The sequence below is a fragment of the Paraburkholderia sp. CI2 genome (assembly GCF_014201055.1).
Lineage (GTDB): Bacteria > Pseudomonadota > Gammaproteobacteria > Burkholderiales > Burkholderiaceae > Paraburkholderia > Paraburkholderia tuberum.
This window is the reverse complement of sequence record NZ_JACHDL010000005.1, coordinates 1-57,671: the sequence shown is the minus strand read 5'-3', so window position 1 is coordinate 57,671 and position 57,671 is coordinate 1. Positions and strand designations below refer to the sequence as shown.

Below are 57,671 nucleotides of genomic sequence, written 5' to 3'. Positions count from 1 at the left end.
CAAGCCGTTCGATCTCGACGAACTGGCCGCGCGCATTCGCGCGCTGCTGCGCCGACGCACCGGCCAGAAGCAGCCGGTCTACAGTCACGGCGAACTGACGCTCGACCCCGCCGCGCATGAAGTCACCAAGGACGGCGTGCCGTTGCCGCTGGTGCCGCGCGAATTCGCGTTGCTGCAGGCATTGATCGAGGAGCCGACCCGCGTGTTCACGAAGGCCGAGCTCGAAGAAAAGCTGTACGGCTGGGGCGAGGAAGTCGGCAGCAATACGATCGAAGTGCATGTGCACAGTCTGCGGCGCAAGATCGGCGCGGATCAGGTGGTGACCGTGCGCGGGGTCGGCTACCGCCTGAAGAGGTGCGGATGACGTCGATTCGCCGCTGGCTGCTCGGCTGGCTGATCTTCGGCATGGCGGCGGCGTCGATGGTCGCGGCTTTCGCGATCTTCCATACCGCGCGGCGCGAGGCGAGCGAGCTGTTCGACTACGAACTGCGCACCGTCGCGCTGTCGCTGCCGTCGGCGCTGAGCGGCGCGGGCAGCCGCGAGCGGCGGGAACCCGACCTCGGCGATCTCGCCGACGACCGCATCGTCATCGAAATCTGGGACCGCGGCGGTACGCTCGTCTATCGCTCCGCGCAGGCGCCGGTGTTCGAGCGTCTGCCCCCGGGCTTTCACACAGTGCCGCGCGGCGAATACCACTGGCGCATCTTCGGCGTCGCGCAGACAGACCGCTACGTGCAGGTCGCGCAACCGGTCTCGGTGCGCGAAGAACTCGCGTTGCAGCTCGCGCTGCACACGCTGTGGCCGCTCGGCGTGCTGCTGCCGGTGACGATCGCGCTGGTGCTGCTGGTGGTCGCGCGCGGGCTCGCGCCGATCGGCGGACTGTCGCGCGCGCTCGCGACGCGTTCGATCGATTCGCTCGAACCGCTGCGGCTCGACGGCAACCTGCCGGTCGAAATCCGGCCGCTCGTCGAAGCGCTGAACGATCTGCTGCAACGGTTGCATACGGCGTCGCAGGCGCAGCGCACGTTCATCGCCGATGCCGCGCACGAGCTGCGCTCGCCGCTCGCGGCGCTGAAGCTGCAACTGCAGGCGGCGTCGCGCGATGGATCGCTGAGAGGCGAGGGGCAGACGCTCGAGCGCGTCGAACAGCGGGTGAACCGGATCATCCACCTCGTGCAGCAACTGCTGACGCTCGCGCGCGAAGACGCGCAGCCGGTCACGTCGACGGTGCCGGTCAGCTTGCGCCGCATCGGCGAGCAGGCGGTCAGCGATTGTTCCGTGCTCGCGGAGTTGCGCGAGATCGATCTCGGCCTCGAATGCGAACACGCGCTCACACCGAACGACGCCTATACGGTGCTCGCGGAGCCGCACAGTATCAGCGTGTTGTTAGGGAACCTGATCAATAACGCAATCCGTCATACGCCGCCGGGCGGCCGTGTCGACGTGGTGCTGCGACGCACGGGCGAGCGCGTGGGCTTCGAGGTCGTCGACAGCGGCTCGGGAATTCCGGAGGCGGAACTCGAACGCGTGTTCGACCCTTTCTATCGCGGCGAGGAGTCGAAGGGCGAGGGCAGCGGGCTCGGTCTCGCGATCGTCGCGCGGATCGCCGAGCGGCATCAGCTCGGCCTGTCGCTGAGCAACAATGTCGGGGCGCCCGGTTTGCGGGTGTCGGTCACAGGGCTGCGCGCGCCCGCCGCCGACGCGCCCGTCATGGCCGCGAATTGACGATCGTCAATGCGGCTCGGGTTGTCACAAGCACGTAGGCGCACGCTGCTACAATCTCATTTTTACAGATCGACAGATTGGTTGTGCACTATGGGTTTCGAACAACTCGCTGAACTGAAGAAGCAACTGGCCGCGGCGCGCGCCGCCGCAGAGTCCGCCGGCAAGGCCGATCGCAAATCGGCCACGCGCCCCGCTTCGAAGTCCGCCGGCAAGCCCGCTTCAAGTTCAGGGGCACATCCTGGTTCACATGCCGAGCGTGGCGCCAATCCGGGCACGAAGCCCGGTGGCCGGCCCGGCGCGAAGCCGGCCGCAAAGGCCGGCGCTCGCCCGGACGGCAAGCCGGGCACGCGAGCCGGCGGCCCGCAGCCGGCGCGCCACACCGCGCCCGCCAAGCCGGCGGTGGACGCCAAGCCGGTGGACCCGGTGGTGCGCTCGATCGGTCGTCTGCAAAAACGTTTCCCGGTCGCTTTCCCGAAGAATCCGGCCCCGAAGCTGCCGCTGAAGATCGGCATTTTCGAAGACCTCGTCGTGCATGCGAAGGAGTTGTCGCTGAGCGAAGCCGAACTGCGCGACGCGATCAAGACGTGGTGCCGTGGCGGGCGCTACTGGAAGAGCCTCGTCGAAGGCGCGGCGCGCGTCGACCTGGCGGGCGTCGAAGCCGGCAAGGTCACGGCGCAGGAAGCGGCGGGTGCTCAGCGCCTGCTCGCGCATCGCGCGGCGAAGGGCGCGCAGAAGGCCGCCACCGCGACGGCAAGCGCGAATGCGCCGACCGATGCAGGTACACCGGCCGAGGGCGCGGCCGCTGAAGCGTCACATGCCGAAGCAGCGGTAGCGGCAGTCGCGGAACAAGCGGCCCGCCAAGCGGATGTCGCTGCTGCGTCGCCGGAACCCGTGGCGGCGGATGCCGCCGGGAGCGCGGACACCCAGGCGCAGACCAGCGCGCAACACGAACCGCAAGCCACCGCTCCCGCCTCGCCACCCTCCCAAGCCTAACCTTGGCACAGCCCGTCATGGCCTCGATCACGAGGCCATGACGGGCGGCGCAGCCGTCAACCGGCTGCGCACGAATCCCACATGCTCGCGCAGCACGTAAAACGCATCCGCATACGCGAGCGGCATGCGCAGGTGGCTCAGCGCCGCCTCGATCTCGTCCAGTTGCCCCAGTAGCTGCGTGCGCTCCTCGTCGGTTGCGCCGGCGAGCGCGTGCCGCTCGATCGCGATCAGCGAACCGTAATAACGATAGATGCGCGAGCGCACCCGCCACCGGTACAGCGCCGGAATCACGCGCATGGCGGGCAACAGCAGCACCGCGACCGGCAATAGCAGGACGAGCGTACGATCGCCGATGCTCGCGAGCCAGAAAGGCAGCGTCCGATACAAAAAGCCCTTGCCGGTCCGGTAATAGCGCTGCGCGTCTTCGCTGATCGGATATTCGTGCTCGACCGGGTTCGGGAACTGGCCGGCGTGCTGCAACAGGCCCGCGGCGCCGTGCACTTCCTGCGCCGCCTCGATCAATAGGTCCGAAATCGCCGGATGCAGCGTGCTGCGCGCGACGAGTTCGACCGTCGGACTGATCAGGTGGACGGTCTCGGGCGGAATGCGCCGCTTCAGATCGAGCACGCCGGGCGGCAAGTCGATCTGGTCGAGAAACGGAAAGACGCGTGTATAGGCGCTCGCTTCGTCGAAATTCATCACCGAGATGCCGGGTACGCGCAACAGCCGCAGCATCAGGCCGCGCGTTGCCGAATCGCCGCTCAGAATCGCCGCGTCGACCTCGCCGGCAACCAGCTGCGTGGCGGCCTGCAGGCCGTCGCTCGGCACTAGCGTCGTGGCGCCGCCGGGCTCGATGCCGTTCGCCGCGAGCAGTTGCAGCGCGAGCAGCCGCGTGCCGCTGCCTTCGCGGCCGACCGCGATCCGCTTGCCTTCGAGCTGCGCCAGTTGCGTGAGCGCCGCGCCGCGATAGAACACGACGATCGGCACATAGAACACGCTGCCGAGCGACACCAGCGACGAAGTATCGAGCCCTTCGGCCACCCCGCCCTGCACGAGAGCGATATCGACGTGCTGCTTCGGATCCAGCAGCCGCTGCAGGTTCTGCACGGACCCTTCGGATTCGAGCACGTTCAGGCGGATGCCGTTGCGCGCGAGGATCTTGCGGTACTGGTTCGCGGTGACGACGAACGAGCTGTCGCGCGGGCCGGCGCTGATCGTGATCGTGCGCGGCGGCGCCGGATTGGCGATCCAGACGATCAGCACGATCGCGAACGCGATCAGCAGCGCCGTGATGAAGTAGGGCAGCAGGTGCTCGCGCCATTCGGCGCGCGTAGGTTCGGCGGGAAAGTGCGGAGGCCGCGGACGCTGCGCTTTCATGAAGACTCCGTGCGGGAAGCCGGGTGAAGGCATTGTCGCCTGTGCGGGGCGGCTTTGCCGTCGACGGTTCGCTCTATTGACCGGGCGCGCGGCGCCGCGTCGCCGTGCTCACGCACGCGGCGCTCAAACGCGCTTGAACAATTGCCGCGCGAGCGAGCACATCAGCATCGTCGCCGGCGATTCGTCCTGCAGGCGCCGGCTCATGATGATCGGCGACGTGGCGCTTGCCGACGGAATCGGCCGGTACGCGACGCCATGCGCGCGCAAGCCCTCGACGCTCTCCGGCACGAGACACACGCCGACCTGCGCAGCCACCAGACCGAGCGCGGTCTGCAACTCCCGCACTTCATGGATCGCTTTCGGCTCCAGCGCCTGATCGTGCATTGCCGAGATCTGCTGGTCCGCATAGCTCGGCCGCGGCGTGCTCGGATAGACGATCAGCGTTTCCTCGGCGAGCGCGGCAAGCGTGACCGGCTTCTTTTGCCGCGCGAGTGGATGGTCCTGCGGCAACGCGGCGATCATCCGTTCCTCGACCAGCACTTCGCGCGCGAGTTGCGCATCGTCGAAGCGCAGCCGGCCGAAGCCGACGTCGATGCGGCCACCTTTGAGCGCGGCCAACTGCTCGATCGTGAACATCTCGATCAGCGACAGCTCGAGGTGCGGCGCGGCCTCGCGAAACGAGCGGATCACCGCGGGCAGCGCGCCATACAGCGTCGACGGTACGAAACCGATCACGATGCGTTCCGCGAGTTGCGCGAGCCGGCGCGTGAGCGGCGCGAGCTCATCGGCTTCATCGATCAGACGTTTCGCCTGCGTGTAGAAAATGCGGCCGGCTTCGGTGAGCCGCAACGGCCGCGAGCCGCGCTCGAACAGCGGCAGGCCGATACTTTCCTCGATCTGCTGGATCTGCCGCGACAGCGGCGGCTGTGTCATATGCAGACGATTGGCCGCCCGCGTGATGTTCATTTCCTCGGCGACCGCGATGAAGTAGCGAAGTTGGCGAAATTCCATGCATGCCTCTGAGGTGTGATGCGTCGGCGATTGGTGTTGCGTTGGTCTGCTGCGCGTTGGGTGCTGCCGGTTGCGGTACGGTGCTGCCGCCGCGGCGCTGCGCGAGGGCAACGAATGATAGCAACAGCGCCGCTAAATACCGGCCAGATGACGCACGAGCGCCTTTTCCGCGCGCGGCAGCGCATTCAGCTCGCGCATGCTGTTGCCGTCGTTCGTCACCAACGAGTGGCAGCTGTTTGCGGGATCGGGCGTGCGCGCGCTCGTCGAACGCTTAGGGCCGATGCTGGCGGGCATCGTACTCGGCACGCTGGTTGCGGCAGCTCGGTCAGCGCGCGCTTGCGCGACGCCGACGCCGCGGCGCAAGCCAAACAGCATCAATCGTCGTAAGCCACGCGTAAACGGGGCCATCGAGGTCTGATGGGAATCGATTGTTCGTCGCAAGCGGCGTATCAATTCGTCTCGAGCCGCTTTATCCGGCCTCGCGCCATGCCTAAATTAACGACCAGTGACAGCGCCACTGCATTTCCGGCTTTTATTGGCGTGGACCCCGCGGCTCCTCGCGAGGCATGCCGGCGCGAACCATTGAAAGGACACGATGATGAGCAAGCTCACAGGCAAGGTAGCGGTTGTAACGGGTGCATCGAAAGGCATCGGAGCGGCGATTGCGAAGGCATTGGCGGCGCAAGGCGCGTCGGTCGTGGTGAACTATGCGTCGAGCCGCGCGGGCGCCGACAAGGTGGTCGCCGATATCACGGCGGCGGGCGGCAAGGCGGTCGCGGTTGGCGGTGACGTGTCGAAGGCCGCGGACGCGAACGGCATTATCGATACGGCGATCGAAACGTACGGGCGGCTCGACGTTCTCGTCAACAACTCGGGTGTCTATGAATTCGCGGCGCTCGAAGAGATCACCGAAGCGCACTTCCATAAGCACTTCGATGTCAACGTGCTCGGGCTGCTGCTCGTGACGCAGGCGGCGGCCAGGCATCTGGGCGAAGGCGGCAGCATCGTCAACGTGAGCTCGGTCGTGACCCGCATCACGCCGGCGACCACCGCGGTATACACGGCCACCAAGGGCGCGGTCGATGCGATCACCGGCGTGCTCGCGAAGGAACTCGGACCGCGTAAGATCCGCGTGAATTCGGTGAATCCGGGCATGGTCGAGACCGAGGGCACCCACACCGCCGGCGTGATCGGCTCGGACTTCGAAACGTGGGCGATCAGCACGACGCCGCTCGGCCGTATCGGCCAACCCGACGATATCGCGGATGTCGTCGCGTTCCTCGCGTCGGATGACGCGCGCTGGTTGACGGGCGAGAGCCTGATCGCGAGCGGCGGCTCGCGTTAAGTCTGAAGGGGTTGCCAACGCTCGTGGCAACCCGCGGAACAATTCGAGCGCGCTCGCGGGCGGCGGGGCCGGCAGCATGAAGGCCACGCCGCTCCTTGCAGCGACGGCGCGCGAGCTCTACGCGCGTTGAACATCGCCCCCCAAGACCTCTGTTTCGGCTCCCGGCAACTCCACCGCAAAAAACGCGTCGAGCAGATTCGAACCCGGCCGCTCGGCGAGCCGCGTCAGCGATTCGCTCATCTGCACGCGGCAATCGAGCAGCGGCACCATCCGGATCCGCCGCGACTCGTTGAACTCTGCGCGCGCAATGACGCCGACGCCGATTCCCTGCGCGACCGCTTCCTCCAGCGCCTCGCGGCCATCCACGTACATGACCGGCTCGACTTGCAACGACTCGCGCACGAGCTCGATTTCGAGCAGTTGTTGGGTGACCGATTGCGGCTCGCGGAAGATCATCGGCTGTTCGACGAGCTCCGCGTAACTCAGCCGGCGCTTCTTCGCGGCCGGGTAGCTCGCCGGCACCATCGCGACCAGCGGATCGCGCCGCAACACGCGCGACTGCAAGCGGCTATGCACCTGCGGCGCGGCCGTGATCGCCGCGTCGACCGCGCTCGACAGCACGCGCTGCATGCACTCTGCCGCATTGGCGATCGACAGCGTGACGACGATGCCCGGGTGCCGCTGGCGAAACGCGCCGATCAGCGCGACGGCGAGATCGGGCGCATCGGCCGCGAGCGATAGCGAACCCGACTCCAGCCCGCCCGCTGATTCGAGCAGTTGGCGCGCCTCCCGCTCGCAACTGAGCATATGCCGTGTCACGCTGAACAGGCGCAGCCCGAGCTCAGTCGTCTCCACGCCGCGCGGCCCGCGCTCGAACAGCTTGACGCCGTAATCCTGTTCGAGCCGCCGCACGTGATCCGACACCGCCGGCTGCGTCAGCGACAACGCCTGCGCCGCTTTCGAAAAGCCGCCATGTTCCGCGACCGCATGGAACGCCCGCAATTGCGCGTATTGCACGTGTGCCTCGCCAGCAAATAAGTTTTTGCGATACCGTCATCGATTATATCGATTTTACCGATGGACAACGCTTCTGTATCGTGTGAGCTATCGACATAGCGATATCGGAGTTGCGGACATGGAAAGCGCGATCGGCGGTTCGGCGGCGACATTGGCCGTGGCAGCCGCGGCAACATCGACCCGTTGCACCACACCCTGCGCCGCGCCGGCTGGCGGCGAGCCTTATCTGCTGACGCCGGGCCCGCTGACCACGGCACTATCGACGAAACAGGCGATGCTGCGCGACTGGGGCTCGTGGGACGGCGACTTCCGCGCGATGACCGCCGAGTTGCGCGCGAGCCTGCTGGAGATCGCCGGCGACGCCGCGGGCGACTACGACTGCGTGCCGCTGCAGGGCAGCGGCAGCTACTGCGTCGAAGCGATGCTCGGCAGCCTGATTCCGCGCGACGGCCACGCGCTCGTGCTCGCGAACGGCGCGTACGGCAAGCGCGCGGCGATCACGCTTGGCTATCTCGGCCGCGCCTGCACACTGCTCGACAAGGGCGACTACCTGCCGCCGCGCGGCCTCGAAGTCGAGCGCATGCTTGCCGCCGATCCATCGATCACGCACGTGGTCGCGATCCATTGCGAAACGAGCTCGGGCATCCTCAATCCGCTCGATGAGATTGCAGCCGCGGTCGCGAGGCATGGCCGCAAACTGCTGATCGATTCGATGAGCGCCTTCGGCGCGGTGCCGCTCGACGTGCGGCAGATCGCGTGCGAGGCGTTCGTGTCGTCGGCGAACAAGTGCATCGAGGGCGTGCCGGGTTTCGGCTTCGTGATCGCGCGCAAGAGCGCCCTGCGCGAGGCGAAAGGCCGCAGCCATTCGCTCGCGCTCGATCTCTACGATCAATGGGACGTGATGAATCGCACGGGCCAGTGGCGCTTCACGCCGCCCACGCATACGGTGGCCGCGTTCCTCGAGGCGCTGCGTCTCTACCAGCTCGAAGGCGGGCAGCCCGCGCGGCTCGCGCGCTACGCCAACAATCGCGACGTGCTGGTGGCCGGCATGCACGAGCTTGGCTTCGAGCCGCTGCTCAACGGGCGCTGGCGCTCGCCGATCATCGTGACGTTTTTTTCGCCGGCGCATCCGTCGTTCGAGTTCGCGCGCTTCTATGAACTGATGAAGGAGCAGGGCTTCATCATCTATCCGGGCAAGCTGACGGTGGTCGACAGTTTCCGCATCGGCTGCATCGGTCAGGTCGACGAGCAGGTGATGCGACGCGTGGTCGATGCCTGCGCGCAAGCGCTGCGCACGATGGGCGTCACGCACGCGGGGCCGCCGCCCGCCGCGCTCGACGAACGCAAGGCGCTCGCGCAGGCGGCCTGAGCCGCGACAGCAAACCCGATACATTCGGATTCCTGGGGAGTCAAGCAGATGAAATACGTGAAGGCAGTGATTTTCGATTGGGCCGGCACGGTGGTCGACTACGGTTCACGCGCGCCGATGGGCGCCTTCGTCGAGACCTTCGAGCAGTTCGGCGTGCCGATCACGATCGACGAAGCGCGCGGCCCGATGGGCATGGCCAAGCGGCCGCATATCGCGGCGCTGATGGCGCTGCCGCGCGTCGCGCAGGCTTGGGCCGAGCGCCATGGCCATACGCCGACCGACGCCGATATCGACGCCGTGTACGACGTGTTCGTGCCGAAGAACATCGCGGTCGCGGCGAGCTACAGCGCGGTGATCCCGGGCGTCGCCGAAGTCGCGAGCGCCTTGCGTCAGAACGATATCCGCATCGGCACGACGACCGGCTATACCCGCGAGATCATCGACGAAATCGTACCGGGCGCGGCCGCGCAGGGCTTTGCGCCGGACAGCATCGTGTGCACCGGCGATACGCCGGAAGGGCGGCCGTCACCGTACATGATCTACCGGACGCTGCCGCAGCTCGGCGTGTGGCGCGCGAAAGAGGCGATCAAGGTCGACGACACCGAGGTCGGCATCGAAGAAGGCATCAACGCCGGCACGTGGGCGGTCGGTGTCGCGGTGAGCGGCAACGCGTTCGGCATGAGCGAGGCGGAGGTGAAGGCGTTGCCGGCCGACGAATTCGCCGCGCGCCGCAACGCCGCGATGGCCAGGCTGAAGGCGGCGGGCGCGCATTACGTGATCGATAGCGTCGCGGATCTGATGCCGGTCGTGTACGACATCGAAGCGCGGCTCGCGCGCGGCGAACGGCCTTGAAGCGTCACTTGAAGAAACCGACCGCGAGATCGATGAACTCGCGCACCTTGCGCGGCACGAACTCGCGGCTCGGATACACCAGCGACACGGCCACGTCGCCATTGAGCACCGCATAGCCGTCGAGCACGCGCACCAGCGTGCCGGCGCGCAACTCGTCCTCGACCATTTCGAGCGGCAGCAGCGCGATGCCCATCGCGCCCAGCGCGGCCTGCTTCTGCATGATCATGCTGTTGACCGTGAACGATGCATCGATCGCGATGCTCTCGCCGCTGTCGTCGTCGTCCTCGCTCGCGCTTTCGGCATCGCCGTCACCCTTGCGGAAGATCCACATCGGGCCGGTCGTGTCGAACGGCGCGGCAATCAGCCGATGCCCGTCCAGTTCGGCCGGCGTTTGCGGATGACCGGCCTGCGCGAGATACGCGCCCGCTGCCACCGGCACCGCGTGCGAGTTGATCAGACGCCGCGCCACCAGCGACTCCGAGCGGATCATATGCTCGGTCACGATGCCGACATCGAAGCCGCCTTCAAGCAGATCGACCCGTTTTTCCGTCAGCGTGACGCGCAGGTTGACTTGCGGAAAGCGCGCCTGATATTCGGCGAACAGCGGCGTTAGCCGAAACAGCGAAAAACTGCCGAGCGCGACGATGCGCAGGTCGCCGGCCACGTCGCGCGAGGCCGTGGTCGCGCGCGACTCCACTTCCTCCAGTTCGGCGAGCAGCACGCGGCAACCGTCCGCGTATTGCGCGCCGGCCTCGGTCAGCACGACCTTGCGCGTGGTGCGCTGAAACAGGCGAATGCCGAGATGCTGTTCGAGGCTCGACACATGACGCGTGACGACCGACGTCGACACGTTCAGTTGCCCGGCGGCCTGCGCGAAGCTGCCGACATCGGCCACCTTGACGAAGGCCTGCATGGCCTGAAAAAGATTGATCATTCGAGTCCAAAAAACGTCTTTGTTGTAGCGGACGGCGTGGCGCATGCGCCCGCGTCGTGGCCGCTTTCGGTGCGCCAGCGGCGCTCGTTTTCGATGCGATCGATCAGCTTCGGCCCGACTTCGTTGCGATACCAGCGCAAGCCCCAGTTGGTCTTGTCCAGATGCGTATGCCCTTCGACGAAACCGGGCAGCAGCAGCGCGTCGCCGCCGTCCTCGACCGGCACACCGGGCTCGCGCGGCAGAGCGGCGCCGAGCGCGGCGATCCGGCCATCGACGATCGACGATCGACGATCGACACCTCGGCGCGCTTGCCGTCGGCGAGCCGCACGTGGGTGACCAGCGAGGCGTTCGTCGCGTGGCGCGGGGTGGTCGTGGTCATGGGCGGCGGGCAAGGGGAATGAACGGGATGAAAGGGGTGAACGGCCGGTGCGTTGACGCAACCCGCGATGCTACCCTTAGACGATAATAAATCCGCCCCCGTTACGGCAAATACAGCGTGAATTAATCCGGAAATTCGGCGCGGCGAGATTGCGGCGCGAGGCCGCGCCGACCGGCAAAATCCAAGGCCGGACGGCGGTTCACGGTATACTCCCGCGTAACTTGCCTGATCGCCAGGCTTGCCCGATACTCAGCTGTTACCCCCAAAATCTCCCCGTACGTCGAGTTTAACGCTACTGCTTATGAGTACAATCCTTGAAAGTCTTCCGATCGGCCAGAAGGTCGGTATCGCGTTTTCCGGCGGCCTCGACACTAGCGCCGCGCTGCACTGGATGCGCAAGAAGGGCGCCGTGCCGTACGCCTACACGGCCAACCTCGGTCAGCCCGACGAAGACGATTACGATTCGATCCCGCGTCGCGCCACGCAATATGGCGCCGAAGGCGCGCGCCTGATCGACTGCCGCGCGCAGCTGGTCGCGGAAGGCATCGCGGCGCTGCAGTGCGGCGCGTTTCATATCTCGACGGCGGGCGTCACCTACTTCAACACGACGCCGATCGGCCGCGCCGTGACCGGCACGATGCTGGTCGCCGCGATGAAGGAAGACGGCGTCAACATCTGGGGCGACGGCAGCACGTACAAGGGCAACGACATCGAGCGTTTCTACCGCTACGGTCTGCTCGTGAACCCGGACCTGAAGATCTACAAACCGTGGCTCGACCAGCTGTTCATCGACGAACTCGGCGGCCGTTCTGAAATGTCCGAGTTCATGCGCCAGTCGGGCTTCGACTACAAGATGTCGGCCGAAAAGGCGTATTCGACCGACTCGAACCTGCTCGGCGCGACGCACGAAGCGAAGGATCTCGAAAGCCTCGAATCCGGCATCAAGATCGTGAACCCGATCATGGGCGTCGCGTTCTGGCGCGACGACGTGCAGATCGCGAAGGAAGAAGTGACGGTCCGCTTCGAGGAAGGCCAGCCGGTCGCGCTGAACGGCCAGACGTTCCCGAACGCGGTCGAGCTGCTGCTCGAAGCGAACCGGATCGGCGGCCGTCACGGTCTCGGCATGAGCGACCAGATCGAGAACCGCATCATCGAGGCGAAGAGCCGCGGCATCTATGAAGCCCCGGGCCTCGCGCTGCTCAACATCGCTTACGAGCGTCTCGTCACCGGCATCCACAACGAAGACACGATCGAGCAGTTCCGCGAGAACGGCCGCCGCCTCGGCCGTCTGCTGTACCAGGGCCGCTGGTTCGATCCGCAGGCGATCATGCTGCGCGAAACCGCGCAGCGCTGGGTCGCGCGCGCGATCACCGGCGAAGTGACCGTCGAGCTGCGCCGCGGCAACGACTACTCGATCCTCAGCACGAAGTCGCCGAACCTCACCTATCAGCCCGAGCGTCTGTCGATGGAAAAGGTCGCATCGACGTTCTCGCCGCGCGACCGCATCGGCCAGCTGACGATGCGCAACCTCGACATCACCGACACGCGCGACAAGCTGCGCATCTACTCGCAGGTGGGCCTGCTGTCGTCGAACGAGACGTCGGCGCTGCCGCAGGTGAAGGGCGACAAGGAGTAAAGCGGCGCGTCTGATTACCTGAACGTCGCATCGATCGATGGGCCGGCTCGCGAGAGCCGGCCCATTTTCTTTGGGGCTCCCGGATGCGCTCCGGCGCTTGGGCGCGATCCCACATTCTGTGCTCAAGTTTCGCGTGCCTATGCCGTTGACATAAGCTAAGCCCATTCTGGAACCCTTCCGTGCAACTCGCTTACAGTAACGACCGCCTCGCCAGCCGGATGCCAGTCGACTCGACCGCCGCCGGCGAACCCGAGGTCGAGTCTTCGGTCATCGAGTGGCTGTTGCACGACGACCAGGTGATGCGCGAGTGTTTCACGCATGCGGCGGAGATTCTGAAGAGCGTGACCGGCGCGGCAATTACCGCGATCGTGCTGCTCGACGAGGAGTATCAACACTATCGCGCCGAGGTCGGCATGGCGATGCCGCTCGTCACGCGTGCGCGCTCGCTCGCCGACTACGCGGTGCGCGATGCCGACCTGTTCGTGATCGAGGATGCGCACAACGACAGCCGCTTCGGCGAATGCATGCTCGTCAAGCGTCATCCGTTCGTGCGCTTTTACGCGGCGATCGCATTGCGCGCGCCGAACGGCGAGATCGTCGGCGCGCTGTGCGCGATGGACCCGGCGCCGGGCCGGCTCGACGCGGGCCGGCGCGGCGTGTTTTACCACCTGCGCGCGATGATCGAAAACGATCTGAAGATGCGCACGGCCACCGCGATCGATCCGCTCACCCAGTTGTACAACCGGCGCTTCCTGCTCGAAACCATCGCGCGCCGCTGGAAAGAGGCGCGCGACGGCGACGTGATGGGCTCGGTGGTCGTCGACGTCGACTGGTTCAAGCAGTACAACGACACCTACGGTCATCAGGCCGGCGATCACTGTCTGAGTCTGGTTGCCTCCGTGATGCAGGCCGCCGCCGACAGCGAGCGCATCGTGGTCGGGCGCATGGGCGGCGAGGAGTTCGGAATGCTGGTGCTCGAAGCGCAACCATCGATGCTCGAAGACACGCTCGAAACGCTGCGCCAGCGCGTGGCGGACCTCGCGATCGAGCATCGCGCGTCGCCGCTTGGGGTGGTGACGCTCAGCATTGGCGCGTCGCTCACGCGTATCAGCGACCTGTCGCGACCCGCGCATCGCGACGGTTTCGCGAGCGCTGACCGTGCGTTGTATCGCTCGAAGCATCAAGGACGAAATCGCGTGACGCTGGCGTAGCGGGCGTTGGCGATTGCGTCGGTATGGCTCTATCTTCAGTCATGGCGCATTGCTTATAGGACCATCGTCCCATTTTCAGCCGTTGCCAGCGTGGCAATATGGATGCGCGTAGTGAACGTCGACGCAGTCGCCGGGTGCGACAGCAGGGTGTTTTACGATGCGCATCATTCAAACGTTGCTGTACATCGCGGCGTTCTGCTCAGGCATGATCGTCGGCCCCGCGGCGTGCGTCGCCGCCCAAAGTGTCGCCGCGCAGCCGGCCGCCTCGTCGGCCCTCCCGGCATCCCCAACCGCCGCGGCGTCGGCTCCCGCAGCGCGCCGTATCGATCTCGGCAATCAACCGTTCACGGGCGATTTCGACGCCATGCTCGACCGGCATCTGATCCGCGTGCTGGTTCCTTACAGTCGAACGCTCTATCTGAATGAGCAAGGTCACGAACGTGGGCTGACCGCCGGTCTCATGCGGGACTTCGAGCGTTATGTGAACAAGAAGTACCAGGCGACGCTCGGCAAGCGTCCGCTCACCCTGGTCATCATTCCGACGACTCGCGACCAGTTGCTCCCGGGGCTGATAGCGGGCCGCGGCGACATCGCCGCGGGCAATCTGACGGTCACGGAGGTCCGCCTGAAGCAGGTCGACTTCGTGGCGCCGCGTGACCGGACAGCAGTACGCGAAGTGGTCGTGACCGGGCCGAAGTCGCCGGCCCTCGCAAAGCTCGACGATCTCAGCGGTAAGACGGTCCATGTGCGGCCCAGCAGCAGCTATTACGAGAGCCTGAACGCGTTGAACGCGCGTTTTGGCAAGGAAGGCAAAGCTCCGGTGAAACTCGTGCCGCTGCCCGACGCGCTCGAGGACGAGGACGCAATGGAGATGCTCAATGTCGGGCTGCTCCAGATCCTCGTCGTGGACGACTGGAAGGCAAAGGTATGGGCGCCGGTACTGACTGGAATCGTCGTGCATAACGATATTTCGGTGCGCGACGCAGGCTACATCGGCTGGGCGGTGCGCTTCAAGAGCCCCAAACTGCGGGACGCGATCAACGACTTCTACCTGAATTACGTGAAGAAGCAGAGTGTCGCGGAAGTCCGTCTGCAGCAGGAAATGAAGCGCATCAAGCAGATCTCCAACAATACGGAGTCAGCGGAGCTGAAGCGGTTCGGGCAGACGGTCGGTCTTTTCGAAAAATATGGTGCGCAGTACCGCTTCGATCCGCTTTTGCTTGCGGCTCAGGGCTATCAGGAATCCCAGCTGAACCAGAGCGCCCGCAGTCACGTTGGCGCAATCGGGATCATGCAGCTGATGCCAGCCACGGGGAAGGAACTTGCGGTTGGCGACATCAGGGTGGCGGAGTCCAACGTACATGCGGGAGCGAAATATCTCGATGTGCTGATGGCCCGTTACTTTCCCGACGCTCACTTCTCCGAAAGGGACCGCTCGCTGTTCGCATTCGCAAGCTACAACGCAGGACCCGCAAAGATCGCCAGAATGCGCAAGGAAGCGGCGGCGCGCGGTCTCGATCCTAACAAGTGGTTCAACAATGTCGAAATCGTAGTCGCCGAGAAAATCGGTATCGAGCCAACGACGTACGTGCGCAATGTCTTCAAATATTACGTTGCGTACCGGCTCGTCCGGGAGGCCGAGGCTGCACGCGCTCGCGCTATCGGGCAGATGCGCAAGCAGGGCGGAGCGTGAGGGAAGCGGGCATCTGAATTCAGCGTGGAGAAGCGCCATGGTGACGCGCCGTGATCTGATCAGGTGGCTTGCGGCTGTCCCGCTGTTCGCCTCCATCTGGCCGTTGCTTCGGCTCGATGACGCTCGCGCTGCGCAGACCCCGCGACGCGTACGACCGGGCGAACCGGGATGGCCCACGCCTTCGGACTGGGCGCGACTGAAACAGCAGGTGGATGGCTACCTGATCCGACCGGAGTCACCACTCGAGCTCTGTCGTGAATCTCCCGACAACGCCGAATGCCTTGCACTCTTCCGTGAACTCAAAAATCCGTACTTCATCGGCGACAGTCCCGTTCTGACACAAACCTGCGAGTGGGTCGGCGCGTGGAGAGCCGAACCCAGTGCCTACGTGGTCGCCGCGAGACGGGTCGAACATGTGGCGGCGGCCGTCAACTTCGCGCGTGAACGCAATCTTCGCGTCGTCGTGCGCGGCGGGGGCCATTCCTATCTCGGCACCTCGAACGCGCCGGGTTCCTTGATGATATGGACGCGCGCCATGAACGAAATCAGGAATCACGATGCTTTCGTTCCGAGCGGATGTGACGGGGTCATTCCACCCGGACCCGCGGTCAGTGTCGGGGCAGGCGCGATCTGGATGCATACCTATGAAGCCGTTACCGGAGGCGTGGGTCGGTATGTACAGGGCGGCGGTTGTGGAACAGTGGGAGTCGCGGGACTGATTCAAGGCGGAGGTTTTGGAACGCACTCCAAACAATTCGGCATTGCATCTGCTTCACTGCTCGAAGCGGAGGTCGTTACGGCGGACGGTGCGGTCAGGGTTGTCAACGCCCGAAGAGAACCGGATCTCTTCTGGGCCTTGAAAGGTGGGGGTGGCGGTACCTTCGGCGTCGTCAGCCGTCTGACTTTGCGCACGCACGAGCTGCCGGCCGTGTTTGGCCTCGTATCCTGCGCAGTCGTGGCCCGCTCGGATGTCGCCTACGAACGGTTGCTGGGCCGCTTCGTCGCTTTTTACGCTGACAGCCTATGCAATCGCCACTGGGGTGAACTCGCTACGCTGCTGCCCGGCAAGCGCCTGCGCATCGACATGAGCTTTCAGGGACTCGGCAAGGAAGAGGTCGCAACGCTCTGGAAGCCGTTCTGGGACTGGATTGGCTTGCAGGACGACCTGACCATGATGGCCGCGCCCTCGATCGTCGCCGGTCCGGGGCGGTTGCGCTGGGACGGCACGGCGCGCGCGCGGTTCGTGCCCGGGTTGGTCGTCTTCGATGACCGACCCGGCGCGCCAGATGCCAATTTCTTCTGGGCGTCGAATCTCGCCGAGGCCGGTCATGTGATCCACGGCTTCGACTCGCTTTGGTTGCCTGCAGCAATGCTGGCGCGCGAGCGCCAACCCGAACTCGTCGACGCGCTGATGGGCGCTACGCGCTACTGGCTTGTCGAACTTCATTTTCAGAAAGGGCTCGCCGGCGCCCCTGCCGATGTCATTGCCGCCGGCCTGCAAACCCCAGTCAATCCAGTCGTGGCGGAGTCGTTCGCATTGGCGATCGTCGCGAGCGAGGGGCCACCGGCATTCGACGGACTGACAGGTCATGAGCCCGATGTTTCGAAGGCACAGCGAGATGCGAAGCTCATCGGATTGGCCATCAACGAACTCGGGAAAGTCGCAACGGCCGGTGGCGCATACGTCGCCGAGAGCAGCTATTTCCAGAAGGACTGGCAAGCGGCGTATTGGGGGGCCAACTATGCACGTTTGCTGTCGATCAAGCAACGTTACGACCCGCACGGAGTTTTCTTCGTTCGCCACGGTGTCGGCTCCGAAGACTGGAGCGACGACGGGTTCACCCGCATGGCCGATTCCGACTAGCCGGCCGGCTGTTTCGCCCGAATCCTGATGCTCGTTGTGTAAGGGTATGACCGTGTATTGACTCCAGACAGAGGTCAATGCACGCTAGCGATGCATCGGTATCCGAAGCATCTCGTTCTGGCGAACCGGATGGAGCGGGGTCGGCAACAAGTTGGGTACCGCTGCCAATACAACGTCGTATAAATGACGGAGACAGAACAGATGACAACACCGAAAAAAATCCCGGCGGCCATGCGCAACCCTTGGAGGCTCGGTACCGCGTTGACCGTGATGGCGTCAGCAATCGTGCTGGCGGGCTGTGGCAGCGGCAACGACGGGCTCCAACCGCCGCCGAGCAACGTGCTGCCTGGCTTCATCAAAAGCGCGGTGACGACGAAATCTTATGACGGCAACAGCGACGATCTGCTGACCGCGGGCCTCGGCAAGACCGGCCTCGCATCGGCGACGGCGCCGGCCATCGCGAATGCGGCGCAACCTACGGCCGCCGAATTGCGGCGTCTCGCGATCTGGTCGAACTATCGGGCGCTCGTCGACATGACGGCGAACGGCGGCTATGGACGCTTCTGGGGGCCCAACGTCGACCTGAACGGCAACGACACGCTCGGCGAAGGCAAGATCGCGGGCAAGGAATACCTCGCCTATGCCGATGACGGCAGCGGCGCGCAGAACGTTAGCCTGCTCGTGCAGATTCCCGCGAGCTTCAATCCGGACCAACCGTGCATCGTCACCGCGACGTCGTCCGGTTCGCGCGGCGTGTACGGCGCGATTTCGGCGGCCGGCGAGTGGGGCCTGAAGCGCGGCTGCGCGGTGGCCTACACCGACAAGGGCAGCGGCAACGGTGCGCACGAGCTGTCGACGAATCGCGTGACGCTGATCGACGGCACGTTGCAGGATGCGACCGCCGCGGGCACGGCGAGCCTCTTCACAGCGAAGCTCGGCAGCAGCACGCTGGCGGCGTTCAACGCGCAGTTCCCGAACCGCTATGCGTTCAAGCATGCGCACTCGCAACAGAACCCCGAGCAGGACTGGGGCAAGAATACGTTGCAGGCGATCCAGTTTGCGTATTGGGCGCTCAACGATTCGTACGGCGCGTTGAATGGCTCGACGCGCACGGTGCGCTATGCGAGCGGCAGCATCACGACGATCGCCGCGTCGGTCAGCAACGGCGGCGGCGCGTCGCTCGCGGCGGCCGAAGAGGACACGTCGGGTCTCATCACGGCAGTGGTGGTCGGCGAGCCGCAGATCAATCTGCGGCTTGCGCCGCAGGTATCGGTCGCGCAGGGCGGCGTGCCGGTCGGCGCGTTCGGCAAACCGCTCGCCGATTACATGACGCTCGCGAACCTGCTGCAGCCGTGCGCCGCGCTCGCGCCCGCCGCGACCGGCGCGCCGTATCTGAGCGCGCTGCCGAGCGCGACCACCACCGCGCTGCGCACCGCGCGTTGCGCGTCGCTCGCGGCGGCCGGCGTGATCGCGGGAACGGATACGGTCACGCAGGCCACCAATGCGCTCGCGCTGCTGCATCAGAACGGCTATCAGACCGACTCGGACCTGCTGCAAGCGCCGATGTGGGACTCGCAGGCGGTGCCGGCCGTCGCCGTGACCTATGCGAATGCGTATGCGCGCGCAAGTGTCGCCGACAACCTGTGCGACTTCAGCTTCGGCACCACCAGCGCGGCTGGCGCAGCCGGCGTGACGCCGGCGGTGTCGCCGATGCTGACGGTGTTCGGCAACGGCAACGGCGTGCCGCCGACCAATGGCATCAACCTCGTCTACAACGCGGGCGCCTCCGGCGCGCTCGATCATCGGCTCGCGACCGCCGATGCGAGCTACGCGGGCGCCGCATGCCTGCGCGCGCGGTGGACGAGCGGTTCGTTGAATGCCAGCGTCGATGCAATTCGCGTGAATGCGAATCTGCATGGCAAGCCGACCATCATCGTGCAAGGACGCGCGGATGCGCTGGTGCCGATCAATCACGCGTCGCGGCCGTATCTCGGATTGAACCAGGTGGTCGAGGGCAGCGCGAGCAAGCTGGCGCTGTACGAAGTCACGAACGGTCAGCACTTTGACGCGTTCCTCGGCGTCGCCGGTTTCGATACGCGTTTCGTGCCGTTGCATTACTACAATCTTCAGGCGCTCAATCTGATGTGGGCTCATCTGAAGAACGGCACGCCGTTGCCGCCGTCGCAGGTGATCCACACGATACCGCGCGGCGGCGTGCCGGGAGCCGCACCGGCGTTGACCACGGCCAACCTGCCGGCGATCGCGGCGACCCCGGGTGTCAATGCGATTTCCGCAACGAATGGCGCCGTGAACGTGCCGAATTGAGCGGCGCGTCCTGAAGCAATGCGCGCACACAGGTATTCGCCTGGGTGCGCGTTGCTGTGCATCTGGACGCCGCACGAGCGGTGCTGAGCTTCGCGCCGCGCAAAACGCTTTAGCCGCCGATCAGCTTCAACCCGACCGGCAGCGATTCGCCGAACACGCGACCTTCGTCGGCGTTATCGAGCGCGACGACTTCGCTGACCATCGTGACCCAGGCGCGCGGCGCGCTCGCCGCTTCGAGGCGTCGCACGACGCTCGCGCGCAGCGCGTCGGGCAGATCACGCGAGCGGTCGCCGGTCATGCGGGCGATCTGGACGGCCGCGAAGGCGGCGGGGTCGACCTTCTTCCAGTCGAGCGCGAGGATCGCATCGAGCCATTGCGCGGCGACCTCGGGCGGCACGACGCTATGCGCGCTGCCGTAAAACGGCTGGCGCGCGCCGATCCGTCCGACCGCCCACCAGCTTTGATGGTTTTCCGCTGGCTTTTTCAGGCGAGCGAGCACCGCCTCGCCGAGTTCGATCTTGCGTTCGGCCGGAATCCGTTCGAGCGATGCGCACAGGCGCACCATATCGGCGAAGCCGGTCTTCGCGACATCGAACGGCAGCTTGTGACGCGATTGCGCGGCCTTCTGCAGATAGTCCATCGCGTCGAGCACGCGCAGCTGCGCATCTGCGCCGAGGCCGCCGGCCGCGCGGCGCCACAGCGTCCACCATTCCGACCATACCTGGCTGTCGGTCACGTACTGGATGCCATCGTCGAACAGCGTCCACAGTTGCTCGACGCGCCATTCGTCGAGCGGATAACCGAAGCCGGGCCGCACGCAATAGCCGGCCAGATTCAGCCACAGCCGTTCGTGATCGGCCGAGCGGCGGCGGCGGCGCGCGCGCTCCCACAGCGCGCCGAACAGTTCGCGCAGCAACGCGCTGTTCCAGCTGTCGCGCGGGCCGAGCAGATGTTCGAGCTGCGCGCGCAGTCGTTTGATCTCCTTCGGGTCGACGTTTTGCGCGCGGGCGCCGAAGCAACGGTCGATCAGTTCGATCGCGCGATCGAGCGCCGGGTGGCGTTGCGGTGCGCCCTCGGCGGATGGATCCACTTGCGCGTCGGCCTGGCGCAGCTGGAATTCGAGCAGCCAGCGTTGCGATGGCTCGTCGAGCTCGATGCAATGGACGTCGAGCGTGCCGACCTCGGTCAGCGACGTCGCGATGCGCACGGCGGTTTCGCGAGCGCGATGGCCGTCGCGTGGCTGGACGATCGTCGCGATCGGCGGCAGACGCACGAAGTCGCCGCCCGCGAGGTCGACCAGTTCGCCGGGCTGATAGGCGGTGTCCGCGCTCGACGACACCAGATGAAAGCGCACCGGATGCCCGAGCCGCAGCGCGAACGTGCGGTCCGCGATCAGAATCTCGTGACCTTCCTCGGTGCCGCGCGGCAGCAGGCAGATGCCGCGTTGCGCCAGCGCCGCGTCCGGCTCGGCGTCGTCTTTGCCGGCCGGCGTTTCGTCGAGCACCAGAAAATAGCTGCGCGGCGAACCGCCGCCGATTTTCGGCGCGAAGCCCGCGCGCGCGAGCGTATAGGCGACCGCGCCGCGCGCGACCGCGACGTCGGGGTTGTCGTTGTGCAGCACGTTGAGCGGCGCGCCGCGCCACCCGCCGAGCGTGTCGGCCAGACGCCGCGACAGCGCGTCGGCGCGGAACACGCCGCCGTTGAGCAGCAGCGTGTCGGGAACGGGCAGGGCGGCTGTGCCGGATGCGTCCGGCGTGCTGGAATCCGCGCCCAGGGCCTTGCGCGACTGCGCGGCGAAGCGTTCGAGAAATGCCGCGATATGCCGCGTGATCGCCGCATCGGTCGCGTACGGCAGGCCGAATTCGACGATCGCGCCGCGCGGCCGGCCCGGACGCTCATCGGCGGCCACCCGCGGCAAGAAACCATCGACGATGATCTTCTCGACCTCGTCGCGCGTGACCTGCGTCGTGCGCGCGCCGCCGATCAGCTTCGAGCCCGCGCCGAGCAAGGTGACCGGCGCCGACTCGGGCGCCTGCGCGCCGAGCAATTGCTCCTTCGCGACGCGGCATCGCTCGACCAGCTGCGACAGGCTCGCCGCCGATAGCCGTTGCGGCGCCTGCGCAGCGCCGCCGGCACCACCCAACAGCCGCGCCTCGACCAGATGCGCGAGCGCGAGGTCCATGTTGTCGCCGCCGAGCATCAGATGATTGCCGACACCGACGCGCGTCAGGCGCGGCTCGCCGTCGTCGGACAGGCCGACTTCGATCAGCGTCAGATCGGTGGTGCCGCCGCCGACGTCGCAGATCAGCACGAGCCGGGTGTCCGCCAACTCGTCGGCAAGCGTGTCGCGATGCCGGAACAGCCAGTCGTAGAACGCGGCCTGCGGCTCTTCGAGCAGCCGCAGCGACGGCAGCCCCGCCAGCCGCGCCGCTTCGACGGTCAACGCGCGCGCGCCTTCGTCGAACGATGCGGGCACCGTCAGCACGACGTCCTGCTGTTCGAGCGGCGCCTTCGGAAAGTGCTGGTTCCATGCGGCGCGCACGTGCGCGAGGTAGCTCGCGCTCGCGTCGAGCGGCGAAATCTTGCGGACGTCGTCGGGCGCGCCCCACGGCAGGATCGGCGCGACGCGATCGACCGACGCGTGCGACAGCCAGCTTTTCGCGCTGGCGACGAGCCGCCCCGGCACCTGCGCGCCGAGCAGCCGCGCGAGCCGGCCGACCACGACCGGCTGCGCCGCGTCCTTGCCGTGGCCCGACGCCGCACGCGCACCGGACCACGGCAACTGCAGATCGGCCGCGCTCAGTTCTCCGTCGGCCGCCTGATAGCGCACCGACGGCAACAGCGGCCGTGCGGCGACTTCGCCGGGGCTCACGAGTTGCTCGATCTCGAACACACGAATCTGCTGCGATCCGGCTTGCGCGTACGCGAGCACCGTGTTGCTGGTGCCGAGATCGATGCCGACGCTGTACCGCTTCATGTCAATCACGCATTCGCGTTGCCGCGCACGTCGAATTCGACTTTCCAGCGCTCGTCGGAGCCGCGCGGGATCGCTTCGAGTTCGAGCGTGCCCGCTTCGGTCACGCGCGCGTGCAGCTTCACCGGCACGACTTCGCCGGCGGTGCGGCCGGCCGCCGGCAGCGTCGCCTGGATTTCCTCGAGTTCCTGCAACTCCTCGGGGCCCCAGTAATCGAGCAGCGTGCCGACCTGATCCTGACGACGCACCGACGAGCCGAAGAAGCGGAAATGCACGGGCTCGCCGACGACCAGCCCGAACTCCTGCGCGGGCAGCTCGGCGTCGGTGCCTTCTTCCATGCCGAACGGCGCGACGCACAGCGCCTGCACCGGCGGCTCGAGCCCGGGCACGGCCGGCATCGCCGATTCGATCGCGATGTAGTACGCGCGCGCGGTGCCGCCGCGAATCCGCACGCCGCGGCCGCGCCGCACGTAGCCGTAGTAGGCCGCGCCGCGCGCGACCGCCAGATCGAGGTCCGCGCCTTCGAGCAGACGGGCCGGCGCCGCGCCTTCGGTCGCGAGCCAGCCGTTCAGCGTGCCCATGATCCGTTCGACCAGCAGCGCCGACTTGAACACGCCGCCGTTGAACAGCACCGCGGTCGGATGCAGGAAGCTCGCGTTGGGCGCGACATGCTCGCGCAGCCCTTCGAGTTCCGCCAGCGCGCCGACCTGACGCCCGAGGAACGCCGCCAGATGCCGCGTGATGCCCGCGTCCTGCGCATACGGCAGGCCGAGCTGCGTCAGACCGACCCGCGCGCGGCTCACCGGACGCGCGGCGCTGTCGATCTGCGGGAAGAAGCCGTCGAGGATCGTCTGTGTCAGTTCGGCGCGCGTCAGCTCGGTGCGGATCGAGCCGCCGATCAGCTTCGAGCCGCGGCTCGGCACGACGAGCGGCACGGTGTCGGTGGCGGGGTCGCTGAGCAGCGTTTCCTTCGCCGCGCGGCACGCGTAGGTGAGCGCGCGCAGTTGCCACGCGTCGGCCTGGGTGCCCTGCGCGGCGAGCTTGCGCGCGACCACGTGCGCGAGCGCGAGGTCCATGTTGTCGCCGCCGAGCAGGATGTGATCGCCGACCGCGACGCGATGCAGTTCGAGATTGCCGTCGCGCTCGATCACCGCGATCAGCGACAGGTCGGTCGTGCCGCCGCCGACGTCGACGACGAGGATGATGTCGCCGACCTTGACCTGCTTGCGCCACGCGCCGCCGCTCTTCTGGATCCAGCTATAGAGCGCCGCCTGCGGCTCTTCGAGCAGCGTCATGCGCGTGAAGCCGGCGGCCTCGGCGGCCTCCGCCGTCAGCTCGCGCGCCGCGGGGTCGAACGACGCGGGGATCGTCACGGTGACGTCCTGCTCGCCGAACGGCGCGTCCGGAAGCGCGTGGTCCCACGCCTCGCGCAGGTGCGTCAGGTAGCGCACCGAGCTTTCCAGCGGCGACACGCGCGCGACTTCGGGCGGCGCGTCGTTCGGCAGAATGCCCGCGCGCCGGTCGACGCCCGGATGGCACAGCCAGCTTTTCGCGCTCGACACGAGCCGGATCGGGGTGCCGGCGCCGCGGCTGCGCGCGAATTCGCCGACCGCGAATTCGCGCTGGCCGGTCCACGGCAGGTAGAGGTCGCCGGAGGCCAGTTCGTCGGGATGCGGCAGGTACAGGAACGAGGGCAGCAGCGGCAGATTATCGATTGCGCCGGGGCCCGTGAGCTGGGCGATCGACAGCACGTCCTGGGTGGTTTTCTCGCCGTCGCTCGCGTGCGTGTCCACGTAGGACAACGCGCAGTGCGTGGTGCCGAGATCGATGCCGATCGAATAGCGTGCGTCGCTCATAGCTCCACCTCCGCCGGTGCGATGACTTTTGCGTTATGACCGTCCGCCAGCTTCGGCAGACGCACATCCTCGACGCGCCAGCCGCGATGGCTGATGCTGCCGTTGAACGGCGCACTGCCGACCACGTTGCCGGTCAAACGGACCGAGCTCGCGTCGAAGCCTGCGGGCAGCGTCACGCGGCTGCCTTCGGCTTCGTCGCGCACCGGGCGGATCGTGAAGTGCTCGCGCAGCGTCGCGCGGCAGCCTTCGTGCACGAGGCGCGCGGCCGCGCCGATGTCGGCGTCGCTATAGGCCTTGATGTCTTCCTCGACGAAATCGATGAAGCGCGCGTCGCGCTGCAGCAGGCCGAGCAGTTGCAGCGCGGCGTCGGGGGAGGCCTCCTTCAGCACCGGCGCGGGTTGCGGCTTCGGTTGCGGCTTCGGTTCCGGACCGGCGGCGGGGGCCGGGGTTGGCGTGGCGGCGGGGGCGGCTGCCGGGGCCGCGCCGATCTTTTCGCCGTTGCGCAGGCGCAGGACGTCGGCTGCGAAGTCGCCATTGCCGAGAATGCTGAAAAACGTGCCGACGGCCAGCGAAATGCGGCCGAGGAAGGATGGATTCGAATCGCTCATAAAGGCTCCTGATCTGCTCTGTTGGGGACGAGCGGTCCTCGCCGCGCCGCGTGCGCCGGGCAGCGAAGCTGACGGGCCGGACGGGGCTGTGATGTTGCGGGTCGGCGCGCGGCCCGGGGCGACGATGCAACCGCCGGGCCCGAAAACGGCTTGGGGACGCTTCGCGACCGGGTCGGCCGCGCGTGCGGCGCGCGCAAAACCCATATTTTGCCTTGCGGCGCGCCCGACGCGGGCAAAGCCGGCAATTCTAGCGGGCAATGGGGTGGGATTGGCGGGGAGTTGGGGGAAGCGGGCGATGCAGGAAGGCGCTTTGGCAGCGCGCCTGTCAGCGATGTTACGACTTCGTCGGATCCTTCGACACCCGCTTTGCCGGTGGTGCGGGCGCGGGCCTGACCGGCCCGGCGACGTGCATGACGGCGCGGCGCGGTTGTCCGTGCGCGGCCGTCGCGGGTGCAGACCTGACCGGTCTGGCGGCGTGCCTGTCGGCTCGCGGCGGCTGTCCGTGCGCGGCCATCGCCGGCGCGGGGCCGCCCGGGTGCCCGAGCGGCGGATGCTCGCCGCCCGGATGCTCGCCGCCGCCCGGATGCTCCGGCAGATGACCGTCATGGCTCGCCATCACACGATGCAGTTCCTCACGGCGATGGAAAACCTCGGCGCGATGATCGCCATGAGAATAGAACTGACGATGCCGGACGCCGTCCCGGCCGACGACCCAGATATATGTATCGCCGCCGACGATCACCACATCGCGATCGACCACATTGGCGACGTACACATCGGTCGGCAACGGCTGATACGCGGTCACGGTCACTTCGTCGACCCGGTTCGGGGCGCTGACGAGCCGGCCTTGCCCACTGGTCACGCAGCCCGCGAGAAAGGTAGCGCACGCAGCCGACGCCAACAGCGCGTTGGTGATGGTTTTCAAGTTCATTCCCCGGTTTGTATTGGTTATTTGTCGAGCGACGCCCGTTTAACGGTCGGCGTTCTGCATTCTTGAGATATGAATCGACGACCAAAGAAATGAGCGGGTAAACGCGCAGGCGCAAACGCATGCCCGGCGCGCATCGCCTGATGAATTGATCCAACTGGGAAACAGAAAGAAATAACGCAAAAATTCCGGCGCGTTTCACCCGCCCGATCCGCGCTTAATTGCCGCCCGCATTGCCGTCTTCAGACTTCGCGTCGTCCCAGTTCATCCGGTGTCGATTAACGGTCTCGGTATGCCGCGCGTCGTCCTCGGTGTGGAGGTAAAGACTGGTCGTATTCAGCGAAACGTGGCCGAGGTTGTCGCGGATCGTGCGCAGATCGACGCCGCCGTCCGCCTGATGCGAACCGGCCGTATGCCGCAGCCAGTGCGCCGACGCGCGCTCGAGCTCGTCGGCGCGATCGGCGAATTCGGGACCGCGCGCACGCAGCCACTTGGCCGCGCCCGCGAAGATGCCCTTGATCGCGTCGTGAATCGCCGAGCGCGACAGGCAGCGGTTGCGGCCCTTGAACGGCAGCACGAGCGGCGTTTCCTCGGCGCGGGTCGGCAGGGCGGCGAGGCCATTGAGCGTGCGGTAGCTGCGCAGCTCCTGAACCAGTTCGGCCGACACCGGCACGATCCGCTCCTTGTCGCCCTTGCCGAGCGTCTCGAGCCACCACTGGTCCTGACCATCGGCGCCGAGCCTTCTGAAGAACTGGCCCATCTGCCCGCCGGCCACCTCGGAAATGCGCATGCCCTGCAAATAGAACAGCGTGGTCAGCCAGCGGCAACGCGCGTAGTACGCGCGTTGCGCATCGGTATCTTGCGGCAGCTGCTCGACGAACAGCTTCACTTCGTCCCACAGCGACGTCGACAGATAGCGCGTCACGCGCGGCGCCGAGCGCTTCGCGCGTTGTCGCAGGAGCGCCATCGGATTGCCGCGCAGATAGCCGGCATTGACGAGCCACGTGAACATCGTGTTCAGGATGATCAGCGCCTGGCGCTGGCTGGCCGGCGACAGCGGCCCGTTGAACGGCCGCCAGCGCGCGTCGCCGCGCGCGTACTTGCCGCCGTTCGCCGACACCCAGCGCGTGGCCGGCTGCGGATCGGCGATGAACGTCTTGAACAGCAGCAGATCCTCGTGCGTCAGCGACGACAGCGGCTTGCCGAGCTGCACGACGGCCCACAGCAGCAGCCGCTCCGCTTCCTTGCGGTAGTTGTCGAAGGTGGTCTTGGTGTCCGCGTAATTGGACAGCCAGGCGCGCACGGCGTCGAGGTCGTTGCGCGCCGATAGCTGCGAGTTTTCCGCCGCGCCGCGATTGGTGCCGTCGCGGCCATCGAGCAGTTCCGGCACGACGAGCGATTCGACGGGCTGGACGGTGGCGAGCTCAGCGTTCGGGGCAGCTTTCGGCACGGCTTTGGACACGGTTCGGGACACTCCTCGGGCGCACGCCGGTTGGCGTCATTCTGCTCCGCTCAGGTGCTGTCAGAAGCGCTTGCCTGAAAAGAAAGCAGTGCCCACTCTGTTGCGGACGAAACGCGAAACCCTATCACACAGTCGGCTGCGCCTGGCGCGAAACAGCCGGGTGCGCTCAAGCTTCGACGCGGTGACGATCGATCGGCATATAGTGATGCAGGGCGCCGCTCGTTTTCCGCCCGCTATAGTCGCCGTCTATTAGTGGCATTGCCGTATTCGAATTCTATTGAACTTTGTCCTCGCCTATATTCGAATAGGAGTGGAGCGCCGACCGGAGTCAGCCGTTACGGACATCGGCTGCGTTGCCCTCGACCCTGGATTTCATGAGTGCACTGCCGAGCCATTCGGCTGACTGTCGGGTTTTCGGGTCGTCAAATTGCCACGCAAGCCTGACACGATGACAAACGCATAACAAGTACCTTGCATGGGATTGGAGAAAGTACCCAGGCACCGACTCCGATCGACAACGGTGACATCCTCCAAAGGAGAGAACGCATGTCAAACGAAGCAAAGTGCCCGTTCATCCATACCGCCGGCGGCGGGACGACCAATCGGGACTGGTGGCCGAAGCAATTGCGCCTCGACCTGCTCAACCAGCATTCGAACCGCTCCAATCCGCTAGACCAGGATTTCAACTATGCCGAGGCATTCAAGAGCCTCGACTACGCCGCGGTCAAGAAAGACCTCGCCGCGCTGATGACCGATTCGCAGCCCTGGTGGCCCGCGGACTTCGGCCACTACGGCCCGCTGTTTATCCGTATGGCATGGCATGCCGCCGGCACGTACCGCATCGGCGACGGCCGCGGCGGCGCAGGGCGCGGCCAGCAGCGTTTCGCGCCGCTCAATAGCTGGCCGGACAACGTGAGCCTCGACAAGGCTCGCCGGCTGCTATGGCCGATCAAGCAGAAATACGGCCAGAAAATTTCGTGGGGCGACCTGCTGATCCTGACCGGCAACGTCGCGCTCGAAACGATGGGCTTCAAGACTTTTGGTTTCGGCGGCGGCCGCGAGGACACGTGGGAACCGGACCAGGACGTCTACTGGGGCAATGAAAAAACCTGGCTCGGCGGCGACGTGCGCTACGGCAAGGGAGCGGCCGGCAGGGAAGACGACGAAGGCGTGCTGGTCGCCGACGAGGAGCTGCACGGCACCGAAAAGAGCCGTACCGATCCGCCCGGCCGCAACCTCGAAAACCCGCTCGGCGCGGTGCAGATGGGCCTGATCTACGTGAATCCGGAAGGCCCGGACGGCAATCCCGATCCGCTCGCCGCGGCAGTCGACATCCGCGAAACGTTCGGCCGCATGGCGATGAACGACGAGGAAACGGTCGCGCTGATCGCCGGCGGCCACACGTTCGGCAAGACGCACGGCGCGGCGCCGGCCGATAACGTCGGTCCGGAACCGGAAAGTGCCGGTCTCGAGGCCCAGGGGCTCGGCTGGCGCAACAGCTTCGGCACCGGCCGGGGCGGCGACACGATCACGAGCGGTATCGAAGTCACGTGGACCGCGACGCCGACGCAGTGGGACATGAGCTACTTCCAGAGCCTGTTCGGCCACGAGTGGGAGCTGACGAAGAGCCCGGCGGGTGCGAACCAGTGGGTCGCGAAGGACGCGCAGGCCACGTATCCGCACGCGCACGACCCATCGAAGAAAGTGCTGCCGACGATGCTGACGACCGACCTGTCGCTCCGCCTCGACCCGATCTACGAAAAGATCTCGCGGCGCTTCATGGCCAACCCCGACGAGTTCGCCGACGCGTTCGCGCGCGCGTGGTTCAAGCTGACGCACCGCGACATGGGTCCGCGCGCCCGCTATCTTGGCCCGGAAGTGCCGTCGGAGCAACTGCTGTGGCAGGACCCGATTCCGGCCGTCGATCACCCGCTCGTCGACGACAAGGACGTCGCGGCGCTGAAGCAGAAGATCCTCGCGTCGGGGCTGTCGGTGTCGCAGCTGGTCACGACCGCGTGGGCCTCGGCCTCGACGTTCCGCGGCTCGGACAAGCGCGGCGGCGCCAACGGCGCGCGCATCCGGCTCGCACCGCAGAAGGACTGGGCCGTCAACCAGCCCGCTGAGCTCGCGAAGGTGCTGAAGGTGCTCGAAGGCATCCAGAGCGAGTTCAACGGTGCGCAGTCCGGCGGCAAGAAGATTTCGCTTGCCGACCTGATCGTGCTGGCGGGTGGCGCCGGTATCGAGCAGGCCGCGAAGAACGCCGGGCAGCAGGTGACGGTGCCGTTCTCGCCGGGTCGCATGGATGCTTTGCCGGAGCAGACCGACGTCGAAGCGATCGCGGTGCTGGAGCCGGTCCACGACGGCTTCCGCAACTATCTGGGCGGCAAGTTCCCGGTGGCGGCGGAGAAGCTGCTGATCGACAAGGCGCAACTTCTAACGTTGACGGCGCCAGAGATGACGGTGCTGATCGGCGGCCTGCGCGTGCTGAAGGTGGGCGCTGGCAAAGAAGGTGTGCTGACGAACAAGCCGGAAACGCTGTCCAACGACTTCTTCCGCAATCTGCTCGACATGGGCACGGAATGGACGCCGGTGTCGGAGGCCGCGGAAACGTTCGAAGGTGCCGACACGAAGAGCGGCGAGGTCAAGTGGACCGGTACGCGCGTCGATCTGGTGTTCGGCTCGAACTCGGTGCTGCGCGCCTTAAGCGAGGTCTACGCGAGCGAGGACGGCAAGGAGAAATTCGTGCGCGACTTCGTTGCCGCGTGGGTCAAGGTGATGAATCTGGATCGTTTCGATCTGGCTTGATCCGGCCAGTGCTGGCGAGTGGTTCTTTGCCACGTCGCCGTAGTTTTTGAAGGTGGATTTGCGAAGTCATCGAGCGCGCTTGCCGGGATGCCGGCAAGCGCGCTTTTTCTTCGCCTCGTCGCTGCTTCTGCGCCGCCGCCTTTCAGATGTTCGAGCACCGGGTGCCGATGACACCCGTGCTGCCCGTAACCAGAATGGTCATGCAATTTCCATCGCCCCACCGGAGGCTGCCACTCAGACCATTTTCAACACCACCCTGAAACGCGCGTGACCGCTCATCATCCGGTCGAAGGCCTGCGCTGCCTCGGCGAGCGGATACTCTTCGATCATCGGCTTGACACCAGTGAGCGCGCTGAACGCGAGCGTGTCCTGCGAATCGGCCGAGGTGCCGGAGGGCCAGCCTTGCACCGAGTTGCGTCCCATGATGAACTGCACGATCGGCACTTCGACCGGCTCTTCGGACACGCCGACCATCACGAGCTTGCCGTTCAGGCCGAGACCGCCGAGCGTCGCGGTCATCGCCTTGCCGCTCGTCACCGTGGCGAGTATCAGCTTCGCGCCGCCCAGTGCCTGCAGCTTCTCGGCGACGTTTTCCGTTTTGCTGTCGATGTAGTGATGCGCGCCCAGTTGCTGCGCGAGCGGGGCCTTGTCCTGACCGCGCGCGATCGCCACCGTGCGAAAGCCCATCTTGCGCGCGAACTGCACGCCGAGATGACCGAGGCCGCCGATCCCGAGAATCGCGACCACCTCACCGGCGCGCGCGCCGCTATTGCGTATCGCGTTGAACGTCGTGATGCCCGCGCAGAGCAGCGGCGCGGCATCGACGTCGGACAGATCGTCGGGAATGCGCGCCAGGGCTTCGACCGGGGCCACCATGTATTCGGCGTAGCCGCCGTCGTAGCTGATGCCGGGGATGAGGGCGAACTTGCACAGCACGAAATCGCCCTGGCGGCAGTGTTCGCATTTGCCGCAATGCCCGCCGTGCCAGCCGACCCCGACACGCTGCCCGACCTGCCAGCCCTCGACACCCGCACCGACCGAATCGATCACGCCCGCGATCTCGTGACCGGGCACACGCGGATAGGCCAGGCCCGGCCACAGGCCTTCCTTGGTCATCGCATCGCTATGGCAGATGCCGCAAGCCTGAATCCTGATACGCACGTGACCCGCGCCCGCCTCGGGCACTTCGCGTTCGACCAGTTCGAGCGGGCCGCCGGCCTGCTTCACTTCGACTGCTTTCATCGTGGGCATCATGTTCTTCCTTTCCAGTGACGAACGGGACAAGAGGGGAACAAACTCCAACATGATAGGCCGCGTCCAGGCGGCTCGCCAGAAAGAAGCCGCCGCCGCATGGCTGATGGCGATGACATCCGATGTAATTGGCGAGCCGCGCGGCTGCCTCTACTCTTCGACTACCGCGCCGTCGCTCCGATGGCGCACACGTCAAGGAGATACCATGTCCAGCTATCCCGTTCACACGATCGAGTCCGCTCCCGAGCAATCGAAACCCGTGCTCCGCAAACTGCAGCAGGCGTTCGGCCTGATTCCGAACATCGCGGCCAAGATGGCGGCTTCACCGGTGCTGATCAACGGCTTCATCGGCCTGTTCGAGCGCGTGCATGCGAGCAGTCTGACCGAACCGGAGATCCAGACGCTGTTGCTCACCAACGCCGTGACGAACGCGAGCGAATGGGCGGTTGCGTTTCATACCGCGCTCGGCTTGAACGCGGGCCTGCGCCGCGCCGATGTCGAGGCGATCCGCCACGGCGGCGTGCCCGACGACACGAGGCTCGCGGCGCTGTCGACGCTCGCGCGCACGCTGATCGAAAAACGCGGCCGCCTCGCCGATGAGGACCGGCAACGCTTTCTCGCGGCAGGTTTCAGCGCGGAGCAGATTCTCGAGGTGGTTGCGGTGGTCGCCGCGTCGACGATCACGAACTACACCGGCAGCGTGACCGAGCCGCCGCTCGAAACGCAGTTCGCCGAATTTGCGTGGCACGCGCCCGCGCGCTGAAGCGATCCCGTTCAGGCATCAACAGGAGGGCAACACCATGAACGTCACGAGTCACGATCCGAAAGTGCAGCCGGGCGATCTCGGCGGTCTGTTGCGCTATTGGCGTGACGTGCGTGGCGTGAGTCAGCTCGATCTGTCGCTCGAGGCCGGCATCTCGCAGCGGCAGATCAGCTTCATCGAAAGCGGGCGCAGCGTGCCGGGCCGCAACACGCTGCTGACGCTTGCGCAGACCCTCGATGTGCCGCTGCGCGAGCGCAATGCGCTGCTGCTTGCCGCGGGTTATGCACCGATCTATTCGGAAGCACCGTGGAATGCGCAGGAAATGCACGGCGTGGTTCGCGCGCTCGAACGGGTCGTGCGTCAGCATGAGCCGTTTCCGGCGCTCGTGATGGACCGCGACTGGAACGTGCTGATGACCAACGACGCGGCCCCGCGCTTCTTCAACTGCTTCATCGACATGACCGCGCGCGAAGGCCCGCGCAACATGCTGCATCTGATCTTCGATCCACATGGCATGCGTCCGTTCGTCGCCGAGTGGGAGGAGGTCGCGCGAAGTCTGTTGCAACGCGTGTATCGCGAGTCGGTCGGTCATGTAATCGGCGCCAACACGAAGCGTCTACTCGATGAACTGCTTGCGTATCCCGACGTGCCGCGCGACTGGAAGACGCATCATGGCTCTTCCGCGACACCCGCGACGCTGCCGATGGTTCCGCTCGGCTTCATCAGCGAAGGCGTGGTACTGCGCTATTTCTCGATGGTCACGACCGTGGGCACACCGCAAAACGTGGCCGCGCAGGAGTTGCGCATCGAATGCATGTTCCCCGCCGACGACGCCACCGAAGCACGCCATCAGCAGCTGCTCGCGGCGCATGCGTCCCCGCAACCTCCAATATCGGCAAACCGTATGCTGTGATATAGCGATGTCTTCGATTTTTTTGGGCGATCATCCGAGCCGATCAGGTCGAGCAATCCGACGCCACTCTGGTTCCGCCGTGCGCCCAGTTCGCGCGCGGCCATCATCTCCGACTTCGGCGACGTGACCGAGGTGCTCGCGCGTGCAGCTTCTTCGCGGCCGATGTGCAGGTAGGCGCGGGTCCCTTTCCCGGCCTCTATCTGCAAGAACTCGAGAAAATGGCCGACATCGACGCGTCGGCGTTGTTTTCGTAGTGCTTGACCCAGATCAAGCCGCCCGCCACGCCGGGGCTCATGATGCAAGCGCGTGACGCATTACGTTCCCGCCGGCGCTAGCCGACGCATGACACGACCAGGTTCAGGCGCGAACACGTTTGCCGCCACGCATCGTGTTTCATTCCGGCCATAGGAGAAGTCCGTCATGAAAGCACTCGTTTATCACGGTCCCGGCAAAAAGTCGCTCGACGAACGGCCGATACCCGAACTCACGGCGCCCACCGATGCAATCGTCAAAGTCGCCCGCACGACGATCTGCGGCACCGATCTGCACATTCTCAAAGGCGACGTGCCGACCTGCGAACCGGGCCGCATTCTCGGCCACGAAGGCGTCGGTGTCGTGCATCAGGTCGGCGAGGCGGTGAACGGGCTCGCGGCCGGCGATCACGTGCTGATCTCGTGCATCACCTCGTGCGGCCGCTGCGACTACTGCCGGCGCGGCATGTATTCGCATTGCACGACGGGCGGCTGGATTCTCGGTAACCGGATCGACGGCACGCAGGCCGAATATGTGCGCATTCCGCATGCGCAGAGCAGTCTGTACCGCATTCCGGCTGGCCTCGACGAAGAGGCGCTCGTGATGCTGTCCGACATTCTGCCGACCGGCTTCGAGTGCGGCGTGCTCAACGGCAAGGTTCAGCCGGGCTGCACCGTGGCGATCGTCGGCGCGGGGCCGATCGGTCTCGCTGCGCTGTTGACCGCGCAGTTCTACTCGCCGGCGCAGATCATCATGATCGATCCCGACGCGAACCGGCTCGAGGTCGCGCAACGCTTCGGCGCGACCGCTTGCATCGACAACGCGCGTGCCGATGCGGTCGCCCAAGTGCTGAAGCTGACCGAATCGGTAGGCGCCGACTGCGTGATCGAGGCGGTCGGCATTCCGCCGACGTTCGAGCTTTGCCAGCAGCTGGTCGCGCCGGGTGGAACGATCGCGAACATCGGCGTGCACGGCGTCAAGTGCGATCTGCATCTGGAAAAGCTGTGGGATCGCAACATCGCGATCACGACGCGTCTCGTCGATACCGTCAGTACACCGATGCTGATGAAGACAGTCAAGGCGGGGCGGATCGATCCCACGCGTCTGATCACGCATCGCTTCCGGCTCGACGATATTCTTTCGGCTTACGAGACGTTCTCCCGCGCGTCGAGCACACGCGCGCTGAAGGTGTTGATCGAGGCGTCATCGGCGTCATAAGCGGTCCGCAGCCGGAGCATGGATCGCCATCGCCATGCGGATGTCGGCCTGCTTTCGTCGGTGTCGCCTGCCAGGCTGGATCAGGACCGGTTTTCGTGCGGGGCGTACCGCTATCGTCAGCGAATTCCAGATCAGTGAAGTCGAAAGCCGCACCGTTTCGGCGAGGCGGCTCGACATGACGCGCAGTTTGCCGAGAGCCAATAGCGTAATGGCAGGCATCGATGCGGGCGTTGACAATGACACAAAGAAAGCGGCCCGCATGAGAGTGGACCGATTCAACTCTTTTGAGGCGCGCTCTGCGTTGCGTCGGGGCCTTCGGAACGCTGGCCATTGAGCCGGGACGTGCGTGCGCTGCACGCGGTATCCGTCCGGGTGACGTAAATACAGAGGGGTTTTTTGGGATGGTGTCCTGTTGCAAAATCGGGCCTCTTGAATTGACTGTGAGGCACGATGACTTCGCTTTTTCTCGACGCTTACCACAATGCCCGTGAGGGGTCACACGGACATTTCTTCTCGCGCAGCGTTCGCAAGTCGCAATACCTTCACATCCAGTCTCCCTGGATGTTCGATGTGATACGGTGGTTTCATTTTGCACTGCCGGCCAGCGCGCCTCGCGAGGGACGCGGCGATCTGGAGGAAGGCATGAAGGAGGCCCTAGCCGCGTGGTTGCGGTACGCCCCGTCCATATTGCTGTCCCACCAGTCGCACGAACTGCGCGATATGCTCGGTCGAAGTGACATCCGCGTTCATATGTACAGGACGAAGGATCATGAGGTTGCCAAAGTCCTGTACAACGAAGTGAAGGACGGTAGGCTGATCTTCGTCCCTGAGCGTGACGAGATGCGCGAGTGCGTGCAGGCGATACGGGAGCAGCGGGAAAAGGCTTCCCAGTCAGGCCTCGCGCGCGTGCAACAACCGGCCGACACGGACATGGCAAGCTCGTTATATGGCAACAGCCCGCGCGTGCCGCAGAATCTCGGCAATGCACAGCCGTTCGAGTACCAGCCAAATGCAATAAGTGATGATGTGCAAGACATCGCGGCGCGCGGAGTGAATGAAGTGCAGGAGGCGCAATGCTTCGCGGAGTATGAGCGAAATCTCGCCGAATGCAATCTCTACAAGGCAATGACTAATGTTGCCTATACCTTCATCGCTTGCAAGCAAAATGCCTTCACCCTCTATAACCAGTGCCGAGGATACTAAGAATGGTCGCCCCAAAATCGTTTGTTGTTTCGTATAACTCTGGATTGCAGCAATTCGAAGTATTCTCGGTCAAGGATGAGGACCTCGCCGCACTACGCGACAAAAATGTCATCGCGCCTTGGCGCCTCGAAGACATTCCCGGAGGTGAATTGACAGAAAACGTCGCAAATCGGCTCGGTGCGACAGCGCTCGGCATCCTCGCGATATTTCACCCCGAAGTGAAGCGGCGTTTGCGTGTGAAGCCGGATCAGTTCCCTCTGCCATAAGCCGCAGGGCATCAGCGCAGCGGGCTTTCTTATGGTCGCTTGGCGCGACCGGCTCGCTATCTGATCGAACGCTTGGCGCTACCGCGATCGGATTTACCCGAACTGCTCAGACGCACTGGTGCGCAGATGGGTTTTTTGCTATTGGGATAACGAGAGCGGCGACCGGGTACCGGATATCCCGAATGATATCCGCACGATGATGGAAGCCCTTGGCGGGACTATCTGGATTGACGAATACCGCGATTAGCGACGCGGGTGAAAATGCATTCGAACACGCGCAAATGATGGTGCCCAGTGTGTTGCAGCAAGCAAGGGGCACGATTGACCCAGATCAATCGCGGGTGCGGCGCGTGGTCGCGCCGTAGGCCTCTATACTGTGCGTCGTCAAACACGAAGCCCGTCGACGGCGCCTTGCCCGCCGGCTCTCGAAATCGGCAGCGCTCGAACCCGCACATCCATGGATACTGATTTGTCGTCGCCGCGCCGCTCACGGCTCGCGCGCGTGATCGAGGTTTTCATCGTCTTTCTGAAACTCGGGCTGACCAGTTTCGGCGGTCCGATCGCTCACATCGGCTACTTCCGGCGCGAGTTCGTCGAGCGGCGCCGCTGGCTCGACGATGAAGCCTTCACCGACCTGATCGGCCTGTGCCAATTTCTGCCGGGACCCGCGAGCAGCCAGGCGGGGTTTTCGATCGGGCTGCTGCGGGCCGGGTGGGGTGGGGGGCTAGCGGCCTGGTGCGGCTTCACGCTGCCGTCGGTACTCGTGATGCTGGCCTTTGCCGCGATCGCGCCGGACCTGGGCGGCGCGCTCGGCATGGGCGTGATTCACGGCCTGAAGCTCGTCGCGGTGGCCGTCGTCGCGCAGGCTGTCTGGGACATGGCGCGGCGTCTGTGTCCGGATCGCCGCCGCGCGGCGATCGCGCTCGCATCGCTCGGATTGCTCAGTGTGCCTGGCACCGTCTACGCCCAACTGATCGTGATCGGCGCCGGCGCCGTGCTCGGTATCGCGCTGTGCCGGACCACGGCGGTGCAAGCGCCACGCGCCATTCCTCTGCGGGCCGGTGATTTTCAGGTGTCGCGCACGGCAGGCATCGTCGCGCTGGTGGTCTTTTGCGCATTGCTGTTCGCGTTGCCGCTATGGGCGGCAAGCGGGACCTCGCAAGGCATCCGCGTATTCGATGCGTTCTATCGCTCCGGCGCGCTCGTGTTCGGAGGCGGCCACGTGGTGCTGCCGTTGTTGCAGCGGGCAACCGTCGCGACCGGATGGGTCGCGCCCAACGACTTCCTGGCCGGCTATGGCGCGGCCCAGGCCGTACCCGGACCGCTGTTCACGTTCGCGGCGTTTCTCGGCTGGATGATGGCGCTGCCACCCAGACACTGGAGCGGCGCACTGCTGGCGACAGCGGGCATCTTTCTGCCGGGTCTGCTGCTCGTTCTCGCCGCTTTGCCGTGGTGGCAGGCGCTGCGCGCGCGTGCGGCGATGGCGGCGGCGCTTGCCGGCGTCAATGCCGCGGTGGTCGGCCTGCTGGCCGCCGCGCTTTATTCGCCGGTGTGGACGAGCGCGGTCCTGTCGGCGACGGATTTCGCCGTGGCGTGCATCGGCTTTTTGCTGTTGCTGCGCTGGAAGGTGCCCCCGCTTGCGGTCGTCGTGCTGTGTGTGGCGGCCGGCGTCGCGCAAACGGTGCTGCACCCGCTCTGACAGAGCTGATCGCGCACGCCTTGCACAAGCACTGATTCCGCTAAGATCGTGCCGGAATTCACCGCCCTGAAAGACCGCGGCGCCACCAAGGCCCGATCTCAAGACCAAACACGCAATGGACCGTATCGACGCCATGAAGGTATTCGTCGCCACGCTCGACGAGGGCAGTCTGGCGGGCGCAGGCCGTCGGCTGGGCCGCTCGCCCGCGGCGGTGAGCCGGGCCATCGCGTTTCTGGAGACGCATACGGGCACGCCGCTGCTACACCGCACCACGCGCACGATCCGGCTCAGCGAGGCGGGCGAGCGCTATGCGCTGGCGTGCCGGCGCATCCTCGCGGATCTGGAGGAGGCGGACCTGCTCGCAGCCGACGAGCGCTCCGCGCCGCGCGGACTGCTAGGCGTGACGGCGGCGGTGGCGGTGGGCGAGGAGGTGCTGCGCCCGATTGTCGATTCGTTTCTCGATCGCCATCCCCAGGCGTCGATCCGCCTGCACCTGCTCGACCGGCCGGTGAGCCTCGTCGACGAGGGCATCGACGTGGCGCTGCGCATCGCGCATCTGCAGGACTCCACGCTCGTCGCCATTCCGGTGGGCGAGGTGAGGCGGGTGGTGGTCGCTTCGCCCGACTATCTCGCCACGCATCCGGCCATCGATGTGCCCGCCGATCTCGCCAGCCACCCGATCATCTCGATGACGCATTTCGGGCTCGATTCGTGGAGCTTTCCGGCGGCCCGTCAAACGGCGCTGCCGCAGGTCGTGCGGTTCACGCCGCGCTTCATCGTCAACACGATTCGCGCTGCGCTGTCTTCGGCCGTGGCCGGGCATGGCGTCACGCGGCTGTTCTCCTATCACGTGGCCGAGCAGGTCAAGGCCGGCGCGCTGAAAATCGTGCTGCGCGACAGCGAGCATGCGCCGTTGCCCGTCAATCTGGTGACGCCGCGCGGGCGCCTTGCGGTGCCGAAGGTGCGCGGTTTCGTCGATTTCGCCGCGCCGCTGCTGCGCGAGTATTTCGAGCGGGCTCAGCAAATCACCGACGCCGATCGACGCTGATTCGATCGCCGTGCGGAAGAATCACTTACGCAGCGCGGTGATTCTCCCGAGATGCGAGTCGTTCTAGACTGGCTCCCATATTCATCGGGCGCTTAACAGCACCGGTCCATGGGAGTCGTCATGCAGCAAGCCATCTCGAATCCGGCCGCTCCGGCCGGCTATAACGTCTGGCGGGGCACGCTCGCCGGGGCCAGCGCGAGCCTGATCGGCATCGGTCTCGCGCGTTTTGCCTATACGCCGCTTTTGCCGGCTATCATCGGCGCGCACTGGTTTCCCGCCTCGAGCGCGGCCTATCTCGGCGCGGCGAACCTCGGCGGCTATCTGGCCGGCGCACTGCTGGCGGGCGCGATGGTACGCGTGGCGAAACCCGCCACCGTGCTGCGCGCGATGATGCTGCTCGCGACCATCGCTTTCGTGGCCTGCGCGGTGCCCGTGTCGTTCCTGTGGTTTTTCGTCTGGCGCCTCGCCTCGGGGCTTTCGGGCGGCGCGTTGATGGTGCTCGCCGCACCCACGATCCTCGCGCACGTGCCGGCGGCGCGCCGGGGCTTCGCGAGCGGTGGCATCTTCACGGGGATCGGGCTCGGCATCGCGGCCTCGGGCACGATCGTGCCGATTCTGTTGCGTCAGGGGCTCACGTGGACGTGGCTCGGGCTCGCGACCGTTTCGCTCGTGTTGACCGCCGTGGCGTGGAACGGCTGGCCCGAGCACGCGGCGCCCGCGCACGCCGGTGCTCATTCGCGTTTCGAAACAGCGCCTGCGTATCCCCGCGCCGGCCTGCGCGCGGTCTATGTCGAATATGGCCTGAACGCCGTGGGGCTCGTGCCGCACATGCTGTTCCTCGTCGATTTCGTGGCGCGCGGGCTGGGCCGCGGCGTCGATGCGGGCGCCGAGTTCTGGGTGCTGTACGGCTTGGGCGCGATCGTCGGGCCGCTCGCGGCAGGGCATCTCGCCGGTCGCGCGGGTTTCGGCCGCGCGCTGCGCGTCGCGTATCTGGTGCAGGCCGCTGCGGTCGCGATCCCGGCCGCGGGCTTATTCGGGCCGACGGGGCTGATGGTCTCCGCATTTGTCGTGGGCGCGTTCACGCCGGGCATCGTGCCGCTGGCGCTCGGTCGCGTGAACGAGCTGCTCGCGCACCATCCGTCCGCCGTCAAGGACGCATGGAGCCGCGCGACGACGAGCTTCGCCGTGATGCAGGCGCTGGCGGCCTACGGTCTTTCGTTCGTGTTCGCTTCGAGCGGCGGCAATTATCGCGCGCTCTACGCGATTGGCGCGGTGGCGCTTCTGCTCGCACTCGCCGTCGAGCTGTTTTCCGCGCGGAGCGCGAAATGAATACCACGGTTTCTTCTGCACCGGCGGCGCTCGCGCGGCCGTATGCGCAGCACGACGCGCGGCCGCGCGGCTATGCGGAGCGCAACGTCCAGTACTGGCGACGCAATCTCTTCGTCTGCGTGTTCGGCTCGTTCACGACGCTCGTGAGCCTGAGCATGCTGCTGCCGTTCCTGCCGCTCTATGTGCGGCAACTCGGTGTCGGTTCGCCGTCCGCGGTGATCCAGTGGTCGGGCATCGCCTTCGGCGCGACCTTCCTCGGCACCGCGCTTACCGCGCCACTGTGGGGGCGTCTGGCCGACCGTTTCGGCCGCAAACCCATGCTCGTTCGCGCGGCGATCGGTATGGCTCTGGTGATGTCGTTGATCGGCGTGGCGCACAATGTCTACGAACTGGTCGCGCTGCGTCTGATCGCCGGTCTGGTGGGCGGCTATGCATCGGCTTCCACGGTGATGGTGGGCACCCAGGCGCCGCGCGAGCGCGCGGGTTGGGCGCTCGGCATACTTTCGACGGGCGCGCTCGCGGGCAATCTGGTCGGGCCGCTCATCGGCGGCGTGCTGCCAGACTGGATCGGCATTCGCGGCACGTTCTTCGCGGGCGGCGCGATGATCGCGGCGGCGGCGCTGCTCACCATCTTCGTGGTGAAGGAAGAGTTTCACCCGGACAGCGACGCGAAAGCTCACGCGCGCGGCACCGCCGGCACGCCCGCCCGACGCGCCAATTACGCGGTGGTGGCCGCGCTGCTCGTGACCGCGATGATGGTGCTGCTCGCCAACATGTCGATCGAGCCGATCATCACCGTGTATATCGGCGGCCTTGGCGTGGATGCCGCGCATCTTGCGCGCGTGGCCGGCGTGGTTATGGCATGCTCGGCGCTCGGGAGCATGCTGACGGCCGCGCGCCTCGGCGCGCTGGCCGACCGGTTCGGGAGCTGGCGCGTGATCGTTGTCTGCCTCGTGCTCACGGGGCTGGCGATGGTGCCGCAAGCCTTCGTCACGCACTGGTGGCAGCTCGCGGCTTTGCGCGTGCTGATGGGTATGACGCTCGCGGGCCTGTTGCCCTCGATCGGCAAGCTGGCGCGGCAATCGGTGGATGAAAGCAGGACCGGCCGCATGCTCGGTTATCTGCAATCGGCGCAATTCAGCGGCCAGGTGGCGGGCCCCGTGATCGGCGGTGTGATCGGCGTTCATCTTGGGCTGCACGCGGTGTTCTTCGTGACCGGCGCGCTGCTGATCGCTTGCGGCGGCCTCGCGCGCTGGGCGCACCGCCGCGCTGGGGCCTGACAGGCAGGCATGCCGGCAGGCACATCGAATCTTTTAACGCATCCGGTGGGAAGGGAACATGAGCATTCAAGCGGACAATCGCGCGTTACTGCGCACGCTCGGCATCCACAAGCCGATCATTCAGGCGCCCATGGCCGGCGTCACCACGCCGGCGCTGGCCGCCGCGGTGTCGAACGCGGGCGGCCTCGGCTCGCTCGGCGTTGCCGCGATGAACGCGGAGAACGCGCGCCGCGCGATCCATCAGACTCGCGAGCTAACGACGAAGCCTTTCAACATCAACGTGTTCTGCCATCGTCCGGCGACACCCGATGCGGCCGTCGAGCGTGCGTGGCTCGACTGGCTCGAACCGGTGTTCCGGCAATACGGCGCGACGCCGCCGCAAGCGCTCTGCGAGATCTTCACGAGCTTCGTCGTCGACACCGCGATGCAGGCGATGCTGCTCGCGGAAAAGCCGGCCGTCGTGAGCTTCCATTTCGGCTTGCCGCCCGATGCGGTGATCGCGCAACTGAAGCACGCAGGCATCCGTTTGCTGGCGAGCGCGACCAATCTCGACGAAGCGGCGGCCGCCGTCGAGGCGGGTGTCGATGCGATCGTCGCGCAGGGCATCGAAGCGGGCGGTCATCGCGGCGTGTTCGACACGACCGGGCGCGACGAACGCCTCGGCACGTTCGCGCTGACGCGCCTGCTCGCGAGCGAGTTCGACCTGCCCGTGATCGCGGCGGGCGGCATCATGGACGGCGCCGGCATCGCGGCCGCGCTCGCGCTGGGCGCGCAGGCTGCGCAATTGGGCACGGCGTTCGTCGCGTGCCCGGAAACCTCGATCGACGACGGCTATCGCCGCGCGTTGCTCGGCGATGCGGCGCGCTCGACGACGTTCACGTCCACCATTTCGGGGCGGCTCGCGCGCAGCATCGTCAATCGCTTCACCGCGCTCGGCGAGGACCCGCAAGCCCCGCGCACGCCGTCCTATCCGATCACCTATGACGCGGGCAAGGCGCTCAATGCAGCCGCCAAGGCCAAGGGTGAATTCGGCTACGGCGCGCATTGGGCGGGCCAGGCCGCGCCGCTTGCGCGTTCGTTGCCGGCCGGCGAATTGATGGCGCAACTGGAACGCGAAACGCGAGAAAGTATCGAGCGGCTGCAATCGGTGTGGAACTAGCAGTCCAGCTTCAATACCATCGCACAGATGGAACACATCGGCACGCGTGGGGCATGCGCGGGCCGATGTCCGATTAGCTTCCAGCCTCAGTTCCGCACCCATGCATTCGGTCCAGCGCGGCCGCGATCGACGGGTTCTCAAGCCAACAAAACAAAGGCGGACAGGCATGCAACGCAAATTCGACGATCTCCTGCTGGGCAGCATCGAGCTCTTCTGCCTCGCGGCGGAGCTGGGTAGCTTCACGCTGGCGGCCAACGCCGCGAGTGTCACACCGGCGGCAGTGAGCCGCTCGGTGGCGCGGCTCGAGGAACGGCTCGGCGTGCGTCTGTTCGTGCGCACTACACGCCAGATCCGTCTGACCGACGCGGGGCGGCGCTACTTCGAGCAGTGCCGGCAAGCCCTGTCGCAACTGATGGACGCCGAGCGCGAAGTGACGGGCGAGCAGACCACGCCGGCCGGCGTGCTGCGCATCAGCATGCCGACGCCGTATGGACACTATCGCGTGTTGCCGCTGCTGCCGGCGTTTCGTGAGCGCTATCCGCAAGTCCAGGTCGAGACGCACCTGAGCAATCGCAACATCGACTTTGCGGAACAAGGTTTCGATCTCGCGATACGTGGACGCGCGCCGGCCGATTCAAACCTCGTCGCGCGCAAGCTCGAAGACGCGGAAATGGTCGTGGTGGCGGCGCCCGCCTATCTGAAGCGCGCGGGCGTGCCGAAAACCGTCGAGGACCTGCGGGCGCATGAGTGCATCCAGTTCGAACTGCCGAGCAGCGGACGCCATCTCGCCTGGACCTTCGAGGGTTCGCCTGAAGATGGCGACGTGCTGACGCAGGGCAGCTATGGAACCTCGGGCGACGCGCTCGCCGGCGTGACGCTCGCGCGTGCCGGCGCGGGCCTGTTTCAGACGTATCGCTTCGTCGTGGAGGACGACCTGCGCGAAGGTCGGCTCGTGGAAGTGTTGCGCGAAGCGGGCGGACGCACGCGGCCATTCATCCTGCTTTATCCGCACGCGCGCTACCTGACCTCGCGCGTGCGGGCTTTCGTCGAATTTCTCGTCGAGCAGTTGGCCAAACCCGCGACGCCCGCGCCGAGCACGGGCGCGCATTGAGCGGCGCGCGCCGCTTCATCGCGTGGCCCGCTCAGTGGCCGGCGCTCTGGCCGCCGTCCACATGCAGGATCTCGCCGGTCACGAACGGCGCCGAGTCGAGATAGAGGATCGCATTCACGATGTCGCTCATCTCGCCCATATGACCCACTGGATGCAATGCGCCAAGCGCCGCATGCGTTTCGGGCGCGTGCATCGGTGACTTGATGATGCCGGGCGAAACCGCGTTGGCGCGAATTCCGCGCTTCGCATACTCGATCGCGAGCGAGCGGGTTGCAGCGGCGAGGCCCCCCTTGGTCAGCGAGGTCAGCACGGACGGTACGCCGTCAATCGCGTGATCCACGAGGCTCGTCGTGATGCTGACCACGTGCCCGCGCTCATGCTTCTCCATTTCGGCGATCGCGAGCTGCGTGATGTGGAAGAAGCCCGCGAGATTGATGCCGGCAATCGTCGCGTAATCTTCCGCGGTGTATTGGGTGAACGGCTTGGCCACGAAAATGCCCGCATTGTTGACGAGCGTGTCGACACGACCGAAGCGCGCCACGGCCGTCTCGATCACCCGTCGAGCCGTGGCCGGATCGGCGATGTCACCGGCCACGGTGACGAGGTTGGGATCGTCAGACGGCTTGATGCCGCGCGATGTCGCGACCACGTTATGGCCGAGCTTGCGAAATGCCTTGACCGTTTCGGCGCCGATGCCTTGCGATGCACCGGTGACCACGATGACTTTGGGAGACTGACTCATAGTGAACCTCGAAGTAGGTTGGATCAGCAATCTGTGATCGGACTGATGGCTCCGATGGCGACTAATTTATGCGGTCGTGCTCCGCTTTTGCACACAAGGCGCGGACAAACAGTTGTGAGCCGCAGGAACAAGCGGTGAGTGACGGCGCGTAGCGGCAGTGGTCCTGTTGGTGTCGGCCGGTCTGTCGCGCGCATTCGCGTTCACGATGCCTGCGTTCGCGGGTCGTGATCGAACTCGAGTCTGATGCCGCCCGGCTCGTACACCATCGTGTGGCGTTTGGGTCCGCCACCGAGGTCTTCGGGCGCGAATTCGACTTTGACGCCCGGCCAGGCGGACACGCGCGCGAAGATGTCCTGCAGTGCTTCCTCGCTGCCCACGCGCAGCGCAAGATGATGCAGTCCGACATGGACCTTGCGATCGAATTCGACGAGGCGGCTCGAATCGGTGACCTGCCAGAGCGTCACCACGACGTGTCCGTCCGACACGAACGCAGCCGGATAGGCAGGCCTTTCTCCCACCTGCTGCCAGCCCAGACACTTCACGAAGAAGTCGCATGTGAGGTTCAGATCGCGGACGGTGAGTCCGACGTGATCGATACCCAGCGTAAGCGGTTTGTCAGTCATCGTTCTGTCCTCCTGAAGTGAGAGCGGGCAGCGCCCGAATCCGTGCCGGAAAGAATTTAGCCCCAAAGAATCGCGGCGATATTCGCCGGCGGTTCAATTCAGTTTTTACACCATGTAGTGCATACGGCGAGGAAATCTGCTTGCATCAATCTGCATAGTCAAATATATTGAAGTCAGATATCGAGGAGGCGATCGATGGGTGATTCGATCAACGAAGACTTTGAGCGCACGCAGAAGCTGGCGTCCGTGCTGGGTCAGGCGCGTCAGCTGATTGCAAGCGAACTCAGCGCGGGGCTCGCGGATGCAGGACTGAATCTGCAGGAGCGCGGCGTTCTGCTCACGCTGGCGCGCGGCAGCGTGAAAACACCGGCCGCACTGTCGAAATTGGCGGGTGTCCACCCGGCCCGGATGACCCGCTTGCTGGACAAGCTCGAAAACAGCGGATTGATCGAGCGCGCCCGCAACGGCAGGGATCGTCGCCTCGTGGATGTGTCGTTGACGCGGGAAGGGCAGATCGTCGCCGCCAGGAACACACAGGTTGTCCAGGGAGCATGGAGCGAGCGGCTTTCGCATTTCTCGAAGTCCGATTTCGACGCGTTGTGCCAGCTTCTTTCAAGGCTGCTGGACCGCTGAGGCGGCATTTTTTTAACCATTTATCTGACATTGCAGATAATAACGCGCCACTGACGGGCGCTTCGAACCGAGACGAGGACGCAACATGAATCCATCGAGCAACCCAGCCGCGCCGGCTCAGCTGACCGGCGCAAAGTTTGCACTCGGCACGTTTGCCGTGGCGCTTGCCACCTTCATGAACGTGCTGGATTCATCGATCGCCAACGTGGCGATTCCGACGCTGTCCGGCAACCTCGGTGTGTCGATCGACGAAGGCACATGGGTCATCACGCTGTTTGCCGCGGCCAACGCGGTGTCGATTCCGTTGACAGGGTGGCTCACGCAGCGCGTCGGCCAGGTCAAGCTGTTCGTCTGGGCAATCCTGCTGTTCGTGCTGTCATCGGCGGCGTGCGGTCTCGCTCCGAACCTGATGGTGCTGCTCGCCGCCCGCGTCGTGCAGGGCGCCGTGGCGGGGCCGCTGGTGCCGCTTTCTCAGGCTTTGCTGCTCGGCTCGTTTCCGAAGGAAAAAAGCTCGAGCGCGCTGGCGCTGTGGGCGATGACGGCGACGGTCGGGCCGATTGCGGGCCCGGCGCTCGGCGGCTGGATCACCGACAGCTACAGCTGGTCGTGGATCTTCTACATCAACGTGCCGGTCGGCCTGTTCGCCGCGGGCGCGATCTGGGCGATCTACCGCGACCGCGAGACGCCGGCCCGCAAGCTCCCGATCGACAAGGTCGGCCTGATCTCGCTGATCGCATGGGTCGCGCCGCTGCAGATCATGCTCGACAAGGGCCGCGACCTCGACTGGTTCAGCTCGCCGGTGATCTGGGCGCTGACGATCGTCGCCGTGGTCAGCTTCCTGTTCTTCCTGATCTGGGAATTGACGGAGGAAAAGCCGATCGTCAACCTGCGGCTTTTCGCCAGACGTAACTTCCTCGGCGGCACGATTGCGATTTCGGTCGCCTACGCGATCTTCTTCGCCAACCTCGTGATCCTGCCGCAGTGGATTCAGGGCTTCCTCGGCTACCGGGCGGTGGACGCGGGGCTCGTGACCGCGCCGCTCGGCATCTTTGCCGTGATCCTCGCCCCGGTGATGGGCAAGATCATGCCTCGTTCGGACATGCGCGTGCTTGCCACGCTTGCGTTCGTCGGATTCGCCGGCGTGTTCTTCATGCGCTCGAACTACACGACCGGCGTCGACGCCTGGACGCTCGTGCTGCCCACCTTGCTGCAGGGCATTCCGACCGCGCTGTTCTTCACGCCGCTCACCGCGATCATCCTGTCGGGTCTGAAGCCGGAGGAGATTCCGGCGGCGGCGGGTCTGTCCAACTTCGCGCGGATTTTTGCCGGCGCGGTGGGCACGTCACTGATGAGCACCGCGTGGAACGACCGCACGATTCTGCACCATGCGCGACTTGCCGAACAATCGAGCGTGGACGATCCTGGCTTTACCGGCGCGATCGCGCACCTGCAGGCGGCGCTGGACGCGGGCGTTCCCAAGGCCACGGCCTTTTACGAAACCTCGCTGAACGCGCAGGCGACGATGCTCGGCCTGAACGACATCTTCTGGATCTCGGCGGTGATCTTTGTCGTGATCATCCCGCTGATCTGGGTGACGAAGCCGGCCAAGGGTGGTGCCGCGGGCGCGGCAGCCGCCGGCGGACATTGAATCCAATTTGGCAACCTGGTTCGGACGGAAAATGAAACAGACCATCCTCTTCTTGACATTATCTGATAATGCAGATATTGTTCAAATCAACGAGGAGGACACCGCCATGGACCATTACACGACGAAGAACTTCATGCTTACGAACAGTATCGGCTTCAGGCTCGTCAAGGCCCGTAACGTCGTCGTCGCGGAAATGGACGCGGCGCTCAAGGACCTCGAAATCAACGGCCAGCAGATGGGCATCCTGCTTTCGCTGAAGCAGGGTGTGGCAAGCACGCCTTTCGAGCTGTCGAAGCTGCTCGGAATCGACACCGGCCTGATGACGCGGATGCTGGACAAGCTGGAATCGAAGGGGCTGCTGGTACGATCCCGCGACCCGCAAGATCGCCGCGTGGTCAATCTGACGTTGACCGCCGAGGGGCAGAAAACCGCCGCGCGGATTCCGGAAGTCGCACCGCATGTGTTGAACGCCCGCTTGCGTAAATTCACGAAAGCCGAGTTTGCCGAGCTGGACCGCCTGCTTCGCAAGTTCACAGGCGATTGAACGGCGCGGCCGTGTGCCGCGCTTTTTTTCACCCATTAATCTGATTTGTCAGAAAATGAAAACGCAGACTTCCAGGGCAAACACCGTCGCCCGTTCGCTCAAGCTCGGTGTTTCGGTGATCTCCTTCGCGGTGCTGGCGGCATGTGCAAACTATGCGGGCATCCACAGCGACAAGCAGATCGATCAACCACGGCAGCTGGAAACGGCGCAGAGCCTCCCGCAAGAGCAGGGGCACTGGCCATCCGCCGACTGGGTCGACCAGTTCGGCGACGCGCAACTGAAAGCATTGATCGCCGAGGCACTGCAAGGTAGCCCGACGCTCGACCAGGCGCGCGCGCGAGTCGAGCAGGCGCAAGCCTATAGCGAAACGGCGAAGGCGAACACGCTGCCGCGCCTCGATGCGTCGTACACGCTGACGCGCCAGCAGTACAGCAGCACCGCGTTGATTCCGCCGCCGTACGCCGGCTCATGGCAGACCGAGAACAAGGGGCTGCTGAGCGCTTCCTACGATCTCGACCTGTGGGGCAAGAACCGCGAGGCGCTGCGCGCGGCTGTCTCGGAGGCGTCCGCGAGCGAGGCCGACGTGGAAGTCGTCAGGCTCACGCTCGACACCTCGATCGCCCGCACTTACAACGAGCTGGCGCGGCTCTACGCATTGCGCGACATCGCGCAGCAGGAAGTCGCGCGGCGCGAGCAGATCGACCGCATCACCGCGAGCCGCATCGCAAACGGCCTCGATACCGAAGTGGAGCGCAAGACGGCCGAAGCGAATCTGTCCACGAGCCGTGCCCGCGTCAGCGCGCTCGACGGCAGCATCCTGACCACCCGGTATCAACTGGCGGCGCTGCTTGGCAAGGGGCCCGACCGGGGACTCGCGATCACGCGGCCGACGCTCGGCGTCGGCGACGACGTGCGTCTGCCGGACAACCTGCCGGCCGATCTGCTGGGCCGCCGGCCCGACATCGTCGCGGCGCGCTGGCGCGTCGATGCGATCACGCACGAGGTGAAGGAAGCGAAGGCCGAGTTCTATCCCGACATCAACCTGAGCGCCGCGATCGGTTTCGACGCGTTCGGCTTCGGCCGCCTTTTGAGCGCCGCGAGTCGCACGGCCTCGGTGGGCTCGGCGATCCATCTGCCGATCTTCGATGGGGGTGAGTTGCGCGCGCAGTTGAAGGGCCGCTACGCCGAGTTCGACTATGCGGTGGCGACCTACAACCAGACGCTGATCGGCGCGCTGAGCGGCGTGGCCACGCAGATCGCGCAGATCCGCTCGAGCGACGCGCAGCTCGGCGATGCGCAGGCCGCGCAGCAGGCCGCGAGCGATGCCGATCGACTGGCGACCACGCAATACAAGGCCGGCCTCACCAACCAACTGACCGTACTCAATGCCGACGTCACCGCGCTGAACGCCGACGAGGCGATCGCCAATCTGAAGATGGACCGCCGCGACCAGCAGATCGAGCTCGCGTCGGTGTTGGGCGGCGGCTATGTCGATACGTCGGCGAGCACCGACCATCACGCCGACGTCGCCGCCGTCTCCACCAGTCAAGCCAATCCCGCGGTTGCCGCACGTTGAACGGCACATCGCGAACCCTATCAGGAGAACTGCAATGAGCGATTCGATCACGACCGACCGCGAAGTGGCGGATCAGGAAGACGAACAGAAGAGCGGCGCGCAAGCGTCCGCCACGCCCCAAGGCGACAACAAGGCCACGCCCCCGGCACGCCGCAAGCGCCTGATCGCGCTGCTCGGCGCCACGGTCGTGGTCATGAGCGCGGCTTACGGCGCGTACTACTTCACCGAGGGCCGTTATCACCAGGAGACCGACGACGCGTACGTCAGCGGTAATCTCGTGCAACTGACGCCGCAGGTCACCGGCACGGTGATCGCCGTCAACACCGACGACACGCAGATCGTGAAGCAGGGCGACCCCGTCGTCACGCTCGATCCGGCCGATGCGAAACTTGCGCTCGCCGATGCCGAAGCGCAGCTCGGCCAGACCGTGCGACGCGTGAGCGGCCTGTACGTCAACAACGACTTCTACGCGGCGAACGTCGCGCAGCGCGAAGCGGATCTGGGCCGCGCCCGCGACGACCTGCATCGTCGCGAGGCCGTCGCGGACACCGGCGCCGTGTCCGCCGAAGACATCGCGCACGCCCGCGACGCGGTCAGCGTCGCGCGGGCCGCGCTCGACGCCGCGCGCCAGCAGGGCGAAGCCAACCACGCGCTGACCGACCGCACCACGGTCGAACAGCATCCGGACGTGCAGGCCGCCGCCGCGAAAGTGCGGACCGCGTGGCTCGCCTATGCGCGCGATACGTTGCCGGCGCCGGTGACCGGCTACGTCGCGCAGCGCCGGGTTCAGGTCGGCCAGCGCGTCGCGCCCGGCACGCCGTTGATGGCGATCGTGCCGCTCGACGGCGTATGGGTCGACGCGAACTTCAAGGAAGTGCAGCTCAAGCACATGCGGATCGGCCAGCGGGTCACGCTGACATCGGACGTCTACGGTAGCGGCGCGCGATATCACGGGCGTATCGAGGGCTTTTCGGCCGGCACCGGCAGCGCGTTCGCGACACTGCCGGCGCAGAACGCCACCGGCAACTGGATCAAGATCGTGCAGCGGCTGCCGGTTCGCATCGCGCTCGACCCGGCCGAGCTGGCCGCGCGTCCGCTCCGTATCGGCCTGTCGATGGCGGTCGACGCCGACACGCGCGACGAATCCGGTTCGCAGTTGGGCGCGGCGCAGAACACGCGCTATCGCACCGATGTTTTCGCGCACTACGATGCGCAGGCCGACGCCGAGATCGACAAGATCATCAAGCAAAACGAAATGGTCTCCCGCGCGATGGCCGCGCAACCCCAACCGCAATCGCAACCGCAACGCGTGGCGTCGCACGAGCACAAGGCAAATGCGGGTTGAAGCGCGTCAAGCGCAGCCTGTCGCGACACAGCGTGAAGCGGCAGGTCACCGAGGCGGGGCTCAACGGCCGAGCGCCGCCTCGTCCTCGGCCAAGGCCGTCGGTACCGTTTCGAGGCCCGCGCCGCGAAGCCGGAAGGGCATGCGTCACGCGTGGCGCGCGTCGATCAGGCGGGCAGGATTTCGGCGATGACGACGATCACGACAGCGGCGTCGGCGGGACCCTGGCTATGCGAGAACGCTGAACGCGCATGTCCCGCTTTGTCGCCGAGCACGGCAGCAAACAGATCCGAAGCGCCGTCGACCACGGCGGGCTGCCCATAGAATCCATCGGCGGAACTGACGTGCCCCTCGACGCGAACGATGTGATGCAGGCGCTCGAAACCGCCGAGATGACGCGAGATCTGCGCGAGTAGGTTGAGCGCGGCGAGTTGGGCAGCCTTGCGGCCCTCTTCGAGCGTCAGGTTCTCGCCGACACGCCCCGTATAGACCATTTTGCCGTCGGACAGCGGCACCTGTCCCGAGATGAAAAGCAGGTTTCCGGCTTCGCTGACAGCCGTATAGCTGCCCAGCGGCTGCGCAGGAGAGGGCAGTTCGAGACCGAGTTCTGCGAGTTTCTGTTGGACGGACATGGTGGGCTCCTTGAGTGTAGCGGCGTCGCCGATGTCGCCGGCCACGGCGACATAGTCGGCCTCGACGGCCGGTGCGATGGAACGAGCCGTGGCGTGATTGATCCGGCCTGCTGGCCGTTCGAATCGATGGACCCGATGGAGGGCACTGTAGGCGCATCCGCCGCGAATTCGAACACACACCGTGGACAAAGAGTCTTGCGCCACGAGAACAAATCTCGTGGAATCTGCCGGCTAGAGCCAGCGCCAGATGCCCGCGGGCCAACCGGAGAGCGGGATATGCGCCCAGGTCGCGACGAGCCAGAAAACGACGCCGCCCACCAGCGCGTGCATGCCGAACCCGCCCAGCCGCGCGCGGCCGGCGGCGATCGCCGCGAACGGCAGATAGCTCGTCTTCGATTCCCATGCGGGCCACAGATCGGGTTGCAGCCGCCGTTTCTTGCGGTCCTGTAGCGCGGCACCGACCAGCGCGAGGATGATGATCGCCCCGGCGAGCACGATGTTCCGGGTGACCGGGAACACGGCGATATGGCACAGTCCCCAAAGCGCGAACGACCACATCATCGGGTGACGGGTCACTGCGTACACGCCGCGCGCCGCGTCGGGAAACGCGGTGGGCCGGCCGCCGGTGGGCAACGCCGGGTTGCGGATCAGGGAGCCCATCAGAAGGATCGACGCGATCAGCATGAGCACGGTCACAACTGCCCACAGCGCGTTGCCTGCGGGCCATAGCGGATCGGAGACGGGCGTCCGGTCGTAAGCCATGACCATCCAGCCGAACGTCAGTATCGCAATCAGCGAATAGACGCCCATGGCACCCCGTTCGCCGATTGCCCGGACCATACCCGCCCGCAGCGGATGGGACAGGAGAAAGTGGCTGGCGACAAAAGCGAATGCCGCCACGACGAGTGTGTCGATGCTTTCCATTGGCCCGGCTCCTCAAGTCAGATGATCGGTCGACCGCGTGCATTGCGAGAATACTACTTCGCGCGCCACAACGAATGCAGCGATCGCTTCGCGAGTTTCGATTGCCGCGCGTCGCAAAACCTTGATTGGCAGTGTCGTCGTCGCAATGGCCGCGACACTCGCCATCGCATCGACTGCGCAAGCGGGGCAATGGGCCGCCAACCATCCCCGGCGCGTCGAACTGAACAACCGTCTTGCCAACCAGAACAATCGCATCCGTCGAGAGATTCAGGATGGGCAAATGTCGAGAGGCGAGGCTCGTAGTCTGCATAGCGTCAACGCCCCCGAGTATTAGGGACGCCGAACGATTGCGACTGAATCAATGCTCCGGGAACGCAGCTGGTGCTATCTCGAGCGCGGTCGAGCCGCTTGCACAGGGCCGTTCGCGTCTCGTCGACAAGATGCCGGCCAATTTCCTGCATGCCGGGCTGATTCCGCTGATCCTGCCGGGCGCGCGCATCATTCACGCGCGGCGCAACCCGGTCGACACCTGTCTTTCCTGCTACACGAAACTGCTTGCGGGCGATCAGCCGTTCGCTTACGAGCTGACCGAACCCGGCGAGTATTACCGTGACTACGAGCGGCTCATGGCACATTGGCGCAGCGTGCTACCGGCCGGGCGCTTCATCGAGGTCGATTACGAAGCGGTCGTCGATGACCTCGAAGGCGAGGCGCGACGTCTGGTGAATTTTCTCGACCTGCCCTGGGATGACGCTTGTCTGCGCTTCCATGAAAACCGTCGGGTCGTGCGCACCGCCAGTCTTAATCAGGTGCGTCAGCCGATGGACGACACGGCCGACGATTCGCCCATCGTGATTGGCGTGAGCGACACCGGCATCGGCATGACGCCCCAGCAGCAGGAGACGCTATTTCATGCATTTTCCCAGGCCGATTGCCAGGGATGGACGGGTACGCGCTCGCGCGGTGTCTGCGCGACCAAAGCGCGACGGTGCCGATCATCGCCATTACTGCGCAAGTGGGTGCGGAAGAGCGTTCGCGATGCAAGAAGGCCGGAATCGACGAGGTCCTGCTGAAACCCGTCCTGCTTGGCACCCTGGAGGCGACGGTGAGGCGGCTGGTCAAGGAGGCCGGCAAACGCCCCGCAAGTGACACCGCAGCCAGGCTCGACATTTCGCATGCGCGAACGTCAGGGACTGATGCTGTCGAAGGAATGCATGTACCGCGGGGCTCCGGGTGCCGCGCGCGCAACGTCCGCTGAAGGGGTCTATCCGCCACGTAATCGCCGCGCACCCGGCACGACGGCGTTACGACATCTGGACCGGTATTGACAGCCCCTTGCCAGGTCTCTCTAAAGGCTGCCTGGGCTTCTTCAGTCGGGCCACCGGATCACACAGCGGTCACATTGCCTTCCTACACTCGCGTCAGCATTACGTTGTACTTTCTAAAATAAAACATAAAGCTTTCCTAAATTAGACAATGTTGACGCCATGTCCATCCAAAGACTCATAAGAACGCTTGCCGCTTCCCTGATCGCGGCCGCCATGCTCGCCTCGTGCGGCGGTACCGATTCGTCCACAAACACGTCCACAAGCACGCCCGCCAAGTCGGACTCCGAACAACCCACCCCGGTCAAGCGCTGCGCGCCTTGAGCTACGACCGAGCCTGCAGAAGAACACTCAATGATTTCACGCCGCAAATTTCTGAAAGCCGCTAGTGGCGCCGGCTTTGCCGCTGCTACGCTGGCCAGCTTCCCGCTTAGCATCCGCCGCGCGCTGGCAATTCCCGCCAACAACGCCACCGGCACGATCAAAGACGTCGAGCATGTGATTATCCTGATGCAGGAGAATCGCTCGTTTGACCATTATTTCGGCACGCTCAAGGGCGTACGCGGCTTCGGTGACCGCTTCACCATTCCGCTGGCCAACGGCCGCAAGGTCTGGCAGCAGCAGCGCGGCAACGGCGCTGTACTCACCCCGTATCACCTTGACGGCAGCGCCAACAACGCACAGCGCGCATCGGGCGCCAATCACACGTGGGTGGACAGCCAGAACGCGTGGGACAGCGGCCGTATGTCGAATTGGCCCACCTACAAGACAGATGTCTCGATGAGCTACTTCAAGGAAAAGGAAATCCCGTTTCAGTTCGCGCTGGCCAATGCCTTCACGCTGTGCGATGCGTATCACTGTTCGATGCATACGGGTACCGATGCCAACCGCTCCTTCCACATCACGGGCACGAACGGTCCCACCGCCGCTGGCGTGGCTTTCGTCAACAATGAGTGGGACTACATCGACGGCCTGGCGGCTTCGGTCGATACAGGCTACACCTGGAAGACTTATGCAGAGCGCCTCGAAGATGCGGGCGTGAGCTGGATCTCGTACCAGAACATGCCGGACGAATGGGGTGACAACATGCTGGGCGCCTTCCAGCAATTTCGCCGCGCCAATCTGGCCTCGGGCTTCCCCGTGGCCAGTGGCGGAGCGCCGGGCAATCCCTATGCCGATACCGGGCAGCCCTTGCCCTATCACGCCTACGATGCAGCCGCGGACAACGCAGCCAACCCGCTGTACAAGGGCATCGCGAACACGCTGCCGGGCACCACGCCGGAAAGCTACCTCGATGCGTTCAAGCGCGACATCCGCGAAGGCAGGCTACCGCAGGTCAGCTGGATCAATGCGCCATCGATCTATTGCGAACACCCCGGGCCATCCAGTCCGGTTCAGGGCGCGTGGTTCCTTCAAGAGGTACTCGATGCGCTGACAGCTGTGCCCGAAGTGTGGAGCAAAACCGTGCTGTTGATCAATTTCGACGAAAACGACGGTTACTTCGACCACATGCCCTCGCCGTCGGCGCCGTCACGAAATCCCGATCAGACGTTGGCAGGCAAAACCACACTGTCCGATGACGACATGCGATTCGAGTACCACGCCTATCCGGCGCCGCAGGGCAGCAAGGACCAGCCCGCGCAGGACGGTCGCGTCTACGGGCCCGGCCCGCGCGTGCCGCTGTACGTGATCTCGCCATGGAGTCGCGGGGGCTGGGTCAATTCGCAGGTCTTCGACCATACGTCGGTGCTGCGCTTCCTGGAAGAGCGCTTTGGTGTGAAGGAGACCAATATCAGCCCGTACCGCCGCGCCGTGTGCGGAGACCTGACTAGCGCCTTCAACTTCAAAACACCCAACAATGAGTTGTTACCCACGCTGAACGGGCGCAGCACCCGGGCCGAGGCCGACCAGTTGCGCAACTCGCAACAGGCCCTGCCAGCCGTGCCGCTGCCGGTGGACATGCAGTTACCGATCCAGGCAAGCGGCACGCGACCCTCTCGCGCGCTACCTTATGAGTTGCACACAAGCGCGCGCTGCGCGGCCAACGGCACTGTCGAATTACTGTTTTCCAATACCGGTACCCAGGCCGCGGTGTTCCATGTGTATGACCGCTACAAGCTGAATCGCGTGCCGCGTCGCTACGTGGTCGAGGACGGTAAGACGCTGGCCGACAGTTGGAACGCGCAGCAGGACAACCTCGGCATGTATGATCTTTGGGTGCTAGGCCCGAACGGTTATCACCGGCATTTCAAAGGCGACCTGAGCCGCCTTGCCGACAGCGGGGTCACGCCGGAAATCCGCGTCTGCTACGACATCGCCAACGGCGACGTTTATGCCGACCTGATGAATACCGGCAAGAGTGCCTGCAACTTCACGATTACGCCGATGGCCTACCGCACCGATGGCCCATGGCAGGTTCAACTGGCAGGCACAGGCATGGACTCGCTTCACTGGGTTCTGGCGTCCAGTGGCCAGTGGTACGACTTTGCTGTGACCTGCGATAGCGATAAGGCGTTCTACCGTCGCTTTGCAGGACGGGTGGAGATCGGCAAGCACTCGGTTAGCGATCCGGCCATGGGCATGAGCGGGACCATGCCTGGTAAGCACTGAGACACTCGATTGGCCTTGATGGAGGGGCAACAAAACCGGCGCTTTCGTGCTGAAGGGTGCCGGTTCCCCACGCGTCTTCAAGACTCGTTCGATGACTTCCAAAGTCTGGCCACCTATGCATGAGCACGACATGCAGACCGACTCTACACACTTGATCGCCGAACGAATGCAGGATTCTCTCGATCCATCGCATCAAGTTCGCTGCGGCGACAAAGCTCCATGGCGGCAGGCGCGTGAACCTCCCGCAGGGGTCGCTTCAGGAAGCGGAAAATAAAGCACGCTTAGCTTCTCAACCCCAAGGACCTGGGTACCCGTTCGCTCAAACGGACGTTCGAACGGCGGCTTTCAGGAAGCGGACGGAGAGAGCGGCAAGAAGCATTGGTCGCCGGCAAAAGCGATAGAATGCCCGCTCTGCAAAAGACAATATTGACGGGGTAGACGGCATGGAGCGGCCGGGCGCGCAGCGTTGGCATGAGCAAACGTTTCCAGGTGTCTTTCGCGGACAACCTGAGAAGGAGCAGGCGCTCCTCCGGATATGCCTGGGCACGGTCGTGTTGATCGGCTATATCGCCGTCGCCGCGCTCCAACGCACGGCCGCCGCGTATGACACTCTGGGCGTGGTTTTCGCATACGTTGTATTCGGCGTGGCGACATACGTAGCCGCGACCGCCGCGACAGGTCGGCCGCGCCTTCGATTGACGGTCACCACCATTGCAGACCAGGCGCTTGTCATGACTGCCTTGGCGCTCGGCGGGCGCGTGGCGCTGCCCTTGCTCTGGGTCGTGTTCTGGTTTCTTGTGGGTGCCGGTTGCCGCCACGGCAAGCGGCCGTTGCTACTTTCATGTGCAGTTGCGCTTGCAGGTGTCGTGATTTTGATGCACGTCGAGCCGTGGTGGAGAGAAAACCTCGCGGTGGGATTGGGCATCATGCTCAGCATCGCGGCGACTTCCGTGTACTTGATGGCCCTCGTGCATCGGCTCGAACGGCAGGCTGCGACGGACCCTCTGACAGGACTCAGCAACCGCACTCGCCTCGAGCAGGCGATCGCTAAAGCGACTGCGGCGCGAGACGCCGATAAAGGACAGTCTGTCTTGCTGTTCATCGATCTCGACGGCTTCAAATACGTCAATGACGCTTATGGGCATGCGGTGGGTGATGAACTGTTGCAGTGCTTCGCCAACGGTCTGCAGACACGCATTCGCCGCGGCGATACGGT

At 65.3% G+C, this 57,671-nt stretch carries 48 protein-coding genes and 1 pseudogene (1 of these 49 running past the window's edge); 33 read left to right on the top strand and 16 right to left on the bottom strand.

The features are described 5' to 3' along the window. From HDG32_RS09350 to HDG32_RS09340, 3 genes are all read left to right on the top strand, one after another. Nucleotides 1-364: the 3' portion of a response regulator gene (locus tag HDG32_RS09350; protein WP_018417800.1), read on the top strand. The gene continues 299 nt to the left of window position 1, outside the view; only the last 364 of its 663 coding nucleotides appear in the window; its start codon lies off the left edge, out of view; it ends in the stop codon at nt 362-364. Then, a complete protein-coding gene (locus tag HDG32_RS09345) occupies nt 361-1,725 on the top strand; it encodes an ATP-binding protein (protein WP_184065871.1) in 1,365 nt (454 codons plus the stop codon). Before HDG32_RS09350 ends, HDG32_RS09345 begins: the two co-directional genes overlap by 4 nt. 90 nt (nt 1,726-1,815) lie before the next feature. Continuing rightward, nucleotides 1,816-2,718: a ProQ/FinO family protein gene (locus HDG32_RS09340; protein WP_184065868.1), complete on the top strand. Its 903-nt coding sequence runs from the start codon at nt 1,816-1,818 to the stop codon at nt 2,716-2,718. Between the two features lie 27 nt (nt 2,719-2,745). On the opposite strand, the gene HDG32_RS09335 is transcribed toward HDG32_RS09340, so the two are convergent. Next, complete coding sequence (locus HDG32_RS09335; RefSeq protein ID WP_184022767.1) at nt 2,746-4,095, bottom strand: TAXI family TRAP transporter solute-binding subunit; 1,350 nt, start codon at nt 4,093-4,095, stop codon at nt 2,746-2,748. A 123-nt stretch (nt 4,096-4,218) separates the two neighbouring features. Further along, nucleotides 4,219-5,106, bottom strand: a complete 888-nt coding sequence (locus tag HDG32_RS09330) for a LysR family transcriptional regulator (protein WP_184065865.1) — start codon at nt 5,104-5,106, stop codon at nt 4,219-4,221. Between the two features lie 196 nt (nt 5,107-5,302). On the opposite strand from HDG32_RS09330, the gene HDG32_RS09325 reads away from it, so the two are divergent. Then, complete coding sequence (locus HDG32_RS09325; RefSeq protein WP_184065862.1) at nt 5,303-5,524, top strand: hypothetical protein; 222 nt, start codon at nt 5,303-5,305, stop codon at nt 5,522-5,524. A gap of 180 nt (nt 5,525-5,704) precedes the next feature. Further along, nucleotides 5,705-6,451, top strand: a complete 747-nt coding sequence (locus HDG32_RS09320; protein WP_184065859.1) for a glucose 1-dehydrogenase — start codon at nt 5,705-5,707, stop codon at nt 6,449-6,451. 117 nt (nt 6,452-6,568) lie between these two features. Here the strand turns inward: HDG32_RS09320 and HDG32_RS09315 are convergent, their stop codons facing one another. Beyond that, nucleotides 6,569-7,468 carry a LysR substrate-binding domain-containing protein gene (locus HDG32_RS09315; protein WP_184065856.1) on the bottom strand — a complete coding sequence of 300 codons (900 nt, stop codon included), beginning with the start codon at nt 7,466-7,468 and terminating at the stop codon, nt 6,569-6,571. A 118-nt stretch (nt 7,469-7,586) separates the two neighbouring features. On the opposite strand from HDG32_RS09315, the gene HDG32_RS09310 reads away from it, so the two are divergent. Together HDG32_RS09310 and phnX are read left to right on the top strand one after the other, a co-directional pair. Continuing rightward, entirely contained in the window at nt 7,587-8,837 is a 1,251-nt protein-coding gene (locus tag HDG32_RS09310) for a 2-aminoethylphosphonate--pyruvate transaminase (RefSeq protein WP_221307673.1), read from the top strand. 48 nt (nt 8,838-8,885) lie between these two features. After that, a complete protein-coding gene (gene phnX, locus HDG32_RS09305) occupies nt 8,886-9,689 on the top strand; it encodes a phosphonoacetaldehyde hydrolase (protein WP_184065853.1) in 804 nt (267 codons plus the stop codon). Between the two features lie 4 nt (nt 9,690-9,693). Here the strand turns inward: phnX and HDG32_RS09300 are convergent, their stop codons facing one another. Together HDG32_RS09300 and HDG32_RS09295 are read right to left on the bottom strand one after the other, a co-directional pair. Beyond that, nucleotides 9,694-10,623 (bottom strand): LysR family transcriptional regulator, encoded by a 930-nt coding sequence (locus HDG32_RS09300; protein ID WP_184065850.1) that lies wholly within the window; start codon nt 10,621-10,623, stop codon nt 9,694-9,696. After that, on the bottom strand, nt 10,620-11,015 hold the full coding sequence (locus HDG32_RS09295) for a hypothetical protein (RefSeq protein WP_409340014.1): 396 nt from the start codon (nt 11,013-11,015) through the stop codon (nt 10,620-10,622). Before HDG32_RS09295 ends, HDG32_RS09300 begins: the two co-directional genes overlap by 4 nt. A 288-nt stretch (nt 11,016-11,303) precedes the next feature. On the opposite strand from HDG32_RS09295, the gene argG reads away from it, so the two are divergent. The 5 genes from argG (at nt 11,304) to HDG32_RS09270 (ending at nt 19,731) form a co-directional block, all read left to right on the top strand. Continuing rightward, nucleotides 11,304-12,638: an argininosuccinate synthase gene (gene argG, locus HDG32_RS09290; protein WP_184065847.1), complete on the top strand. Its 1,335-nt coding sequence runs from the start codon at nt 11,304-11,306 to the stop codon at nt 12,636-12,638. Nucleotides 12,639-12,817: 179 nt separating this feature from the next. Continuing rightward, the gene (locus HDG32_RS09285) at nt 12,818-13,849 is read left to right on the top strand and encodes a diguanylate cyclase domain-containing protein (protein WP_311539632.1); all 1,032 of its coding nucleotides are present in this window, start codon (nt 12,818-12,820) and stop codon (nt 13,847-13,849) included. A gap of 157 nt (nt 13,850-14,006) precedes the next feature. Beyond that, nucleotides 14,007-15,542 (top strand): transglycosylase SLT domain-containing protein, encoded by a 1,536-nt coding sequence (locus HDG32_RS09280; protein WP_184065845.1) that lies wholly within the window; start codon nt 14,007-14,009, stop codon nt 15,540-15,542. Between the two features lie 37 nt (nt 15,543-15,579). After that, nucleotides 15,580-17,406, top strand: a complete 1,827-nt coding sequence (locus HDG32_RS09275; RefSeq protein WP_184065842.1) for an FAD-binding oxidoreductase — start codon at nt 15,580-15,582, stop codon at nt 17,404-17,406. Nucleotides 17,407-17,607: 201 nt separating this feature from the next. After that, nucleotides 17,608-19,731 (top strand): D-(-)-3-hydroxybutyrate oligomer hydrolase, encoded by a 2,124-nt coding sequence (locus tag HDG32_RS09270; protein ID WP_221307672.1) that lies wholly within the window; start codon nt 17,608-17,610, stop codon nt 19,729-19,731. A gap of 109 nt (nt 19,732-19,840) precedes the next feature. Here the strand turns inward: HDG32_RS09270 and HDG32_RS09265 are convergent, their stop codons facing one another. From HDG32_RS09265 to HDG32_RS09245, 5 genes are all read right to left on the bottom strand, one after another. Next, nucleotides 19,841-22,708, bottom strand: a complete 2,868-nt coding sequence (locus tag HDG32_RS09265) for an Hsp70 family protein (protein WP_221307671.1) — start codon at nt 22,706-22,708, stop codon at nt 19,841-19,843. Between the two features lie 5 nt (nt 22,709-22,713). Further along, on the bottom strand, nt 22,714-24,561 hold the full coding sequence (locus HDG32_RS09260; protein WP_184065836.1) for an Hsp70 family protein: 1,848 nt from the start codon (nt 24,559-24,561) through the stop codon (nt 22,714-22,716). Next, nucleotides 24,558-25,169: a DUF2760 domain-containing protein gene (locus tag HDG32_RS09255; protein ID WP_184065833.1), complete on the bottom strand. Its 612-nt coding sequence runs from the start codon at nt 25,167-25,169 to the stop codon at nt 24,558-24,560. Before HDG32_RS09255 ends, HDG32_RS09260 begins: the two co-directional genes overlap by 4 nt. Nucleotides 25,170-25,503: 334 nt before the next feature. Continuing rightward, the gene (locus HDG32_RS09250) at nt 25,504-26,100 is read right to left on the bottom strand and encodes a hypothetical protein (protein ID WP_184065830.1); all 597 of its coding nucleotides are present in this window, start codon (nt 26,098-26,100) and stop codon (nt 25,504-25,506) included. A gap of 214 nt (nt 26,101-26,314) precedes the next feature. Beyond that, nucleotides 26,315-27,559, bottom strand: coding sequence for a tyrosine-type recombinase/integrase (locus HDG32_RS09245; RefSeq protein ID WP_184065828.1), 1,245 nt, complete (start codon nt 27,557-27,559; stop codon nt 26,315-26,317). A 546-nt stretch (nt 27,560-28,105) separates the two neighbouring features. Here HDG32_RS09245 and katG point away from each other — a divergent pair. Beyond that, complete coding sequence (gene katG / locus HDG32_RS09240) at nt 28,106-30,364, top strand: catalase/peroxidase HPI (RefSeq protein WP_184065826.1); 2,259 nt, start codon at nt 28,106-28,108, stop codon at nt 30,362-30,364. Between the two features lie 234 nt (nt 30,365-30,598). On the opposite strand, the gene HDG32_RS09235 is transcribed toward katG, so the two are convergent. Further along, a complete protein-coding gene (locus HDG32_RS09235) occupies nt 30,599-31,615 on the bottom strand; it encodes an alcohol dehydrogenase (RefSeq protein WP_184065824.1) in 1,017 nt (338 codons plus the stop codon). A gap of 205 nt (nt 31,616-31,820) precedes the next feature. On the opposite strand from HDG32_RS09235, the gene HDG32_RS09230 reads away from it, so the two are divergent. The 3 genes from HDG32_RS09230 (at nt 31,821) to HDG32_RS09220 (ending at nt 34,761) form a co-directional block, all read left to right on the top strand. Next, nucleotides 31,821-32,378, top strand: coding sequence for a carboxymuconolactone decarboxylase family protein (locus HDG32_RS09230; protein ID WP_184022784.1), 558 nt, complete (start codon nt 31,821-31,823; stop codon nt 32,376-32,378). Nucleotides 32,379-32,415: 37 nt separating this feature from the next. Then, on the top strand, nt 32,416-33,291 hold the full coding sequence (locus HDG32_RS09225) for a helix-turn-helix domain-containing protein (protein ID WP_184065822.1): 876 nt from the start codon (nt 32,416-32,418) through the stop codon (nt 33,289-33,291). Nucleotides 33,292-33,711: 420 nt separating this feature from the next. Beyond that, nucleotides 33,712-34,761 (top strand): zinc-dependent alcohol dehydrogenase family protein, encoded by a 1,050-nt coding sequence (locus HDG32_RS09220; RefSeq protein WP_184065820.1) that lies wholly within the window; start codon nt 33,712-33,714, stop codon nt 34,759-34,761. Here HDG32_RS09220 and HDG32_RS09215 read toward each other — a convergent pair. Further along, a complete protein-coding gene (locus tag HDG32_RS09215; RefSeq protein WP_184065818.1) occupies nt 34,756-34,980 on the bottom strand; it encodes a hypothetical protein in 225 nt (74 codons plus the stop codon). The genes HDG32_RS09220 and HDG32_RS09215 overlap by 6 nt on opposite strands. A 231-nt stretch (nt 34,981-35,211) precedes the next feature. Between HDG32_RS09215 and HDG32_RS09210 the strand changes: the two genes are divergently transcribed. The 8 genes from HDG32_RS09210 (at nt 35,212) to HDG32_RS09175 (ending at nt 43,856) form a co-directional block, all read left to right on the top strand. Next, nucleotides 35,212-35,964 carry a hypothetical protein gene (locus tag HDG32_RS09210; protein ID WP_184065816.1) on the top strand — a complete coding sequence of 251 codons (753 nt, stop codon included), beginning with the start codon at nt 35,212-35,214 and terminating at the stop codon, nt 35,962-35,964. 2 nt (nt 35,965-35,966) lie between these two features. Next, nucleotides 35,967-36,230 carry a hypothetical protein gene (locus HDG32_RS09205; RefSeq protein ID WP_184065813.1) on the top strand — a complete coding sequence of 88 codons (264 nt, stop codon included), beginning with the start codon at nt 35,967-35,969 and terminating at the stop codon, nt 36,228-36,230. Between the two features lie 457 nt (nt 36,231-36,687). Beyond that, entirely contained in the window at nt 36,688-37,929 is a 1,242-nt protein-coding gene (chrA, locus tag HDG32_RS09200; protein ID WP_184065810.1) for a chromate efflux transporter, read from the top strand. Between the two features lie 115 nt (nt 37,930-38,044). Then, nucleotides 38,045-38,977: a LysR family transcriptional regulator gene (locus HDG32_RS09195; RefSeq protein ID WP_184065807.1), complete on the top strand. Its 933-nt coding sequence runs from the start codon at nt 38,045-38,047 to the stop codon at nt 38,975-38,977. Nucleotides 38,978-39,097: 120 nt separating this feature from the next. Continuing rightward, nucleotides 39,098-40,306 (top strand): YbfB/YjiJ family MFS transporter, encoded by a 1,209-nt coding sequence (locus tag HDG32_RS09190; RefSeq protein WP_184065804.1) that lies wholly within the window; start codon nt 39,098-39,100, stop codon nt 40,304-40,306. Next, the gene (locus tag HDG32_RS09185; protein ID WP_184065801.1) at nt 40,303-41,586 is read left to right on the top strand and encodes an MFS transporter; all 1,284 of its coding nucleotides are present in this window, start codon (nt 40,303-40,305) and stop codon (nt 41,584-41,586) included. Before HDG32_RS09190 ends, HDG32_RS09185 begins: the two co-directional genes overlap by 4 nt. Nucleotides 41,587-41,644: 58 nt before the next feature. Then, a complete protein-coding gene (locus tag HDG32_RS09180; protein ID WP_184065797.1) occupies nt 41,645-42,745 on the top strand; it encodes a nitronate monooxygenase family protein in 1,101 nt (366 codons plus the stop codon). Between the two features lie 166 nt (nt 42,746-42,911). Then, on the top strand, nt 42,912-43,856 hold the full coding sequence (locus HDG32_RS09175) for a LysR family transcriptional regulator (protein ID WP_184065794.1): 945 nt from the start codon (nt 42,912-42,914) through the stop codon (nt 43,854-43,856). Between the two features lie 31 nt (nt 43,857-43,887). Here HDG32_RS09175 and HDG32_RS09170 read toward each other — a convergent pair whose 3' ends face one another. Together HDG32_RS09170 and HDG32_RS09165 are read right to left on the bottom strand one after the other, a co-directional pair. Beyond that, complete coding sequence (locus tag HDG32_RS09170; RefSeq protein WP_184065791.1) at nt 43,888-44,598, bottom strand: SDR family NAD(P)-dependent oxidoreductase; 711 nt, start codon at nt 44,596-44,598, stop codon at nt 43,888-43,890. 200 nt (nt 44,599-44,798) lie between these two features. Beyond that, nucleotides 44,799-45,221, bottom strand: coding sequence for a VOC family protein (locus HDG32_RS09165; protein WP_184065787.1), 423 nt, complete (start codon nt 45,219-45,221; stop codon nt 44,799-44,801). A 195-nt stretch (nt 45,222-45,416) separates the two neighbouring features. On the opposite strand from HDG32_RS09165, the gene HDG32_RS09160 reads away from it, so the two are divergent. The 5 genes from HDG32_RS09160 to HDG32_RS09140 all read left to right on the top strand — a co-directional run bounded on the left by HDG32_RS09160 (nt 45,417) and on the right by HDG32_RS09140 (nt 50,967). Beyond that, the gene (locus HDG32_RS09160; protein ID WP_184065785.1) at nt 45,417-45,854 is read left to right on the top strand and encodes a MarR family winged helix-turn-helix transcriptional regulator; all 438 of its coding nucleotides are present in this window, start codon (nt 45,417-45,419) and stop codon (nt 45,852-45,854) included. Between the two features lie 85 nt (nt 45,855-45,939). Then, nucleotides 45,940-47,502, top strand: coding sequence for a DHA2 family efflux MFS transporter permease subunit (locus HDG32_RS09155; RefSeq protein WP_184065783.1), 1,563 nt, complete (start codon nt 45,940-45,942; stop codon nt 47,500-47,502). A gap of 106 nt (nt 47,503-47,608) precedes the next feature. Next, on the top strand, nt 47,609-48,046 hold the full coding sequence (locus tag HDG32_RS09150) for a MarR family winged helix-turn-helix transcriptional regulator (protein WP_184066311.1): 438 nt from the start codon (nt 47,609-47,611) through the stop codon (nt 48,044-48,046). A 55-nt stretch (nt 48,047-48,101) separates the two neighbouring features. Next, a complete protein-coding gene (locus HDG32_RS09145) occupies nt 48,102-49,622 on the top strand; it encodes an efflux transporter outer membrane subunit (RefSeq protein ID WP_184065781.1) in 1,521 nt (506 codons plus the stop codon). A 34-nt stretch (nt 49,623-49,656) separates the two neighbouring features. Next, nucleotides 49,657-50,967, top strand: coding sequence for an HlyD family efflux transporter periplasmic adaptor subunit (locus HDG32_RS09140; RefSeq protein ID WP_184065778.1), 1,311 nt, complete (start codon nt 49,657-49,659; stop codon nt 50,965-50,967). A gap of 164 nt (nt 50,968-51,131) precedes the next feature. On the opposite strand, the gene HDG32_RS09135 is transcribed toward HDG32_RS09140, so the two are convergent. Both HDG32_RS09135 and HDG32_RS09130 read right to left on the bottom strand, forming a co-directional pair. Then, nucleotides 51,132-51,596 carry a RidA family protein gene (locus HDG32_RS09135; RefSeq protein ID WP_184065776.1) on the bottom strand — a complete coding sequence of 155 codons (465 nt, stop codon included), beginning with the start codon at nt 51,594-51,596 and terminating at the stop codon, nt 51,132-51,134. A gap of 231 nt (nt 51,597-51,827) precedes the next feature. Further along, entirely contained in the window at nt 51,828-52,520 is a 693-nt protein-coding gene (locus tag HDG32_RS09130; protein WP_184065774.1) for an NnrU family protein, read from the bottom strand. 272 nt (nt 52,521-52,792) lie between these two features. On the opposite strand from HDG32_RS09130, the pseudogene HDG32_RS09125 reads away from it, so the two are divergent. The 4 genes and pseudogenes from HDG32_RS09125 to HDG32_RS09110 form a co-directional block, all read left to right on the top strand. Then, nucleotides 52,793-53,356: pseudogene (locus HDG32_RS09125) on the top strand (sulfotransferase family protein); the annotation flags it as partial. A gap of 104 nt (nt 53,357-53,460) precedes the next feature. Continuing rightward, nucleotides 53,461-53,778, top strand: a complete 318-nt coding sequence (locus HDG32_RS09120; protein ID WP_260336419.1) for a response regulator — start codon at nt 53,461-53,463, stop codon at nt 53,776-53,778. Nucleotides 53,779-54,199: 421 nt separating this feature from the next. Beyond that, nucleotides 54,200-56,455, top strand: a complete 2,256-nt coding sequence (locus HDG32_RS09115; protein WP_184065771.1) for a phosphocholine-specific phospholipase C — start codon at nt 54,200-54,202, stop codon at nt 56,453-56,455. Nucleotides 56,456-56,898: 443 nt separating this feature from the next. Further along, nucleotides 56,899-57,671 (top strand): sensor domain-containing diguanylate cyclase (locus tag HDG32_RS09110; protein WP_260336418.1); only part of this gene is annotated, 773 nt, incomplete at its 3' end.

Excerpts from the sequence above, each read along its gene's own strand:
- HDG32_RS09280 (WP_184065845.1), top strand. The coding sequence starts at position 14,007 with ATGCGCATCATTCAAACGTTGCTGTACATCGCGGCGTTCTGCTCAGGC.
- HDG32_RS09165 (WP_184065787.1), bottom strand. The coding sequence starts at position 45,221 with ATGACTGACAAACCGCTTACGCTGGGTATCGATCACGTCGGACTCACC.
- katG (WP_184065826.1), top strand. The coding sequence starts at position 28,106 with ATGTCAAACGAAGCAAAGTGCCCGTTCATCCATACCGCCGGCGGCGGG.
- HDG32_RS09185 (WP_184065801.1), top strand. The coding sequence starts at position 40,303 with ATGAATACCACGGTTTCTTCTGCACCGGCGGCGCTCGCGCGGCCGTAT.
- HDG32_RS09135 (WP_184065776.1), bottom strand. The coding sequence starts at position 51,596 with ATGTCCGTCCAACAGAAACTCGCAGAACTCGGTCTCGAACTGCCCTCT.
- HDG32_RS09310 (WP_221307673.1), top strand. The coding sequence starts at position 7,587 with ATGGAAAGCGCGATCGGCGGTTCGGCGGCGACATTGGCCGTGGCAGCC.
- HDG32_RS09215 (WP_184065818.1), bottom strand. The coding sequence starts at position 34,980 with ATGCCTGCCATTACGCTATTGGCTCTCGGCAAACTGCGCGTCATGTCG.
- HDG32_RS09175 (WP_184065794.1), top strand. The coding sequence starts at position 42,912 with ATGCAACGCAAATTCGACGATCTCCTGCTGGGCAGCATCGAGCTCTTC.
- HDG32_RS09275 (WP_184065842.1), top strand. The coding sequence starts at position 15,580 with ATGGTGACGCGCCGTGATCTGATCAGGTGGCTTGCGGCTGTCCCGCTG.
- HDG32_RS09115 (WP_184065771.1), top strand. The coding sequence starts at position 54,200 with ATGATTTCACGCCGCAAATTTCTGAAAGCCGCTAGTGGCGCCGGCTTT.
- HDG32_RS09145 (WP_184065781.1), top strand. The coding sequence starts at position 48,102 with ATGAAAACGCAGACTTCCAGGGCAAACACCGTCGCCCGTTCGCTCAAG.
- HDG32_RS09120 (WP_260336419.1), top strand. The coding sequence starts at position 53,461 with ATGGACGGGTACGCGCTCGCGCGGTGTCTGCGCGACCAAAGCGCGACG.
- HDG32_RS09325 (WP_184065862.1), top strand. The coding sequence starts at position 5,303 with ATGCTGTTGCCGTCGTTCGTCACCAACGAGTGGCAGCTGTTTGCGGGA.
- HDG32_RS09150 (WP_184066311.1), top strand. The coding sequence starts at position 47,609 with ATGGACCATTACACGACGAAGAACTTCATGCTTACGAACAGTATCGGC.
- HDG32_RS09160 (WP_184065785.1), top strand. The coding sequence starts at position 45,417 with ATGGGTGATTCGATCAACGAAGACTTTGAGCGCACGCAGAAGCTGGCG.
- HDG32_RS09155 (WP_184065783.1), top strand. The coding sequence starts at position 45,940 with ATGAATCCATCGAGCAACCCAGCCGCGCCGGCTCAGCTGACCGGCGCA.
- HDG32_RS09260 (WP_184065836.1), bottom strand. The coding sequence starts at position 24,561 with ATGAGCGACGCACGCTATTCGATCGGCATCGATCTCGGCACCACGCAC.
- HDG32_RS09140 (WP_184065778.1), top strand. The coding sequence starts at position 49,657 with ATGAGCGATTCGATCACGACCGACCGCGAAGTGGCGGATCAGGAAGAC.
- HDG32_RS09235 (WP_184065824.1), bottom strand. The coding sequence starts at position 31,615 with ATGCCCACGATGAAAGCAGTCGAAGTGAAGCAGGCCGGCGGCCCGCTC.
- HDG32_RS09210 (WP_184065816.1), top strand. The coding sequence starts at position 35,212 with ATGACTTCGCTTTTTCTCGACGCTTACCACAATGCCCGTGAGGGGTCA.
- HDG32_RS09345 (WP_184065871.1), top strand. The coding sequence starts at position 361 with ATGACGTCGATTCGCCGCTGGCTGCTCGGCTGGCTGATCTTCGGCATG.
- HDG32_RS09300 (WP_184065850.1), bottom strand. The coding sequence starts at position 10,623 with ATGATCAATCTTTTTCAGGCCATGCAGGCCTTCGTCAAGGTGGCCGAT.
- HDG32_RS09220 (WP_184065820.1), top strand. The coding sequence starts at position 33,712 with ATGAAAGCACTCGTTTATCACGGTCCCGGCAAAAAGTCGCTCGACGAA.
- HDG32_RS09250 (WP_184065830.1), bottom strand. The coding sequence starts at position 26,100 with ATGAACTTGAAAACCATCACCAACGCGCTGTTGGCGTCGGCTGCGTGC.
- HDG32_RS09180 (WP_184065797.1), top strand. The coding sequence starts at position 41,645 with ATGAGCATTCAAGCGGACAATCGCGCGTTACTGCGCACGCTCGGCATC.
- argG (WP_184065847.1), top strand. The coding sequence starts at position 11,304 with ATGAGTACAATCCTTGAAAGTCTTCCGATCGGCCAGAAGGTCGGTATC.
- HDG32_RS09205 (WP_184065813.1), top strand. The coding sequence starts at position 35,967 with ATGGTCGCCCCAAAATCGTTTGTTGTTTCGTATAACTCTGGATTGCAG.
- HDG32_RS09330 (WP_184065865.1), bottom strand. The coding sequence starts at position 5,106 with ATGGAATTTCGCCAACTTCGCTACTTCATCGCGGTCGCCGAGGAAATG.
- HDG32_RS09320 (WP_184065859.1), top strand. The coding sequence starts at position 5,705 with ATGAGCAAGCTCACAGGCAAGGTAGCGGTTGTAACGGGTGCATCGAAA.
- chrA (WP_184065810.1), top strand. The coding sequence starts at position 36,688 with ATGGATACTGATTTGTCGTCGCCGCGCCGCTCACGGCTCGCGCGCGTG.
- HDG32_RS09190 (WP_184065804.1), top strand. The coding sequence starts at position 39,098 with ATGCAGCAAGCCATCTCGAATCCGGCCGCTCCGGCCGGCTATAACGTC.
- HDG32_RS09265 (WP_221307671.1), bottom strand. The coding sequence starts at position 22,708 with ATGAAGCGGTACAGCGTCGGCATCGATCTCGGCACCAGCAACACGGTG.
- HDG32_RS09335 (WP_184022767.1), bottom strand. The coding sequence starts at position 4,095 with ATGAAAGCGCAGCGTCCGCGGCCTCCGCACTTTCCCGCCGAACCTACG.
- HDG32_RS09225 (WP_184065822.1), top strand. The coding sequence starts at position 32,416 with ATGAACGTCACGAGTCACGATCCGAAAGTGCAGCCGGGCGATCTCGGC.
- HDG32_RS09170 (WP_184065791.1), bottom strand. The coding sequence starts at position 44,598 with ATGAGTCAGTCTCCCAAAGTCATCGTGGTCACCGGTGCATCGCAAGGC.
- HDG32_RS09230 (WP_184022784.1), top strand. The coding sequence starts at position 31,821 with ATGTCCAGCTATCCCGTTCACACGATCGAGTCCGCTCCCGAGCAATCG.
- HDG32_RS09195 (WP_184065807.1), top strand. The coding sequence starts at position 38,045 with ATGGACCGTATCGACGCCATGAAGGTATTCGTCGCCACGCTCGACGAG.
- HDG32_RS09255 (WP_184065833.1), bottom strand. The coding sequence starts at position 25,169 with ATGAGCGATTCGAATCCATCCTTCCTCGGCCGCATTTCGCTGGCCGTC.
- HDG32_RS09270 (WP_221307672.1), top strand. The coding sequence starts at position 17,608 with ATGACAACACCGAAAAAAATCCCGGCGGCCATGCGCAACCCTTGGAGG.
- phnX (WP_184065853.1), top strand. The coding sequence starts at position 8,886 with ATGAAATACGTGAAGGCAGTGATTTTCGATTGGGCCGGCACGGTGGTC.
- HDG32_RS09130 (WP_184065774.1), bottom strand. The coding sequence starts at position 52,520 with ATGGAAAGCATCGACACACTCGTCGTGGCGGCATTCGCTTTTGTCGCC.
- HDG32_RS09340 (WP_184065868.1), top strand. The coding sequence starts at position 1,816 with ATGGGTTTCGAACAACTCGCTGAACTGAAGAAGCAACTGGCCGCGGCG.